The sequence below is a fragment of the Modestobacter sp. SYSU DS0657 genome (assembly GCF_054050925.1).
On record NZ_JBJHAG010000020.1, the window covers coordinates 1 to 57,671 of the forward strand.

At 74.2% G+C, this 57,671-nt stretch carries 48 protein-coding genes and 1 tRNA gene (1 of these 49 running past the window's edge); 9 read left to right on the plus strand and 40 right to left on the minus strand.

All coding sequences use genetic code 11. The annotated features are described in order from the left end of the window. Positions 1 to 126 precede the first annotated feature (126 nt). Both ACI79A_RS13470 and ACI79A_RS13475 read right to left on the minus strand, forming a co-directional pair. On the minus strand, positions 127 to 1,467 hold the full coding sequence (locus ACI79A_RS13470) for an ABC transporter substrate-binding protein (RefSeq protein ID WP_457083927.1): 1,341 nt from the start codon (positions 1,465 to 1,467) through the stop codon (positions 127 to 129). Positions 1,468 to 1,777: 310 nt separating this feature from the next. Continuing rightward, positions 1,778 to 2,392 (minus strand): ANTAR domain-containing response regulator, encoded by a 615-nt coding sequence (locus ACI79A_RS13475; RefSeq protein WP_457083929.1) that lies wholly within the window; start codon positions 2,390 to 2,392, stop codon positions 1,778 to 1,780. 69 nt (positions 2,393 to 2,461) lie between these two features. Between ACI79A_RS13475 and ACI79A_RS13480 the strand changes: the two genes are divergently transcribed. Together ACI79A_RS13480 and ACI79A_RS13485 are read left to right on the plus strand one after the other, a co-directional pair. Further along, positions 2,462 to 2,535, plus strand: a tRNA-Leu gene (locus tag ACI79A_RS13480). 63 nt (positions 2,536 to 2,598) lie between these two features. Continuing rightward, entirely contained in the window at positions 2,599 to 4,323 is a 1,725-nt protein-coding gene (locus ACI79A_RS13485) for a pyridoxal-dependent decarboxylase (protein ID WP_457083931.1), read from the plus strand. A gap of 18 nt (positions 4,324 to 4,341) precedes the next feature. On the opposite strand, the gene ACI79A_RS13490 is transcribed toward ACI79A_RS13485, so the two are convergent. The 16 genes from ACI79A_RS13490 to ACI79A_RS13565 all read right to left on the minus strand — a co-directional run bounded on the left by ACI79A_RS13490 (position 4,342) and on the right by ACI79A_RS13565 (position 26,597). After that, positions 4,342 to 5,241, minus strand: a complete 900-nt coding sequence (locus tag ACI79A_RS13490; protein ID WP_457083933.1) for an acyl-CoA thioesterase — start codon at positions 5,239 to 5,241, stop codon at positions 4,342 to 4,344. Then, positions 5,238 to 6,653 carry a pyruvate kinase gene (gene pyk, locus ACI79A_RS13495; protein WP_457083935.1) on the minus strand — a complete coding sequence of 472 codons (1,416 nt, stop codon included), beginning with the start codon at positions 6,651 to 6,653 and terminating at the stop codon, positions 5,238 to 5,240. Before pyk ends, ACI79A_RS13490 begins: the two co-directional genes overlap by 4 nt. Positions 6,654 to 6,747: 94 nt before the next feature. Then, complete coding sequence (locus ACI79A_RS13500) at positions 6,748 to 8,235, minus strand: glutamate synthase subunit beta (RefSeq protein ID WP_457083937.1); 1,488 nt, start codon at positions 8,233 to 8,235, stop codon at positions 6,748 to 6,750. After that, entirely contained in the window at positions 8,228 to 12,901 is a 4,674-nt protein-coding gene (gene gltB / locus ACI79A_RS13505; RefSeq protein WP_457083939.1) for a glutamate synthase large subunit, read from the minus strand. Before gltB ends, ACI79A_RS13500 begins: the two co-directional genes overlap by 8 nt. Positions 12,902 to 13,296: 395 nt before the next feature. Then, positions 13,297 to 14,334 carry a prolipoprotein diacylglyceryl transferase gene (lgt, locus tag ACI79A_RS13510; protein ID WP_457083941.1) on the minus strand — a complete coding sequence of 346 codons (1,038 nt, stop codon included), beginning with the start codon at positions 14,332 to 14,334 and terminating at the stop codon, positions 13,297 to 13,299. Further along, a complete protein-coding gene (gene trpA / locus ACI79A_RS13515; RefSeq protein ID WP_457083944.1) occupies positions 14,331 to 15,131 on the minus strand; it encodes a tryptophan synthase subunit alpha in 801 nt (266 codons plus the stop codon). Before trpA ends, lgt begins: the two co-directional genes overlap by 4 nt. After that, a complete protein-coding gene (gene trpB / locus ACI79A_RS13520; RefSeq protein ID WP_457083946.1) occupies positions 15,128 to 16,495 on the minus strand; it encodes a tryptophan synthase subunit beta in 1,368 nt (455 codons plus the stop codon). The genes trpA and trpB overlap by 4 nt, the downstream gene beginning before the upstream one ends. 54 nt (positions 16,496 to 16,549) lie before the next feature. Then, positions 16,550 to 17,359: an indole-3-glycerol phosphate synthase TrpC gene (gene trpC / locus ACI79A_RS13525; RefSeq protein WP_457083948.1), complete on the minus strand. Its 810-nt coding sequence runs from the start codon at positions 17,357 to 17,359 to the stop codon at positions 16,550 to 16,552. A 223-nt stretch (positions 17,360 to 17,582) separates the two neighbouring features. Beyond that, complete coding sequence (locus tag ACI79A_RS13530) at positions 17,583 to 18,182, minus strand: Trp biosynthesis-associated membrane protein (protein WP_457083950.1); 600 nt, start codon at positions 18,180 to 18,182, stop codon at positions 17,583 to 17,585. Further along, positions 18,179 to 19,678, minus strand: a complete 1,500-nt coding sequence (locus tag ACI79A_RS13535) for an anthranilate synthase component I (RefSeq protein ID WP_457083952.1) — start codon at positions 19,676 to 19,678, stop codon at positions 18,179 to 18,181. The genes ACI79A_RS13530 and ACI79A_RS13535 overlap by 4 nt, the downstream gene beginning before the upstream one ends. Next, on the minus strand, positions 19,665 to 20,033 hold the full coding sequence (gene hisI, locus ACI79A_RS13540; RefSeq protein WP_457083954.1) for a phosphoribosyl-AMP cyclohydrolase: 369 nt from the start codon (positions 20,031 to 20,033) through the stop codon (positions 19,665 to 19,667). The genes ACI79A_RS13535 and hisI overlap by 14 nt, the downstream gene beginning before the upstream one ends. 49 nt (positions 20,034 to 20,082) lie before the next feature. Then, positions 20,083 to 20,751 carry a hypothetical protein gene (locus tag ACI79A_RS13545; protein WP_457083956.1) on the minus strand — a complete coding sequence of 223 codons (669 nt, stop codon included), beginning with the start codon at positions 20,749 to 20,751 and terminating at the stop codon, positions 20,083 to 20,085. Further along, on the minus strand, positions 20,748 to 22,403 hold the full coding sequence (locus ACI79A_RS13550; RefSeq protein ID WP_457083958.1) for an FAD-binding dehydrogenase: 1,656 nt from the start codon (positions 22,401 to 22,403) through the stop codon (positions 20,748 to 20,750). The genes ACI79A_RS13545 and ACI79A_RS13550 overlap by 4 nt, the downstream gene beginning before the upstream one ends. Further along, positions 22,387 to 22,914: a hypothetical protein gene (locus ACI79A_RS13555; protein ID WP_457083960.1), complete on the minus strand. Its 528-nt coding sequence runs from the start codon at positions 22,912 to 22,914 to the stop codon at positions 22,387 to 22,389. The genes ACI79A_RS13550 and ACI79A_RS13555 overlap by 17 nt, the downstream gene beginning before the upstream one ends. Before the next feature lie 30 nt (positions 22,915 to 22,944). Then, a complete protein-coding gene (locus tag ACI79A_RS13560; RefSeq protein WP_457084048.1) occupies positions 22,945 to 24,786 on the minus strand; it encodes an ABC transporter ATP-binding protein in 1,842 nt (613 codons plus the stop codon). Positions 24,787 to 24,791: 5 nt separating this feature from the next. Further along, the gene (locus tag ACI79A_RS13565) at positions 24,792 to 26,597 is read right to left on the minus strand and encodes an ABC transporter ATP-binding protein (protein WP_457083962.1); all 1,806 of its coding nucleotides are present in this window, start codon (positions 26,595 to 26,597) and stop codon (positions 24,792 to 24,794) included. 150 nt (positions 26,598 to 26,747) lie between these two features. Between ACI79A_RS13565 and ACI79A_RS13570 the strand changes: the two genes are divergently transcribed. Then, a complete protein-coding gene (locus ACI79A_RS13570) occupies positions 26,748 to 27,377 on the plus strand; it encodes a TIGR03085 family metal-binding protein (RefSeq protein WP_457083964.1) in 630 nt (209 codons plus the stop codon). Positions 27,378 to 27,512: 135 nt separating this feature from the next. On the opposite strand, the gene hisF is transcribed toward ACI79A_RS13570, so the two are convergent. The 3 genes from hisF to priA are packed head-to-tail and all read right to left on the minus strand — an operon-like array spanning position 27,513 to position 29,418. Continuing rightward, positions 27,513 to 28,307: an imidazole glycerol phosphate synthase subunit HisF gene (gene hisF / locus ACI79A_RS13575; protein ID WP_457083966.1), complete on the minus strand. Its 795-nt coding sequence runs from the start codon at positions 28,305 to 28,307 to the stop codon at positions 27,513 to 27,515. Beyond that, entirely contained in the window at positions 28,304 to 28,696 is a 393-nt protein-coding gene (locus ACI79A_RS13580; RefSeq protein ID WP_457083968.1) for a RidA family protein, read from the minus strand. Before ACI79A_RS13580 ends, hisF begins: the two co-directional genes overlap by 4 nt. Beyond that, positions 28,693 to 29,418, minus strand: coding sequence for a bifunctional 1-(5-phosphoribosyl)-5-((5-phosphoribosylamino)methylideneamino)imidazole-4-carboxamide isomerase/phosphoribosylanthranilate isomerase PriA (gene priA, locus ACI79A_RS13585; RefSeq protein WP_457083970.1), 726 nt, complete (start codon positions 29,416 to 29,418; stop codon positions 28,693 to 28,695). Before priA ends, ACI79A_RS13580 begins: the two co-directional genes overlap by 4 nt. 60 nt (positions 29,419 to 29,478) lie before the next feature. Between priA and ACI79A_RS13590 the strand changes: the two genes are divergently transcribed. Together ACI79A_RS13590 and ACI79A_RS13595 are read left to right on the plus strand one after the other, a co-directional pair. Beyond that, positions 29,479 to 30,078 carry a nitroreductase family protein gene (locus ACI79A_RS13590; protein WP_457083972.1) on the plus strand — a complete coding sequence of 200 codons (600 nt, stop codon included), beginning with the start codon at positions 29,479 to 29,481 and terminating at the stop codon, positions 30,076 to 30,078. 16 nt (positions 30,079 to 30,094) lie between these two features. Further along, on the plus strand, positions 30,095 to 30,859 hold the full coding sequence (locus ACI79A_RS13595) for an SDR family NAD(P)-dependent oxidoreductase (protein WP_457083974.1): 765 nt from the start codon (positions 30,095 to 30,097) through the stop codon (positions 30,857 to 30,859). A 4-nt stretch (positions 30,860 to 30,863) separates the two neighbouring features. Here ACI79A_RS13595 and ACI79A_RS13600 read toward each other — a convergent pair whose 3' ends face one another. The 6 genes from ACI79A_RS13600 to hisD all read right to left on the minus strand — a co-directional run bounded on the left by ACI79A_RS13600 (position 30,864) and on the right by hisD (position 37,114). Beyond that, positions 30,864 to 33,164 (minus strand): M28 family peptidase, encoded by a 2,301-nt coding sequence (locus ACI79A_RS13600; RefSeq protein WP_457083976.1) that lies wholly within the window; start codon positions 33,162 to 33,164, stop codon positions 30,864 to 30,866. Positions 33,165 to 33,229: 65 nt separating this feature from the next. Continuing rightward, complete coding sequence (gene hisH / locus ACI79A_RS13605) at positions 33,230 to 33,868, minus strand: imidazole glycerol phosphate synthase subunit HisH (RefSeq protein ID WP_457083978.1); 639 nt, start codon at positions 33,866 to 33,868, stop codon at positions 33,230 to 33,232. 52 nt (positions 33,869 to 33,920) lie between these two features. After that, positions 33,921 to 34,097 (minus strand): hypothetical protein, encoded by a 177-nt coding sequence (locus ACI79A_RS13610; RefSeq protein ID WP_457083980.1) that lies wholly within the window; start codon positions 34,095 to 34,097, stop codon positions 33,921 to 33,923. Between the two features lie 4 nt (positions 34,098 to 34,101). Next, a complete protein-coding gene (gene hisB / locus ACI79A_RS13615; RefSeq protein WP_457083982.1) occupies positions 34,102 to 34,698 on the minus strand; it encodes an imidazoleglycerol-phosphate dehydratase HisB in 597 nt (198 codons plus the stop codon). Beyond that, positions 34,695 to 35,816, minus strand: a complete 1,122-nt coding sequence (locus ACI79A_RS13620) for a histidinol-phosphate transaminase (RefSeq protein WP_457083984.1) — start codon at positions 35,814 to 35,816, stop codon at positions 34,695 to 34,697. The genes hisB and ACI79A_RS13620 overlap by 4 nt, the downstream gene beginning before the upstream one ends. Continuing rightward, positions 35,813 to 37,114 (minus strand): histidinol dehydrogenase, encoded by a 1,302-nt coding sequence (gene hisD / locus ACI79A_RS13625; RefSeq protein WP_457083986.1) that lies wholly within the window; start codon positions 37,112 to 37,114, stop codon positions 35,813 to 35,815. Before hisD ends, ACI79A_RS13620 begins: the two co-directional genes overlap by 4 nt. Before the next feature lie 147 nt (positions 37,115 to 37,261). Between hisD and ACI79A_RS13630 the strand changes: the two genes are divergently transcribed. Continuing rightward, a complete protein-coding gene (locus tag ACI79A_RS13630; protein ID WP_457083988.1) occupies positions 37,262 to 38,191 on the plus strand; it encodes an LON peptidase substrate-binding domain-containing protein in 930 nt (309 codons plus the stop codon). Between the two features lie 65 nt (positions 38,192 to 38,256). On the opposite strand, the gene ACI79A_RS13635 is transcribed toward ACI79A_RS13630, so the two are convergent. From ACI79A_RS13635 to lspA, 6 genes are all read right to left on the minus strand, one after another. Continuing rightward, entirely contained in the window at positions 38,257 to 38,940 is a 684-nt protein-coding gene (locus ACI79A_RS13635; protein WP_457083990.1) for a DUF2567 domain-containing protein, read from the minus strand. A gap of 150 nt (positions 38,941 to 39,090) precedes the next feature. Further along, complete coding sequence (gene dnaE / locus ACI79A_RS13640) at positions 39,091 to 42,654, minus strand: DNA polymerase III subunit alpha (protein WP_457083992.1); 3,564 nt, start codon at positions 42,652 to 42,654, stop codon at positions 39,091 to 39,093. 226 nt (positions 42,655 to 42,880) lie between these two features. Continuing rightward, complete coding sequence (locus tag ACI79A_RS13645; RefSeq protein WP_457083994.1) at positions 42,881 to 43,336, minus strand: GNAT family N-acetyltransferase; 456 nt, start codon at positions 43,334 to 43,336, stop codon at positions 42,881 to 42,883. Further along, complete coding sequence (locus tag ACI79A_RS13650) at positions 43,333 to 44,154, minus strand: CPBP family intramembrane glutamic endopeptidase (protein WP_457083996.1); 822 nt, start codon at positions 44,152 to 44,154, stop codon at positions 43,333 to 43,335. The genes ACI79A_RS13645 and ACI79A_RS13650 overlap by 4 nt, the downstream gene beginning before the upstream one ends. 12 nt (positions 44,155 to 44,166) lie before the next feature. After that, complete coding sequence (locus ACI79A_RS13655) at positions 44,167 to 45,129, minus strand: RluA family pseudouridine synthase (protein ID WP_457083998.1); 963 nt, start codon at positions 45,127 to 45,129, stop codon at positions 44,167 to 44,169. A gap of 37 nt (positions 45,130 to 45,166) precedes the next feature. Beyond that, positions 45,167 to 45,787 carry a signal peptidase II gene (lspA, locus tag ACI79A_RS13660; RefSeq protein WP_457084000.1) on the minus strand — a complete coding sequence of 207 codons (621 nt, stop codon included), beginning with the start codon at positions 45,785 to 45,787 and terminating at the stop codon, positions 45,167 to 45,169. 254 nt (positions 45,788 to 46,041) lie between these two features. Between lspA and mqo the strand changes: the two genes are divergently transcribed. Beyond that, complete coding sequence (gene mqo / locus ACI79A_RS13665) at positions 46,042 to 47,526, plus strand: malate dehydrogenase (quinone) (protein WP_457084002.1); 1,485 nt, start codon at positions 46,042 to 46,044, stop codon at positions 47,524 to 47,526. Between the two features lie 37 nt (positions 47,527 to 47,563). On the opposite strand, the gene ACI79A_RS13670 is transcribed toward mqo, so the two are convergent. Beyond that, complete coding sequence (locus tag ACI79A_RS13670) at positions 47,564 to 49,075, minus strand: potassium/proton antiporter (RefSeq protein ID WP_457084004.1); 1,512 nt, start codon at positions 49,073 to 49,075, stop codon at positions 47,564 to 47,566. 96 nt (positions 49,076 to 49,171) lie between these two features. Between ACI79A_RS13670 and ileS the strand changes: the two genes are divergently transcribed. After that, complete coding sequence (ileS, locus tag ACI79A_RS13675) at positions 49,172 to 52,351, plus strand: isoleucine--tRNA ligase (RefSeq protein ID WP_457084006.1); 3,180 nt, start codon at positions 49,172 to 49,174, stop codon at positions 52,349 to 52,351. Between the two features lie 249 nt (positions 52,352 to 52,600). Here the strand turns inward: ileS and ACI79A_RS13680 are convergent, their stop codons facing one another. Beyond that, positions 52,601 to 53,644 carry a helix-turn-helix transcriptional regulator gene (locus tag ACI79A_RS13680; protein WP_457084008.1) on the minus strand — a complete coding sequence of 348 codons (1,044 nt, stop codon included), beginning with the start codon at positions 53,642 to 53,644 and terminating at the stop codon, positions 52,601 to 52,603. 42 nt (positions 53,645 to 53,686) lie between these two features. On the opposite strand from ACI79A_RS13680, the gene ACI79A_RS13685 reads away from it, so the two are divergent. After that, complete coding sequence (locus ACI79A_RS13685; protein ID WP_457084010.1) at positions 53,687 to 54,427, plus strand: alpha/beta fold hydrolase; 741 nt, start codon at positions 53,687 to 53,689, stop codon at positions 54,425 to 54,427. Between the two features lie 294 nt (positions 54,428 to 54,721). On the opposite strand, the gene ACI79A_RS13690 is transcribed toward ACI79A_RS13685, so the two are convergent. The 5 genes from ACI79A_RS13690 to ACI79A_RS13710 form a co-directional block, all read right to left on the minus strand. Further along, positions 54,722 to 55,390 (minus strand): hypothetical protein, encoded by a 669-nt coding sequence (locus tag ACI79A_RS13690; RefSeq protein ID WP_457084012.1) that lies wholly within the window; start codon positions 55,388 to 55,390, stop codon positions 54,722 to 54,724. A gap of 163 nt (positions 55,391 to 55,553) precedes the next feature. Continuing rightward, positions 55,554 to 56,282, minus strand: coding sequence for a DivIVA-like cell division protein Wag31 (gene wag31 / locus ACI79A_RS13695; protein WP_457084014.1), 729 nt, complete (start codon positions 56,280 to 56,282; stop codon positions 55,554 to 55,556). Between the two features lie 97 nt (positions 56,283 to 56,379). After that, positions 56,380 to 56,679, minus strand: a complete 300-nt coding sequence (locus tag ACI79A_RS13700; protein WP_457084016.1) for a YggT family protein — start codon at positions 56,677 to 56,679, stop codon at positions 56,380 to 56,382. A 25-nt stretch (positions 56,680 to 56,704) separates the two neighbouring features. Continuing rightward, positions 56,705 to 57,523, minus strand: a complete 819-nt coding sequence (locus ACI79A_RS13705) for a cell division protein SepF (protein ID WP_457084018.1) — start codon at positions 57,521 to 57,523, stop codon at positions 56,705 to 56,707. Between the two features lie 77 nt (positions 57,524 to 57,600). Next, a protein-coding gene (locus tag ACI79A_RS13710; protein ID WP_457084020.1) for a YggS family pyridoxal phosphate-dependent enzyme crosses the window boundary here: on the minus strand, positions 57,601 to 57,671 show its 3' end. It continues 718 nt past the right edge of the window; only the last 71 of its 789 coding nucleotides appear in the window; its start codon lies off the right edge, out of view; its stop codon occupies positions 57,601 to 57,603.

The following is a 57,671-nucleotide window of genomic DNA, read 5'->3' on the forward strand; positions in this document are numbered from 1 at the left end:
CCCCCCCCCCCCCCCCCCCCCCCCCCCCCCCCCCCCCCCCCCCCCCCCCCCCCCCCCCCCCCCCCCCCCCCCCCCCCCCCCCCCCCCCCCCCCCCCCCCCCCCCCCCCGCAGGTGGTGCGGAAGCGTCAGCCGCGGGCCGGGCCGATGCCCTGCGCGTTGAGGCCCTGGATGATCCGCGAGGACTCCTCGAACCCGATGACGACGATGGCGTCGGGGTTGAAGTCCACCATCTGCTGGACCTCGGAGTCGAAGTTCGCCGCCTGCGGGTCGTAGGTCAGGTAGCGGATGCTGTCCTCGGACAGGCCGCCGGCGATCAGGTTGTCCCGGGTGTTCTCGGCCAGGCCCGTGCCGTACGGGTCGTTGAGGGCGAGGATGCCGACGGTGTTGTTGCCGTCCTCGGCGATCAGGTCGGCGAGCGCGCGCGCCTGCAGCGTGTCCGGGGGCGCGGTGCGGAAGTACAGCCCGTTGTCGTCGTAGTCGGTGAACTGGTCGGAGGTGTTCGCCGGGGAGAACTGGACGACGCCGGCACCGGTGATGGTGTCGATGACCGTGAGGCTCACCCCGGAGGACGCCGCACCGATGATGGCGTTGACGTTGGACTGCAGCAGCCGGTCGACCGTCTGGGTGGCGGTGTCGGTCGAGGCGTCACCGGAGTCACCCTCGATGAGCTGGACGGGCTGGCCCAGCACACCGCCGGCCTCGTTGATCTCGTTGATCGCCAGCTGGGCGCCGGCGACCTCCGGCGGGCCGAGGAAGGCGAGGTTGCCGGTGAGCGGCAGCAGCGTGCCGATGACCAGCGGGTCACCCGTGGCGCCCGGCGGGGCGTAGGCCGGACCCTCGTCGCTGGCGGCGTTCGCCTCGTCACCGGCGATCACGAACTGGGTGGCGTCGTTGTCGATCGTGTTGTCGTCGCCGAACTGCTGCAGCCCGAAGCTGGCCTGGGCCGGCTCGCCGGGTTCGGCGAAGCTCAGCGGACCGCTGACACCGTCGTAGTCGACGTTGCCGCCGGCGTTGATGATCTCCAGGCAGGCCGCGTAGGACTCGCAGGTCTCGCCGCCGAAGGTCAGACCGTTGATGTAGGGGGCGAACTCCGTCGCCTGGTTCGTACCGGCAGCCTGGGCCGCGAGCGCGGTCAGGACGACCGCGTCGTAGGTCTCTCCGGCGTAGTTGAACGTCGTCCCCAGGTCGGGGTCGACGGCCAGCAGGCGGTCCTGGAAGTCGCCGGAGAGCTGCGTCAGCGGCAGCGTGCCCTTCATGCCGGCCAGGGCACCCTGCTCGGAGAAGTCCTCCCCGAGCGGGTCGCCCATGTTGCCGTCGGTGCCGTAGACGTTGACCTGCTTCTCGCCGCTCGCGTCGCCACCGCCGCTGCCGGAGCCGCCGCCGTCGTCGCCGCCGCCACAGGCGGTCAGCGCGAGCAGGGCGGCACCGGACAGGGCGACCGCGCGAGCGGTGGTGCGGGTGCGCATCAAGGAACTCCCAGTGGGGTGCGTGCGTGGGCGCCGGACCCGGAGGGCCGGTCAGCCCACCGACCGGCCGGTCAGTGCGGAGAACCTAACCGCCGCGCCGACGGCCACCAGCCCTGCTCAGTGCACCGTGATGACGTTGTGACCTGGACGACTCGGTCGTGCCACATGGTGAGACACGCCGACACACGGGCGACACGCAGGTGGCACGCGACACATCCAGGACGTGACCACGGTCACCGGCAGGGGAACCGCGACGGCCGCCGGTCCGCGGGTCGCGGAGCCGACGGCCGTGGGAGGCGCGCAACGGCACTCAGGTGGTGGTCTGCCCCCCGGCCGGGGCGGCGTCACCGACCTCGGTGGCCATGATCGCCTCCGCCAGGGCGCGCATCGAGGTGCGCTCGTTCATCGCCGTGCGCTGGATCCACCGGAAGGCCTCCGCCTCGGTCATCCCGCGCTCGGTCATGAGCCGGCCCTTCGCCTTCTCGATGACCTTGCGGGCCTCCAGCCGCTCCTTGAGGTCGGCGACCTCGGCGTCCAGCGCGTGCATCTCCTGGAACCGGCCGACGGCGACCTCGATGGCCGGGACCAGGTCGTTCTTGGAGAACGGCTTCACCAGGTAGGCCATGGCGCCGGCGTCACGCGCGCGCTCGACCAGCTCGCGCTGGCTGAAGGCGGTGAGCACGATGACCGGCGCGATGCGGGCGCTGGCGATCTGCTCGGCGGCGGCGATCCCGTCGAGCACCGGCATCTGCACGTCGAGGACGACGAGGTCGGGGCGCAGCTGCTCGGCCTGCTCGACCGCGGCCTGCCCGTCGCCGACCTCGGCGACGACGACGTACCCCTCCTCTTCGAGCATCTCCTTGAGGTCGAGGCGGATCAGCGCCTCGTCCTCGGCGATGAGGACCCGGGTCGGCTCGTTGCTCACGGAGATCATCCTATCGACCGCAGACGCGGATCCCGCGCCGGATAGGCTGCGGGCCACCCAGTCGAGTTGGCCCCCGTACCCCAATCGGCAGAGGGAGCGGATTCAAAACCCGCGCAGTGTGCGTTCGAGTCGCACCGGGGGCACGAGCACCATCCCGTGGGCGGGGCACCCACCGACGTCCGGCGACCGCGCCTTAGGTTGGCCTCGTGACCGGCCACATGACCCCCGAGCAGTTCCGCCAGCACGGCCACGAGGTGGTCGACTGGATCGCCGACTACTGGGCCCGGCTGCAGGACGACCCGACGTCGCTGCCCGTCCGGTCGCAGGTCTCCCCCGGCGACGTCCGCGCCTCTCTTCCCCCGCAGGCGCCCGAGCAGGGCGAGCCGTTCGCCGCGGTGCTGGCCGACCTGGACCGCGTGGTCGTCCCCGGGCTGACCCACTGGCAGCACCCCGGCTTCTTCGGCTACTTCCCCGCCAACACCTCCGGGCCCTCCGTGCTGGGCGACCTGGTGAGCGCCGGCCTGGGCGTGCAGGGCATGTCCTGGGTGACCAGCCCGGCCGCCACCGAGCTCGAGCAGCACGTCATGGACTGGCTGGCCGACCTCCTCGGGATGCCCGGGTCCTTCCGCTCCACCGGCACCGGCGGCGGCGTCGTCCAGGACTCCAGCTCCGGGGCGAACCTGGTGGCCCTGCTCGCCGCCCTGCACCGGGCCAGCAAGGGCGCCACGCTGCGCCACGGCGTGCTCCCCGAGGAGTACACCGTCTACGTCTCCGCGCAGACCCACAGCTCCATGGAGAAGGCCGTGCGCATCGCCGGCCTCGGCACCGAGGCGATCCGCATCGTGGAGGTGGACGAGGAGCTGGCCATGCGCCCCGGGGCGCTCGCCGCGCGACTGGAGCGGGACGTCGCCCGCGGGTTCACCCCCGTGCTGGTCTGCGCCACCGTGGGCACGACGTCGACGACGGCGATCGACCCGCTGGCCGAGATCGGGCCGGTCTGCCAGCGGTTCGGCGTGTGGCTGCACGTCGACGCCGCCTACGCCGGGGTCAGCGCGGTCGCCCCCGAGCTGCGCGCGCTGCAGGCCGGGGTGGAGTGGGCCGACAGCTACACCACCGACGCGCACAAGTGGCTGCTCACCGGCTTCGACGCCACCCTGTTCTGGGTGGCCGACCGGGCGGCGCTCACCGGCGCCCTGTCGATCCTGCCGGAGTACCTGCGCAACGCGGCCACCGACACCGGCGCCGTCGTCGACTACCGCGACTGGCAGATCGAGCTGGGCCGCCGGTTCCGCGCCCTGAAGCTGTGGTTCGTGCTGCGCTGGTACGGCGCGGAGGGGCTGCGCGAACACGTCCGCGGGCACGTCGCCATGGCCCAGGAGCTGGCGGGCTGGGCCGAGGCCGACGACCGGTTCGACGTCGTCGCCCCGCACCCGCTGGCACTGGTGTGCCTGCGCCCCCGCTGGGCCGACGGCGTGGACGCCGACGTCGCCACCATGACGCTGCTGGAGCGGCTCAACGACGGCGGCGAGGTCTTCCTCACCCACACGACCGTGGCCGGCGCTGCGGTGTTGCGGGTGGCGATCGGGGCACCGGCGACCAACCGGCAGCACGTCGAGCGGGTCTGGGCGCTGCTCACCGAGGGGCACGACTGGCTGGCGAACGACTTCGCCGAGCAGGCGCGGGAGCGGCAGGACGCCGAACGGCGGGAGCGCGAGGAGGCGGAGCGCCGGGCGGCCGCCGAGCGCGAGGAGGCCGCCCGCCGAGCGGCGGCCGAGCAGGCAGCGGCCGAGCAGGCAACGGCCGAGCAGGCAACGGCCGAGCAGGCAGCGGGCGAGCCGACGCCGGTGGTCGAGACGCCCGCCGCCGGGGACGAGACCACCGAGCAGGCGGCCGCACAGGCCGATCTGGACGGCGGGTCCACCCGGGACTGAGCGACGCCGAGGAGGGGTTCAGCCGAGCGAGCGGATGAGCCCCTCCTGGGCGACGGTCGCCACGTGCGTGCCGTCGGCGGACCAGATCTGCCCGAAGCACAACGCGCGACCACTGGCCGCGGCCGGGCTGTCGGTCTCGTAGAGGAACCACTCGTCGGCCCGCGCAGGCCGGTGGAACCACACCGCGTGGTCCAGGCTCGCGCCGACGATCGACCCGCCCCAGCCGCCACCGATGCGCGCCAGCCCGGCGGAGAGCAGCGTCAGGTCGCTGACGAAGGTCAGCGCGGCGGCGTGCACGTTGTCGTCGTCCGGCAGCCGCCCGGTGACCCGGAACCACGCCCGGAACGCGGTGTCGCCCGACGTCCGCGGCTCGGGGTCGTACGGGTCGCGGAGGTAGCGGGAGTCGACCGCCCGGTTCAGCGCCCGGGCGCCCTCGGCCCGGTCGGGGTGGGCGGCGAGCACCTCGGGCAGCCCGGGCAGGCCGTCGGGGCCGGGCACCTCGGGCATCGGGAGCGAGTGCTCGACCACCGCGCGCTCCCCCGCGGTGAAGTCGGCGGTCAGCGCGAAGATGGCCACGTCCTCGCCCCTGCGGGTCTGCCGGGCCACCACCCGCCGGGTGCTGAACGACCGGCCCTCCCGGATCCGGTCCACCTCGTAGCGGATCTCCTCCTGCGGGTCGCCCGGCCGGAGGAAGTACGAGTGCAGGGAGTGCACCGGCCGCTCGGCCGGCACCGTGGCGTTCGCCGCGGCGAGCGCCTGGGCGGCCACCTGGCCGCCGAAGATCCGCTGCAGCGGCGTCGTCGGGGTGGTGCCGACGAACAGGTCCGGGGCCCGCTCCTCCAGGTCGAGGACGACCATGAGCTCGGCCGCCGGCGTCGGGGCCGGTCCCTCCCCCGACGACGTCGCTGCTGCGGTCACGCCTGCGTTCCCACCTCGTGCACCCGGACGAGGTTGGTCGTGCCGGCGGTGTTCGGCGGGGAGCCGGCCACCACGACGACCTGGTCGCCCTCGCGGAGCCGGCCGATGGAGAGCAGCGAGAAGTCGACCTGGGCGACCATGTCGTCGGTGTGCTCGACCTGGGGCACGATGAAGGTCTCCACGCCCCACGACAGCGCCAGCCGGCTGCGCACCCGCGGGTCGTTGGTGAAGGCGAGGATCGGCAGCCGGGTCTTCAGCGCCGCCAGCCGCTGGGCGCTGCGGCCGGTGGAGGTGAAGGCCGCCAGCGCGGCCACGTCCAGCGCCTCGCCGACGTCCTTCGCCGCCCGCACCATCGCGCCTGGGCGCGAGTGCGAGGCCTTGAGCAGCTGAGGGGCGAGGATCTCGTCGACCTCGACCGCGGCGATGATGCGGTCCATCGTCCGGACGGCCGCGATCGGGTGCTTGCCCACGGAGGTCTCCCCGGACAGCATCACCGCGTCGGCGCCGTCGAGGACGGCGTTGGCGACGTCGGAGGCCTCGGCCCGGGTGGGCCGGGAGTTCTCGATCATCGACTCGAGCATCTGCGTGGCCACGATGACCGGCTTGTTGCGCTCGCGGGCGGCCTGCACGGCCCGCTTCTGCACCAGCGGCACCTGCTCCAGCGGCAGCTCCACACCGAGGTCACCGCGGGCGACCATGATGCCGTCGAACGCGTCGCAGATCGCCTCGAGGTTCTCGACCGCCTCGGGCTTCTCCAGCTTGGCGATGACCGGGGCGAACACGTCCTCCTGGGCCATCACCTCGCGGACCAGCTCGACGTCCCGGGGCGACCGGACGAAGGACAGGGCGATGAAGTCGACCCCCAGGGAGAGGGCGAAGCGCAGGTCCTCCTCGTCCTTGTCCGACATGGCCGGGACGCTGACGGCGACGCCGGGCAGGGACAGGCCCTTGTTGTTGGAGACCGGACCGCCCTCGAGGACCAGGCACCACACGTCCGGGCCGTCGACCTCGGCCACGGTCAGGGCGAGCTTGCCGTCGTCGACCAGCAGGCGGTCACCGACGCGGACGTCGTTGGCCAAATCCTTGTAGGTGGTCGAGACCCGCTCGGCGGTGCCCTCGACGTCCTCGACGGTGATGCAGACCCGGGCACCGGTGGGCCACTCGACCTTGCCCTCGGTGAAGGTGCCCAGCCGGATCTTCGGGCCCTGCAGGTCGGCGAGGACCGCGACGGCGCGGCCGACCTTGTTCGAGGCCTCCCGGACCAGGCGGTAGGCCTGCTCGTGGTCGGCGTGCTTGCCGTGGCTGAAGTTGAGCCGGGCGACGTCCATCCCGGACTCGACGAGGGCGGTGACCTGCTCCGGGGTGCCGGTCGCCGGCCCCAACGTGCAGACGATCTTGGCGCGGCGAGACATGCCCCTGAAACTAGTCGACCCCCCGGGGGGACACGCCGGACGGGTCGGCCGTGTCCCCCCGGGGGGTCGCAGTCGTCTGGGACGTCTGCGCAGGTCAGCGCAGCGGAACCGCCGTCGGCGTGACCGGGCGGGGCAGCATCGAGGCGCCGGTCAGCCAGGTGTCGACGGCGGCCGCGGCGGCCCGCCCCTCGGCGATCGCCCACACGATGAGCGACTGACCGCGGCCCATGTCACCGGCGACGAAGACGCCCGGTGCCGTGGACATGTAGTCGTCGTCGCGGGCGACCGCGCCCTTCTCGGTGACCGCGCAGCCCAGCTGCTCCACCAGCCCGGCGGTCTGCGGGCCGGTGTAACCGAGCGCCAGCAGCACCAGGTCGGCCGGGAGCACCCGCGTGGTGCCCTCGACGGTCTCCCGGCGGCCGTTGACCAACCGGACGTCGGAGACCTGGACGCCGGCGACCCGGCCGTCGTCACCGGCGACGAACCCCTCGGTGTTGACGGCGAACAGCCGCTCGCCGCCCTCCTCGTGGGCCGGTGAGACCCGCAGGATCATCTCGTAGGTCGGCCACGGGTTGTCCTGCGGCCGGGTGCCGGGCGGGGCCGGCTTGTAGTCCAGCTGCGCCACCGACGCCGCGCCCTGCCGGTGCGCGGTGCCCAGGCAGTCCGCGCCGGTGTCACCGCCACCGATGATCACCACGTGCTTGCCGTGGGCGTCGATCGCCGGGTGCTCGAGCTCGCCGAGCGCCTGCCGGTTGCCGTCGGGCAGGTACTCCATGGCGAAGTGCACGCCGGGCAGCTCCCGGCCGGGCAGCGGCAGGTCGCGGGCCACCGGGGTGCCGATCGCCAGCACGACCGCGTCGAAGTCCGACCGCAGCTGCTCCACCGTCACGTCATCGGGGCCCTCGCCGCCGACGTCGACCCCGACGACGAACCGGGTGCCCTCGGCGCGCATCTGGTCCAGCCGCCGGTCCAGGTGACGCTTCTCCATCTTGAACTCGGGGATGCCGTAGCGGATCAGCCCGCCCACCCGGTCGTCGCGCTCGAAGACGGTGACCTCGTGCCCGGCCCGGGTCAGCTGCTGGGCGGCGGCGAGCCCCGCCGGCCCCGACCCGACGACGGCGACCTTCTTGCCGGTCAGCTCCGCCGGCGGCTGCGGGGTGACCCAGCCGTTGACGAACGCCTGGTCGATGATCTCCCACTCGATCTGCTTGATCGTGACCGGTGAGTTCTCCAGGTTGAGCACGCAGGCGGCCTCGCACGGCGCCGGGCACAGCTTCCCGGTGAACTCCGGGAAGTTGTTCGTGGCGTGCAGCCGCTCGATCGCCTCCTGCCAGTCGTCCCGGCGGGCGAGGTCGTTCCACTCCGGGATGAGGTTGCCCAGCGGGCAGCCGTGGTGGCAGAAGGGGATGCCGCAGTCCATGCAGCGCGCCGCCTGCTCGCGCAGTGCGGCCACGGGGAAGACGGCGTCCTCACCGGTGTCCCGGTTGAGGTACACCTCCTTCCAGTCCAGCAGCCGCAGGTCGACCGGCCGTCGCGGCGGCAGCTGCCGGTCGTACTTCAGGAAACCCGTCTGATCAACCACGTGCGGCCTCCATCACAGCTCGGTCCACGTCGTACCCGGCGGCCTCGGCGGCCCGCCGGGCCTCCATCGCGCGCCGGTAGTCACGCGGCATGATCACGCTGAACCGCTCGGACCACCGGCCCCAGTCGGCGAGCAGGGCGGCGGCCACCGTGGAGTCGGTCGCCTCCCGGTAGCGGGTGAGGACGTCGCGCAGCCACAGCGAGCTCTCGCCGTCCAGCTGCTCGACCTCCACCATCTCCGGGTTCACCCGGTGCCGGGCGAGATCGAGCACGTAGCCGATCCCGCCGGACATGCCGGCGGCGATGTTGCGGCCGGTGGGGCCCAGGATGATCGCCGACCCACCGGTCATGTACTCCAGCGCGTGGTCGCCCACGCCCTCGACGACGGCCAGCGCACCGGAGTTGCGCACGCAGAACCGCTCGCCGACCCGGCCGCGGAGGAACAGCTCCCCCTGGGTCGCGCCGTAGCCGATGACGTTGCCGGCGATGACGTTGTCCTCGGCGGCGAACGCGGACTCCGGCGCGGGGCGCACCACGATCCGCCCCCCGGACAGGCCCTTGCCGACGTAGTCGTTGGCGTCGCCGAGCAGCGTCATCGTGATGCCCGGGGGCAGGAACGCGCCGAACGACTGGCCCGCCGACCCGGTGAAGGTCAGGTCGATCGTGCCGTCGGGCAGCCCCGCGCCACCGAACCGGCGGGTCACCATCGACCCGAGCATCGTGCCGACGGTGCGGTTGACGTTGCGGACCGGCAGCTCCAGGTGCACCGGGCGGGCATCGAGCAGCGCACCCTCGCACAGCTGGATCAGCGTCTGGTCCAGCGCGACGTCGAGGCCGTGGTCCTGGGTGGCCACCTGCCGGCGGGCCGCCCCTGCGGGCAGCTCCGGGACGGCGAGGATCGGGGACAGGTCGACCCCGGCGGCCTTCCAGTGGTCGACCGCCGGCGCGACCTCGAGCAGCTCGGCGTGACCGACCGCCTCGTCGAGGGAGCGGAAGCCCAGCTGCGCCAGGTGCTCGCGCACCTGCTCGGCGATGAACTCGAAGAAGGTGACCACGAACTCCGGCTTGCCGGTGAACCGCTTGCGCAGCTCGGGGTTCTGCGTGGCCACGCCCACCGGGCAGGTGTCCAGGTGGCAGACGCGCATCATCACGCAGCCCTCGACCACCAGCGGGGCGGTGGCGAAGCCGAACTCCTCCGCGCCCAGCAGCGCCGCCACGATCACGTCGCGACCGGTCTTCATCTGGCCGTCGACCTGCACCACGATCCGGTCGCGCAGTCCGTTGGCCAGCAGCGTCTGCTGGGTCTCGGCCAGGCCGATCTCCCACGGGGTGCCCGCGTGCTTGAGCGAGGTCAGCGGCGCGGCACCCGTGCCGCCGTCGTGCCCGGAGACCAGGACGACGTCGGCCTTGGCCTTCGCCACCCCGGCCGCCACGGTGCCGATGCCGGTCTCGGAGACCAGCTTGACGTGGATCCGCGCCTCGTTGTTGGCGTTCTTGAGGTCGTGGATGAGCTGCTTGAGGTCCTCGATCGAGTAGATGTCGTGGTGCGGCGGCGGGCTGATCAGCCCCACGCCCGGCGTGGAGTGCCGGGTGCGCGCCACCCACGGGTAGACCTTGCTGCCGGGCAGCTGGCCACCCTCGCCCGGCTTGGCGCCCTGGGCCATCTTGATCTGGATGTCGTCGGCGTTGACCAGGTACTCGCTGGTCACCCCGAACCGCCCGCTGGCCACCTGCTTGATGGAGCTGCGGCGCAGGTCGCCGTCGGGGTCGGGGGTGAAGCGGTCGGGGTCCTCCCCGCCCTCCCCGGTGTTGGAGCGCCCGCCGAGCCGGTTCATCGCGATCGCCAGCGTCTCGTGCGCCTCGGCCGAGATGGAGCCGTAGCTCATCGCCCCGGTCTGGAAGCGCTTGACGATCTCGCTGACCGGCTCGACCTCCTCCAGCGGCACCGCCGGGCGGTCCGCCGTCTTGAGCCGGAACAGCCCGCGCAGGGTCGCTGCCTCGGCCGACAGGCCGTCCACGGTGTCGGCGTACCGCTGGAAGACCTCGTACTGCCGGGAGCGGGTGGCGTGCTGGAGCAGGAACACCGTCTCGGGGTTGAACAGGTGCACCTCGCCCTCGCGGCGCCACTGGTACTCCCCGCCGGTCTCCAGGCGCCGGTGGGCGCGCTCGGTCGGGTTGCTCGGGTAGGCCTTCCGGTGGCGCATCGCCACCTCCTCGGCGAGCACGTCGAGCCCGACGCCGTCGAGGGTGGCCGAGGTGCCGGTGAAGTACTCGTCGACGAGGGCCTTGGACAGGCCGACGGTCTCGAAGATCTGCGCCATGGTGTACGAGCCGACGGTGCTGATGCCCATCTTGCTCATCACCTTGAGCACGCCCTTGCCCATGGCCTTGACCACGTTGCGCACGGCCTGCGCGGGCTCGATGCCGGTGAGCTGACCGGAGCGGATCAGGTCCTCGACGCTCTCGAAGGCCAGGTAGGGGTTGACCGCGGCCGCGCCGTAGCCCAGGAGCAGGGCGACGTGGTGCACCTCGCGGCAGTCACCGGACTCGACGACCAGTCCGACCTCCATCCGGGTGCGCTCGCGCACCAGGTGGTGGTGGACGGCGGCCGTCATCAGCAGCGACGGGATCGGCGCGCGGTTCTCGTCGCAGTCGCGGTCGGAGAGCACGATGACCCGGGCGCCGGCGGCGATCGCCTTGCTCACCTTGGTGCGCAGCTCGGTGATCGCCTGGGCCAGCGCCGTGCCGCCGCCGTTGACGTCGAAGTGACCGGTGATCCGCACCGCGGCGAACCCGGGCAGGTCGCCGTCGTCGTCGATGTGCAGGATCTTGGCGAGCTCGTCGTTGTCGATCACCGGGAACGGCAGGAACACCTGCCGGCAGGACGCCGGGGTCGCCGCGAGCAGGTTCTGCTCGGGGCCGAAGGTGCGCCCGAGGCTGGTGACCAGCTCCTCGCGGATCGCGTCCAGCGGCGGGTTGGTGACCTGCGCGAACAGCTGGGTGAAGTAGTCGAACAGCGAGCGCGAGCGGTCCGACAGCGAGGCGATCGGCGTGTCGGTGCCCATCGAGCCGATCGGCTCGGCGCCGCTGGCGGCCATCGGCTGCACCAGGATCCGCAGCTCCTCCTCGGTGTAGCCGAAGAGCAGCTGACGGCGGACGACCGACTCGTGGCTGGGCCGGGCACGACGGCGCTCGGGCAGCTGGGGCAGGTGGACCAGGCCGGCGTGCAGCCAGTCGTCGTAGGGCTGCTCGCTCGCCAGCGCGCCCTTCACCTCCTCGTCGGAGACGATCCGGCCCACGGCGGTGTCGACCAGGAACATCCGGCCCGGCTGCAGCCGGCCCTTGGCGACGACCTCCGAGGCCGGGATGTCCAGCACACCGGCCTCGCTGGCCAGCACGACCAGGTCGTCCTTGGTCCGCCACCAGCGGCCCGGGCGCAGGCCGTTGCGGTCGAGCACCGCCCCGATGAGCGTGCCGTCGGTGAAGGCCACGCAGGCCGGCCCGTCCCAGGGCTCCATGATCGAGGAGTGGAAGCGGTAGAACGCCCGGCGGGCCGCGTCCATCTCGGCGTGGTTCTCCCACGCCTCGGGGATCATCATCAGCACCGCGTGCGGCAGCGAGCGGCCGGACAGGTGCAGCAGCTCGAGCACCTCGTCGAAGGTCGCCGAGTCGCTGAAGTCGCTGGCCGTGACCGGGAAGATCCGCTCCAGGCCGAGCTCGCTGGCCGGGCCGGCCGGGCCGTCGAACAGCTCGGTCTCCAGCTTGGCCTCGCGGGCGCGCATCCGGTTGCGGTTGCCCTTGATCGTGTTGATCTCACCGTTGTGCGCGATGAAGCGGAACGGGTGGGCCAGCGGCCAGCTCGGGAAGGTGTTGGTGGAGAACCGGCTGTGCACCAGGGCGATCGCCGACTCGTAGCGGTCGTCGCGCAGATCGGGGAAGAAGGCCGGCAGTTGGTCGGTGGTCAGCATCCCCTTGTAGGTGATGGTGCGCGCCGACAGCGAGGCGATGTAGCAGTTGGTGCCGGCGTCCCGGGCGGCCCGCTCGATCCGCTTGCGCAGCACGAACGAGCGCCGCTCCAGCCGGGTGACCCCGTGCGGGGCGGCCGTGCCGCCGAAGGCCTGGGCGTCGGCCCGCGCGCCGATCGTCTCGGCGACGAACAGCTGCGCGAAGTACGGCATGACCCGCCGCGCGGTGGGGCCGAGGTCGGCGCCGTCGGGGTCGACCGGCAGCTCGCGCCAGCCCAGGACGGTCAGCCCCTCCTCCGCGGCGAGCGCGGCTACCCCGTCGACGACGGTGGCCCGCTCGGCCTCGTCGGCGGGGAGGAAGGCGATGCCGACCGCGTACTCCCCCAGCGGCGGGAGGTCGAAGTCGACGCTGGCGCGCAGCAGCGCGTCGGGCACCTGGGTGAGGATGCCGGCGCCGTCACCGGAGTTCGGCTCGGAGCCCGCGGCGCCGCGGTGGTCGAGGTTGTGCAGGGCGGTCAGCCCGGCGGCCACGATCGACCGGGACCGGCGACCGCGGGCGTCGGCCACGAAGGCCACGCCGCACGCGTCGTGCTCACGCGCCGGGTCGTAGAGACCGGTGGCGGCGGGGAGCGCCGAGAAGGCCACCGGGGCCGTCGGGGCATCGGTGCCGGCGGTGGTGCTGGGGGCGGCGAGGTCAGACATGTCACTCCCGTCGTCGGCTGGCCGCGGCGCCCGGCCGGCGGAGCCGGTCCCGGACGCGGTGCGGGGGGTCGCGAGGACCCCGCCGGGTGGTCAGAGCGGGTGGGTGGTGCGGGGAGGAGCGATGCAGGGGGGACCGGAGCGGTCCGACGTGTGGGGCCGACAGGCCGGGTGGACTCGGTTCGTCCGGACGGCCTGCGGACCCGCGGTCCCCGCGGGCGGGTGTCCGCGGAGAGGTCGTGTGCGGGGCAGCGCTGGCCCGGTTCCGACGTCGCCGGCCGGCCCAGGATCACTGGTCGGCCGACAAGGAGCGTACACAGCGACGTCACCTGCGGGACATGTCGATCTGATGTCGCACATCTCTCTTCCGGCGACGCCGACGAGCTCGGCCAGACCGGTCAGCCGGGTGCCCCGCCCCGGGTCTCGTCCCCGCCGGCCCGGGTGGCCGTGGAGCCGGTCCCGGCTGCCGGCGGGGGGCTCCCCCCCGCCGGGTCGCCGGTGGGCGCGGAGGCGCTGTCGGCGGCCGGGGCGCCGGCGCCCGCCCCGGTCGTACCGGCGGCCGGGGCGCCGTCGGCGGCAGCGCGGGCGTCCCGGCCGCGGGTGATCACCTCGCGGGGGCGACCGCGCTGCCAGACCAGGTAGGCCACCGCGAGCAGGCCGACGATGATCGAGGTGAAGACGTTGAGCCGCAGCCCGAAGAACTGCTCGGCGGTGTCGATCCGGAGCATCTCGATCCACAGCCGGCCGGCGCAGTAGGCGGCGACGTAGAGGGCGAAGGCCCGGCCGTGGGAGAGCCGGAACCGCCGGTCGGCCCAGACCACCAGCACTGCGACGCCGAGGTTCCACAGCAGCTCGTAGAGGAAGGTCGGGTGGAAGGTGCCCAGCACCTGCGCCTGGCCGTCGGGCCCGGTGATCGCGCGGCCGGCCGAGGCGTCCCAGCGGTGGATGGTCAGCGCCCACGGCAGGTCGGTGGCCCGTCCGTAGAGCTCGTTGTTGAACCAGTTGCCCAGCCGGCCCACGGCCTGGGCGACGACGATGCCGGGCGCGATCGCGTCGGCGTAGGCAGGCAGCGGGATGCCCCGCCGGCGGCAGGCGATCCAGGCGCCGACGCCGCCGAGGGCGATGGCTCCCCAGATGCCCAGGCCGCCCTCCCAGATGGCCAGCGCGCGCAGCGGGTCACCGTTCTCGCCGAAGTAGGGCTGCGGCGTGGTGAGCACGTGGTAGATGCGGCCGCCGATGATGCCGAACGGCACCGCCCAGACGGAGATGTCCAGGACGTCACCGGGAGCACCACCGCGGGCGACCCAGCGCTTCTCGGCGATCAGGACGGCCAGCACGATGCCGGCGATGATCGCCAGCGCGTAGGCGCGCAGCGGGAAGGGCCCGACCTCCCAGACGGCCTGGGTCGGGCTGGGGATCGCCGCGAGCACGTTCACGAGAGCACCACCGGACGGCGGCGCACACCCTCGGCCAGGTCCTGCGACAGCCGCCGGACGCCGTCGGGGCCGCGGCCCTCGATCAGCTCACGGACGTAGGCGGACCCGACGATGACGCCGTCGGCGAAGCCGGCGACCTCCGCGGCCTGGTCGGCGTCGGAGACGCCGAGGCCCAGGCAGACCGGCAGCTCGGCGACCTCGCGGGTGCGGGCGACCAGCCGTTCGGCGGCGTCGCCCACCGTCGCCCGGGTGCCGGTCACGCCCATCGTGGAGGCGGCGTAGACGAACCCGCGGGAGGCTGCGGCCGTGGCCGCCAGCCGGGCGTCGGTGGACGACGGCGCCACCAGGAACACCCGGTCCAGCCCGGTGCGGTCGGTGGCGGCGATCCACGCAGCGGCCTCGTCGGGGATCAGGTCGGGGGTGATCGCCCCGGCTCCCCCGGCGGCGGCCAGGTCGTCGGCGAACCGGTCGACGCCGTAGCGCTCGATCGGGTTCCAGTAGCTCATCACGACCGGCACCGCACCGGCGTCGACCACCGCCCGCACGGCGCGGAGCACGTCGGCCATCCCCACCCCGGCCCGGACGGCGACGTCCACGGCCTGCTGGATGACCGGCCCGTCCATGCCCGGGTCGGAGTAGGGGACGCCGATCTCGACGATGTCCGCCCCGCCCTCGACCGCGGCCACCATCGCCTCGATCGAGCCGTCGACGTCGGGGTAGCCGACCGGCAGGTAGGCGATCAGCGCCGCGCGCGACTCGGCGCGGGCGGCGGTGATCCGGGTCGCGAGCAGACTCATGCCTGCTCCCCCGCCCGCTCCGCGGGAACGGCCTCGCCGTTTGCCACGGCACCCTCGGTGGGCTGCTGGTCGGTGTCCATCCCGGGGCCGGGGTCGACCTCCTCGCCGTCGCCGAGCCCGAACCAGGTCGAGGCGGTCTCCACGTCCTTGTCCCCGCGGCCGGAGAGGTTGACCAGCAGCACGGCGTCCGATCCCAGCTCGCGGCCGACCTGCATCGCCCCGGCCAGCGCGTGCGCCGACTCGATCGCCGGGATGATCCCCTCGGTGCGGCACAGCAGCGCGAAGGCCTCCATCGCCTGCGCGTCGGTGACCGGCCGGTACTCGGCCCGCCCGATGTCGTGCAGGTAGGAGTGCTCCGGCCCGACGCCGGGGTAGTCCAGGCCGGCCGAGATGGAGTGCGACTCGATGGTCTGCCCGTTCTCGTCCTGCAGCAGGTAGCTGCGGGCGCCGTGCAGCACCCCGGGGTCGCCCCCGGTGATCGACGAGGCGTGCCGCCCGGTCTCCACGCCGTCGCCACCGGCCTCCAGGCCGATCAGCCGGACGCCCTCGTCGGGCACGAACGCGGTGAAGATGCCGATCGCGTTGGAGCCGCCGCCGACGCAGGCGAGCACCGCGTCGGGCAGCCGGCCCAGCCGGTCGAGCAGCTGCCCGCGCGCCTCGTCGCCGATGACCCGCTGGAAGTCGCGGACCATCGCCGGGAAGGGGTGCGGGCCGGCGACGGTGCCGAACACGTAGTTGGTGGTCTCCACGTTGGTGACCCAGTCGCGGAACGCCTCGTTGATGGCGTCCTTGAGGGTGCGCGAGCCGGTGGTGACCGGGACGACCTCGGCGCCGAGCAGCCGCATCCGGGCGACGTTCAGCGCCTGGCGCCGGGTGTCCTCCTCGCCCATGTAGATGGTGCAGGACAGCCCCATCAACGCCGCGGCGGTGGCGGTGGCGACGCCGTGCTGGCCGGCGCCGGTCTCGGCGATGACCCGGGTCTTGCCGATCCGCTTGGTCAGCAGCGCCTGACCCAGCACGTTGTTGATCTTGTGCGAGCCGGTGTGGTTGAGGTCCTCGCGCTTGAGCAGCACGGTGGCGCCGCCGCAGTGCTCGGCGAACCTCGGGACGGCGGTGATCGGGCTGGGCCGGCCGGTGTAGTCGCGCTGCAGCTCGGCGAACTCGGTGAGGAACGCGGGGTCGACCCGCATCGCCTCGTAGGCCTCGGTGAGCTCGTCGAGGGCGGCGATCAGCGCCTCGGGGACGAAGCGGCCGCCGTAGGGGCCGAAATGCCCGGTCGCGTCCGGCCACTCCGGACGCGCCGCATCATCGCGGGAACTGGCGTCGAGGACGTCAGGGGCCGGAGGGTGCGCGGAGAGGGTCACGTACCCAGCTTGACACGGCTGACACGGGAAGCGGGCGGGGGTCCCCGGATGGGTTCAGCGGGTCGTGCGCGGGGTGGCCGGGTGCGAACCGGCGGTGACCAGATCGGCGACGGCCTGCCGCGGGTCGCCCGCGGTGACCAGGCCCTCGCCGACGAGCACCGCGTCGGCGCCGGCCCCGGCGTAGCTGATCAGGTCGTGCGGCCCGCGGACGCCGGACTCGGCGATCTTGACCACCTCGCTGGGCAGCCCGGGGGCGATCCGCTCGAAGGTGGAGCGGTCGACCGACAGCGTGGTCAGGTCGCGGGCGTTCACCCCGATCACCGACGCGCCGGCGGCGAGCGCCCGGTCGGCCTCGGCCTCGCTGTGCACCTCGACCAGCGCCGTCATGCCGAGCGACTCGATCCGCTCCAGCAGCCCGGTGAGCACCGGCTGCTCGAGCGCGGCCACGATCAGCAGGACCAGGTCGGCACCGTGGGCGCGGGCCTCGTGCACCTGGTAGCTGCTCACCACGAAGTCCTTGTTCAGCACCGGGACGTCGACGGCGGCGCGGACGGCGGCCAGGTCGGCGTGCGAGCCGCCGAACCGGCGCCCCTCGGTGAGCACGCTGATCACCCGGGCACCACCGGCGGCGTACTGCGCGGCCAGCGCGGCCGGGTCGGTGATCGCAGCGAGGTCGCCCTTGCTCGGGCTGCGGCGCTTGACCTCGGCGATCACCCCGACCCCCGGCGCGCGCAGCGCGGCGAGGGCGTCCAGCGCCGGGCGGGCGTCGCGGGCAGCGGCCTGCACCTCCGGGAGCGGCACCGCGGCCTGCCGCGCGGCGACGTCCTCACGGACGCCCGCCACGATGTCGTCGAGGACGCTCATGACCCCTCCTCGCAACCCCACATCATGTGCCACCGGATCGGCTCCCACCACCGGGAGTCGGTGAGATCACTGTAGAGGCGCCCCCCGGGGCCCTCGGCCGGGGGCCGGGCGCCGTGCTGGAACGGCTCCGGTGTAAGGCCGCACGGCGACGAGGGGGACCCCGTCCTCGTCGTCCCACGCATGCTCCGGCGAGCCTCGGGACGGGCCCGGGGCACCGGGGTTCTCACTCCGTCGGGTCCTCGCCCCGGTCCAGCGCCTTCCAAGCGGCCTGGTGGCGGTCCTCGTCGGTGGCCGGGCGGGCCGGCGCGGCACCGGCGGTCGTGCGCTCGTACCGCCGGCCCATGCCCGGCCAGCTCCCGCCACGCAGCACCACGAACACCCCGACCAGGAGGGCCAGGACGCCCGCGGCGACGGTGACCGCCGGCCAGCCGGCCGCCACGTCGACGGTGACCGGGCCCGCTCCCCGGCCGACCGCGGGCAGCTCGGTCGAGATCTCCTCGAGCCCACCGCCCAGCGCCCGGACGCCGGACCAGGCCAGCGCACCCCCGGCGGCGGCGACGAGCAGGCCGACGACCGCACGGGCCGTACCGCGGACGGCGATCACCGCCACGGCGGCGGCGAGCAGCAGCAGCCCGCAGGCGGCGACCAGCGGCGCCGCGTCCGCGCCGGTGAGCACCGCCGTGGTGGGCGGCAGGGGTGGTTGGCGGACGATCGTGACGTCGGCCCACGGCTGCCCGGACGCCGAGAGCGCCAGCCCGCCGGCCAACGCGCTGCCGAGCACCGCGACCGTGAGCTCCCGCCGCGCCCCGGAGGTGCTGCTCACGGGAGCTCCCGCAGCCCCTCCGCCGTCGCGATCGCCGAGAGCACCGCGCGCGCCTTGTGCCGGGTCTCGGCCTCCTCGGTGGCCGGGTCGCTGTCGGCGACGATCCCGGCGCCGGCCTGCACGTAGGCCCGGCCGTCGTGCAGCACGGCGGTGCGGATGGCGATCGCCATGTCCATGTCGCCGCTGGCGTCGACGTAGCCGACAGTGCCCGCGTACAGCGCCCGCCGGGTCGGCTCCAGGGACTCGATGACCTCCATCGCCCGCGGCTTGGGCGCCCCCGAGACGGTGCCGGCCGGGAAGGTCGCGTCGAAGACGTCGAGGGCGTCGCGGCCCGGGGACACCTGCCCGGCGACGGTCGACACCAGGTGCATGACGTGGCTGTAGCGCTCCACCCGCATGAAGTCCGCCACCTCCACCGAGCCGGGCACGCACACCCGGCCGAGGTCGTTGCGGGCCAGGTCGACGAGCATCACGTGCTCGGCGCGCTCCTTGGGGTCGGCGAGGAGCTCCTCGGTGAGCCGCACGTCGTCCTCCGGCGTCGCGCCGCGGGGGCGGGTGCCGGCCGGCGGGTGCACCACGGCCCGCTCCCCCGTCACCGTCACCAGCGCCTCCGGTGAGGAGCCGACGACGTCGAACGGCGACTCCCGGCCGGCGAAGCGCAGCAGGTACATGTACGGCGAGGGGTTGCTGGCCCGCAGCACCCGGTACAGGTCCAGCGCATCGACGTCGGTGGCCAGCTCGAAGCGCTGGGCGAGCACGGTCTGGAACACGTCACCGGCCCGCACGTGCTCCCGCACCCGCTCCACGCCGGCCTCGTACTCCCCCGGCGCCATGTTGCTGCTGACCGGCGGGGCATCGGCGGTGGTGAGCGTCGCGACCGACGGGGGCACCGCCGAGGTCAGGTCCGCGGCCATCGCGTCGAGCCGGGCGACGGCGTCGTCGTGGGCGTCCGGCCCGGCGGCCAGCGCGTTCGCGATGAGCAGCACCGTGCCGTCGGTGTGGTCGAGCACGGCGAGGTCGGTGACCAGCATCAGCGCGAGCTCGGGCATCCCGAGGTCGTCGGTGCTGGTCTCCGGCAGCCGCTCCAGCCGGCGGACGACGTCGTAGCCGAGGTAGCCGACCAGCCCGCCGGTCAGCGGCGGCAACCCGGGCGTGCGCGGCGAGCGGAGCCGCCGGGCCAGGGTGCGGACGGCGGCCAGCGGGTCGGCGGGCAGGTCGTCGGTGAGCCCGGGCAGCGGGTCGCCCACCCACGTCGTGGCACCGTCGCGCTCGGTCAGCGTGCCGGCGCTGCGCACCCCGACGAAGCTGTACCGGGACCACTGCTTGCCCTGCTCGGCCGACTCCAGCAGCACCGTGCCGGGCCGGTTGCGGGCCAGCTTCCGGTACAGGCCGACGGCGGTCTCGCCGTCGGCCAGCAGCCGGCGGGTGACCGGCACGACCGGGGCGGTCGCGGTGAGGAACTCCGCCCGCGAGGGCGTGGTGTCACCGAGCCGCACCGGGCACCTCCAGCGGACGGTGGAAGCAGCTGCGCTCGCCGGTGTGGCAGGCGGGACCCTCCTGGTCGACCAGGAGCAGGAGCGCGTCGCCGTCGCAGTCCAGCCGGACGTCGCGCACCCACTGCCGGTGGCCCGACGTCTCCCCCTTGACCCAGTACTCCTGCCGGCTGCGCGACCAGTAGGTGGCCCGGCCGGTGGTCAGCGTGCGGCGCAGCGCCTCGTCGTCCATCCAGGCGACCATGAGCACCTCGGCGGTGTCGTGCTGCTGGACGACCGCGGCGACCAGGCCGGCGGGGTCGCGGCGGAGCAGGCCGGCGACCGCCGGGTCGAGCCGGGGACCGGAGGGGGCGGACATGCCGTTGATCGTCCCACCCGGCCGCGAGCGCGCCGTCAGCCCCTGCGCATCAGCCCTCGCGACTCGCGGCCGCCCGCTGCCAGGCGACCGCGTCGGGGAGGACGGTGAGCCCGGCGGCGGCGATGCCGAGCGCGCCGTAGACCACCGGCAGCACCACCACGGCCTCACCGATCGGCGCGGTGGTGCTGGTCAGCACCACCACCCAGTAGACCGAGAGGCACAGCTGGCCGGCAGCCGCTGCCCACAGCCACTCCCGGCGTCCGCCGGACAGCGCGGTCAGCCCGCCGACCACGAAGAGCGCGACGACGAGGAGCTGCACCAGGGCGATCCACGGCCCGATGCCGGCCGAGGGCCCGCGGGTGACCGCCAGCAGCGCGCTGAACGCCATCGCGTAGACGGTGCCGACGAGGGTGAGCAACGCCGAGCCGAAGGCGAGCACCGCCGCGCCGACGACGACGCCGGGACGGCGGGGTCCGCGGGCGAACGGCGGCGCGTAGCCGCCCCAGCCCGGGTACGGCGGCTGGCCCGGGTACGGCGGCTGCCCGGGGTACGGCGGCGCCCACTGCGGCGCCGGGCCCCACTGCTGGTGCGCCGCCGGCGGCGGCCCCCACGGCTGCGGCGACCCCGGCTGCTGGTCCCACGGCTGCCCGGTGGGCGGCGGCCCACCGTAGGGCGGCTGGCCGGGCGGGGGGACGGCGTCCCAGTCCGGAGAGCTCACAGGCTCGCCGCCAGCGCCCGGCCGGCGACCCGGCCGGAGAACAGGCAGCCGCCCAGGAAGGTGCCCTCCAGCGACCGGTAGCCGTGCATCCCACCCCCGCCGAAGCCGGCGACCTCCCCGGCCGCGTACAGGCCGGGGAACGGCTCGCCGTCGGCACGCAGCACCCGCCCGGCGAGGTCGGTCTCCAGCCCGCCCAGGGTCTTGCGGGTGAGCAGGTTGAGCCGGACGGCGATCAGCGGGCCGGCGTCGGGGTCGAGCAGCCGGTGCGGGGCCGCGACCCGGATCAGCTTGTCGCCGAGGAAGGAACGGGCCTGGCGGACGGCGGTGACCTGGGCGTCCTTGGTGAACCGGTTCGCGACCTCCCGGTCGCGGGCGACGACCTCCCGCTCGACGGTCGCCAGGTCGACGTGCGGGGTGTCGCCGGTGAGCCGGTTCATCCCGGCGACCAGCTGCGGCAGCGTGGGGGCGACGACGAAGTCCTCGCCGCGGTCCAGGAAGGCCTGCACCGGCGCGGCGGCGCCGCTGCGCACCCGGGTGAGCAGCAGCTTCAGGTCCTTGCCGGTGAGGTCGGGGTTCTGCTCGGAGCCGGAGAGGGTGAACTCCTTCTCCACGATCTTCCGGGTGAGCAGGAACCAGGTGTGCTCGTGCCCGGTCGTGCCGATGTGCGCGAGCGTGCCGAGGGTGTCGAAGCCGGGGAACAGCGGCACCGGCAGCCGGGTGCCGGTGGCGTCCAGCCAGAGAGAGGAGGGGCCGGGCAGGATCCGGATGCCGTGCCGCTCCCAGACGGGCGAGTGGTTGGCGATCCCCTCGGTGTAGTGCCACATCCGGTCGGGGTTGATCACGGAGCCGCCGGCGGCCTCGGTGATCTGCAGCATCCGGCCGTCGACGTGCGCGGGGACGCCGGAGAGCAGCCGCTGGGGCGCCGGGCCGAGCCGGGCCGGCCAGTTGCGCCGGACCAGGTCGTGGTTGGCGCCGATGCCGCCGGCGGCGACGACGACGGCCTGCGCGGAGAGGTCGAACTCCCCGACCTCGACCCGCGAGCTGGCCACCCCGCGGGCGACGTCGCTGGGCTCGAGCACCGCGCCCCGGACGCCGGTGACCGCGCCGTCGGTGACGACCAGCCCGTCGACCCGGTGCCGGTGGCGGACGTCGACGAGCCCGCGGCCGGCGGCGGCGACGACCCGTTGCGCGAAGGGGGCGACCACCCCGGGGCCGGTGCCCCAGGTGACGTGGAAGCGGGGCACCGAGTTGCCGTGGCCGGTGGCGGTGTAGCCGCCGCGCTCGGCCCAGCCGACCACCGGGAAGAAGCGCACGCCCAGGCCGTGCAGCCAGGCGCGCTTCTCCCCTGCGGCGAACCGCAGGTAGGCCTCGGCCCACTGCCGCGGCCAGTGGTCCTCGGCGCGGTCGAACCCGGCGGTGCCGAACCAGTCCTGCCGGGCGAGCTCCAGGGAGTCGCGCACCCGCAGGCGACGCTGCTCGGGGGTGTCGACGAGGAACAGCCCGCCGAAGGACCAGTGCGCCTGCCCGCCCAGCGACGTCGCGGGCTCCTGGTCCAGCAGCAGCACCCGCTTGCCGGCCTCGGCCAGCTCGGCCGTGGCGACCAGCCCGGCCAGCCCCGCTCCCACCACGATCACGTCAGCGTCGGTGCTCACCACCGCGACGGTAGCGGGCGCGCGGCGCGGAGGGCGCCCGACAACCCGCGCGGGCCCATTCCCGCACCGGGCGCTGCGCGGCGAGCACCAGCCCACCCAGCGGCCCGACGGCCAGCAGCAGCGGCGAGGCCGCCGCCGAGCCGCCACCGAGCAGCCCGAAGAGGCCGGCGAGCAGCAGCAGCCCGATCAGGGGCAGCAGGCAGGCCAGCAGGAGCAGCAGCCAGCCGGGCAGCGGCCCCAGGCCGGTGCCGCGCCAGACCAGCACCGCCCCGAGGACGGCGAGGGCGGCCAGCGCCACCGGCCCCGGCAGGTGCCAGCCCCAGCCGGGGTCGGCTTCCCACAGCAGCCAGCCCAGCCACAGGTCCTCGACGGCGACGAGCAGGCCGAGCACCGCCGCGAACGGGGCGGCCTGCGGCCGGGTGGGTGCGGCGGGCGCGACGGTGAAGCCACGGCCGACCGGCCGGCGAGGCTGGGGCTGACAGGAGCGGGCCTGCGGCCGGGACGACGGCATGCCCGGAGGGTAGGACGACCCCCCTGACGCTCAGCTGGGCAGCGGCTGGACGGCGGCTGCCGGTTCCGGCTGCCGACCGGAGCTGCGCCGCCAGGAGGCGTGCAGCCGGGCGTAGGGACCCTCGCTGTCGACCAGCTCGGCGTGCGTGCCGCGCTGCACGACCCGGCCGGCGTCGACGACGAGCACCTCGTCGGCCCGCTCCGCCGTGGACAGCCGGTGGGCGATGGTCAGCGTCGTCCGCCCGTCGGTGAGCGCGTCCAGGGCCCGGGTCAGCCGCATCTCGGTGGCCGGGTCGACGGCGCTGGTCGCCTCGTCGAGCACCAGCAGGTCGGGGTCGGCGACGTAGGCGCGGGCGACGGCGACCAGCTGCCGCTCGCCCGCGCTGAGCGACTCCCCGCGCTGGCCGACCGGGGTGGCCACGCCGTCGGGCAGGCCGGCCACCCAGTCACCCAGGCCGAGCTCGTCGAAGGCGGCGCCCACCTGGGCGTCGGTCGTGCCGGGCCGGCCGTAGCGGACGTTGTCGGCTACCGTGGCGTCGAAGAGGAAGCCGTCCTGGGGCACCATCACCACCCGCTGGCGGAGCGAGGCGAAGGCGACCTCGTCCAGCGGGACCCCGCCGACCAGCACGCGTCCCTCCGTGGGGTCCATCAGCCGGGTGACCAGCTTGGCGAAGGTGGTCTTGCCCGAGCCGGTCTCCCCGACGATCGCCACCCGGGTGCGCGCGGCGATCGTCAGGTCGACGTCGTCGAGCGCCTTGGCGCCGCCGGCGGCGTAGGCGAACGAGACGTGCTCGAACCGCACGTCCAGGGAGCCGGGGGGCAGTGACCGCCCGCCCTCGGGGTCGCGGACGTCGGGCTCGGTGTCGAGCACGTCGAGCACCCGGCGGAACCCGGCGACGGCGTTCTGCGCCTCGTTGAGCACCTCGCTGGCGGTCTGCACCGGCGCCACGAAGAGGGTGACCAGGAAGAGGAAGGCGACCAGGGTGCCGGCGCTGATGTCCCCGGCGACGCCCAGCAGCACGCCGACGACCACGACCGCGGCGTTGGCGACCGCGGCCACCAGCTCGCCGCTGACGTAGACGCCGGCGGTGACCTTCTGCGCGTCGACGGAGGCGCGGTAGTGCCGGTCGATGGCGCGGTCGATGCGGGCCGCCGTCCGGGCCCGGATGCCGTAGGCGCGCACCGTGGGCGCGCCGACGACGGACTCCCCGACGGCGGCCAGCACGTCCCCGACCCGCTCGCGCACGACGCCGTAGGCCGCGGCCAGCCGCTTGGCGAACCACTTGACCGCGATCGCCAGCGGCACGAAGCAGGCCAGCACCAGCAGGGTGAGCTGCCAGGAGTAGACCGCCATCACCACGGTGGCGACGACGAGCTGGCCGACGCTGACCAGGCCGAGGACACCGCCCCACTGCATGAACACCGACAGCTGGTCGATGTCGCTGGTGACCCGGGAGACCAGCGAGCCGCGCCGCTGACCCTGCTGGTGGAGCACCGAGAGGTCGTGCACGTGCCGGAAGGCGCGCACCCGGAGCCCGGCGAGCGCGGTCTCGGTGGTGCGGAACAGCCGCACGTTCATCCGGTAGACCGCGACACCGGTGACGACCACGACGACCGCGGAGACGAGCACCAGCTCGCGGACCAGCGGGATGTCCGGGCCACCGGGCGCGCCGAGCCCGCGGTCGAGCACCTGCTGGACGGCGATCGGCACGACCACCCGGCCGGCGGTGGCGATCAGCGCGAGCAGGAAGGTGACCGGCAGGCCCTGGCGGAACTCCGGCATCATCCGCAGGCCGCGGCGGAGGGTGGCGGTGGCGCTCTCCGGCCGGCGGTCGGCGGCCAGCACGACGTCGCCGTCCCCGGGAGTCTCCATCGTGCTCACGCCTGCGCCTCCGCGGGTGCGCGATCGGCCGCTGGGTCGCCGGGCTCCTGGTAGGCGCGGACGAGCCGCGCGTAGCCGGGCACCTGCGCGAGCAGCTCGGGGTGGCTGCCGCGGGCGACCAGGCGCCCGCGCTCCAGCCAGACGACCTCGTCGGCAAGGGCGATGGTGGCCTGGCGGTAGGCGACGACGACGACCGTGGCCGGGCGGTCGGCGGCGCGCAGCGCGTCGAGGATGCGGGCCTCCACGGCGGGGTCGACGGCGCTGGTGGCGTCGTCGAGCACGAGCAGCCGGGGCCGGCGGACGACGGCGCGGGCCAGGGCGAGGCGCTGGCGCTGGCCGCCGGAGAGGCTGGCGCCGCGCTCCCCGACCCGGGTGTCCAGGCCGTGCGGGAGCCGGGCGACGAAGTCGTCGGCCGCGGCGATCCGGAGCGCTTCGTGCACCTGCGCGTCGGTGAAGTCGCCGCCCAGGGTGATGTTGTCGCGCACGGTGTCGTCGAAGAGGAAGGTCGACTGGGCCACGAACGCCACCTGGTCGCTGACCTCGCCCTCGCGCAGGGTGCGCAGGTCGACGTCGTCGAGCAGCACGTCCCCGCGCTGCGGGTCGACCAGGCGCACGAGCAGGCCGGCGAGGGTCGACTTGCCCGCGCCGGTGGGCCCGACGACGGCGAGGGTGCGGCCGGCGGGCACGTCGAAGGTGACGTCGTCCAGCGTCGGCCGGGGGGCGCCCGCGTAGCCGAAGCCCACCTCACGCAGGCCGACGGTGGCGCCGCGGTCACCGTCGGGCGCGGCGTCCGGGCCGTGCGGGATCTCACCGGTGGCCTCCAGCACCGGCGTGACCCGGTCCCAGCCGGCCAGCGCGCGCGGCAGGTCGGCCAGCACCCAGCCGATGGCGCGGATCGGCAGCGCCAGCAGCGTGAACAGGTAGGCGATGGAGACCAGGTCACCGGCGCCGGTGGCACCGGCGGCGACGCGCTCGGCGCCGACCAGCAGCACGGCGAGGGTGCCGAGGTTGGGCAGGGCCTCCATGAGCGGGTCGAACAGGCCGCGCACCCGGCCGACGGCGACCAGGCTGTCGCGGAGCTCGTCGGCCCGGGAGCCGAAGCGCGCGGTCTCGTCGGCCTCCCGACCGAGGGTCTTCACCACCAGGGCGGCGTCGAAGCTCTCGTGGGCGATCTCGCTGACCTCGGCGCGCAGCTGCTGAGCGCGGGCCATCCGCGGGCTCATCACCTGGCTGTAGACGGCGTTGATCACGAAGACCAGCGGGAAGACGACGAAGCCGACCACCGCCAGCAGCGGGTCGGTGAGGACCAGCGCCGCGATGGTGATCGCGATCATGACCAGCGCGCCGCAGGCGAAGGGCAGCGGGGCCACGAAGAACCAGGCGGCCTCGACGTCGGAGTTGGCGTTGGACAGCAGCTGCCCCGTCGGGTGGCGCTGGTGCCAGGACAACGGCAGCCGCAGGTACTGGCCGGTGACCCGCCGGCGGTACTCGGCCTGCAGCCGGTAGCTCATGATCCCGGCGAAGAGCCGGCGGCCGAGGATGCCGACGATCTTCAGCAGGGCGACGACGACGATCACCAGCGCGGCCAGGGCGAGGGCGCCGGCGGTGGTGTCGCCCTCGTCGAGGGCCGGGAGCAGCACCCGCTCGGTGATCCCGCCGATCACGTAGGCGCTGGCGACGGTCATCGCGCCGTAGAGGCTGCTGCCCAGCACGGCGAGGGTGAAGATGCCCGGCTGCCCGGCGATGGCCCGCCCGACGTGACGGACGCCGCGGCGGACCACGGCGTCTCTGCGGCGCGGCACGGGGCCTCCTGTCGGTGGTGCGGGCGGTGTCCGCAGCGTACCCGGGTTGTTTACCCGGCCTAATCGGTTTCCGGGCCCGGCCGTCTCGCTCCGGACCCCACCGTCTCGTTCCGGGCCCCGTCCGGAGCGGAGCTGGCATAGCCTCGGGGCGTGCCTCTTCCCTCCGTGCCCGTGTCCCGGTCGGAGCGAGCGGCGCTGGCGGACCTGCTCGAGGAACTGGGTCCCGACCAGCCGACCCGGTGCGCCGGGTGGACCACCCGCGACCTCGCCGCGCACCTGGTGGTGCGCGACCGCCGCCCGGACTCGATGCCCGGGTTGGCCGTCGGTGGGCCGTTCGCGACGTGGACCCAGCGCGTGCAGCAGCGGACCGGCGCCGCCCGCGACTGGCCCGAACTGGTGGCCGCGCTCCGCTCCGGACCACCGAGGTGGCTGCCGGGGTCCTGGCCGGTGGTCGACCGGCTGCTGAACACCACGGAGCTGGTGATCCACCACGAGGACGTGCGGCGCGCCCAGCCGGACTGGTCGCCGCGGGAGCTGCCCCGCGACGTGCAGGACCAGCTGTGGAAGGCCGTGCCGTTCCTGGCCCGGGGCCGGGAGGCGGCTCGCACCGAGGGTGGGGTGATGGTGCGCCGCAGCGACGTCCCCGACGGCGCCCCGGGCAGCGAGCGGCGGCTGCGCAAGGGCACCCCGACCACGACCGTGGTGGGTGCCCCGCTCGAGGTGCTGCTCTGGGTGAGCGGCCGCCAGGACGTCGCCTGCGTGGACCTGACCGTCGAGTGACCGCCGCGGCGGTCGATCAGCGGGTCCCCGCCAGGTGACGGCGAGGGCTGGGGCGCTCCGCTGAGCACTGTGCGCCGAGGGTTTACTCCGGCTGCGGGATCGGCCCGGAGTGCACAGTGCTCCGGGGTACGGCGCTCAGCGCAGCGGGTGGTCGGTCTCCTGGCGGATCGGTGCCCCGGCGGCGGTCAGGCCGGCCTTGACGTCGCCGACCCGCAGCTGCCCGAAGTGGAAGACGCTCGCGGCGAGCACCGCGTCCGCGCCGGCCTCGACCGCGGGCGGGAAGTGGTCGACCGCCCCTGCTCCCCCGCTGGCGATCAGCGGCACGGTGACCTCGCGGCGCACCGCACGGATCAGCTCGGTGTCGAAGCCGGCCCGGGTGCCGTCGGCGTCCATCGAGTTCAGCAGCACCTCGCCGACCCCGAGCTCGGCGGCCTGCACGACCCACTCGACGGCGTCCCGGCCGGTGCCCCGGCGGCCGCCGTGCGTGGTGATCTCGAAGCCCGAGTCGGTGACCGCGCCGTCGCGCACCCGGCGGGCGTCCAGCGACAGCACCAGCACCTGGTTGCCGAACCGGTCGGCGATCTCGGCGATCAGCTCCGGCCGCGCGACGGCGGCGGTGTTCACCGCGACCTTGTCGGCGCCGGCGCGCAGCAGCTTGTCGACGTCGCCGACGCTGCGCACTCCCCCGCCGACGGTGAGCGGGATGAAGACGCTCTCCGCGGTGCGCCGGACCACGTCGTAGGTGGTCTCGCGGTCACCGGAGCTGGCGGTGATGTCCAGGAAGGTCAGCTCGTCGGCGCCCTCGGCGTCGTAGACCCGGGCCATCTCCACCGGGTCGCCGGCGTCGACGAGGTCGACGAAGTTCACGCCCTTGACCACCCGGCCGGCGTCGACGTCCAGGCACGGGATCACGCGGACCGCGAGGCTCATGCCCCTGCTCCCCGGACGGCGTCGGCCTCGATCTCCACCAGCATCGCCGGGTCGATCAGGGCAGCCACCTGCACCATCGCGGTGGCCGGCCGGACCAGGCCGAAGAACTCCCCGTGCACCCGCCCGACCTCCTCCCAGCGGCTGATGTCGGTGACGTACATCCGGGTGCGCACGACGTCGCCGAGGGTGAAGCCGGCCTCGTCCAGCGCCCGCTGGATCCCGCCGAGGGCCACCCGGGTCTGGCCGGCGGCGTCCCCGGGGTACGCCACGACGCCGTCGGCGCTCGCCGTCGTCCCGCTCACCCAGGCGCTGTCGCCCGCGACGACGACCCGGCTGTAACCGACGACGTCCTCCGACGGCGCGCCGGAGCCGATCCGCAGGGCGCTCACTCGGCGGTCACCGCGAGCGCCTCGGGCAGGGTGAACGCCCCGGCGTACAGCGCCTTGCCGACGATCGCGCCCTCCACACCCACCTCGGTCAGCCCGGCGAGGGCGCGGATGTCGTCGAGGGAGCTGACGCCGCCGGAGGCGACCACCGGGCGGGGGGTGGCCGCGCAGACCTCGCGCAGCAGGTCCAGGTTCGGGCCGCGCAGGGTGCCGTCCTTGGTGATGTCGGTGACGACGTAGCGGGCGCAGCCCTCCTCGTCGAGCCGGGCGAGGGTCTCGTAGAGCTCGCCGCCCTCCTTGGTCCAGCCCCGGGCGGCCAGCCGGGTGCCGCGCACGTCCAGGCCCACGGCGATCCGGTCGCCGTGCTCGGCGATCGCCCGGGCGCACCACTCCGGCGACTCCAGCGCCGCGGTGCCCAGGTTCACCCGCCGGCAGCCGGTGGCCAGCGCGGCGGCGAGCGACTCGTCGTCCCGGATGCCCCCGGACAGCTCCACGTCGACGTCGAGCTCCCCGACCACGCGGGCCAGCAGCTCACGGTTGGAACCCCGCCCGAACGCGGCGTCGAGGTCGACCAGGTGCACCCACTCCGCCCCGTCGCGCTGCCAGGCCAGCGCGGCCTCCAGGGGGTCGCCGTAGGAGGTCTCGCTCCCGGCCTCCCCCTGCACCAGACGGACGGCGAGGCCGTCGGCGACGTCGACGGCGGGGAGCAGCTGCAGCTTCGGCACGGGTCCAGCCTAGGGAACACCGCCGACGGGCCCGTCGGACCGCTGCGGCAGGGTGTCCGCATGGAGTTCAGGGACGTCGTCCGGCGCCGCCGCATGGTGCGCGACTACGACCCCGACCGGCCGGTGCCGCCGGAGGTGCGCGACCGGTTGCTCGACCACGCGATCCGGGCGCCGTCGGCCGGGTTCAGCCAGGGCTGGGCGTTCCTGGTGCTGGAGACCGCCGAGGAGCGCGACCGGTTCTGGGCCGCCACCACCGACGGCGGCACCCCCGACGGCTGGCTGACCCGGATGCGGCGGGCGCCGCTGCTGATCGTGCCGTTCTCGTCCAGGGACGCCTACCTGGACCGGTACGCCGAGCCCGACAAGGGCTGGACCGACCGGGACGGGGCCCGCTGGCCGGTGCCGTACTGGCACGTCGACGCCGGCATGGCCTCGCTGCTGATGCTGCTCACCGCGGTCGACGAGGGCCTGGGCGCCTGCTTCTTCGGCGTACCGCCGGAACGGGTCGCCGCCCTGCGCGCCGCGTTCGGCGTGCCCGACTCCCACAGCCCGGTGGGGTGCCTGTCGATCGGCTACCCGGGCGGGGAGGACCGGCGGTCACCGTCACTCAGGCGGGGTCGCCGCGGCCTGGACGAGGTCGTGCACCGCGGCAGCTGGTGACTGGTTGACTGCTCCCGTGGCTGACGAGCAGACCTCCCGCGCCGTGCTGGTGACCGGCGCCTCCCGCGGCATCGGCCGCGCCATCGCGCTGGCCTTCGCCGCCCAGGGCGACCGGGTGGCGGTGCACTGGGGCGGCTCCCGGGAGCGCGCCGAGCAGGTGCTGGCCGAGCTGCCCGGCGCGGGGCACGTGCTGGTCCAGGCCGACCTCACCGACCCGGACGCCGTCGGGCGGATGGTCGACGAGGCCGCCGCGGCGCTGGGCGGCCTCCACGTGCTGGTGAACAACGCCGGCGTCTTCACCGCGCACCCGCCGCTGGAGACCGGCTACGACGAGTGGCAGGCGGCCTGGCAGCACACCCTGGCGGTGAACCTGGTGGGCCCGGCCAACGCCACCTTCCGCGCGCTGCCGCACCTCATCGCCGCCGGTGGCGGTGCTGTCGTCAACGTCTCGAGCCGGGGCGCCTTCCGCGGCGAGCCGAACAACCCGGCCTACGGAGCGAGCAAGGCCGGGCTCAACGCCTTCGGCCAGTCGATGGCGCTCGCGCTGGCGCCGCACGGCATCTCGGTGGGCACCGTGGCGCCCGGGTTCGTGCAGACCGAGATGGCCCGTGAGGTGCTCGACGGCCCGGGTGGGGACGCGGTGCGGGCGCAGTCCCCCTACGGCCGGGTCGCCCGGCCCGAGGAGGTCGCCTCGGCGGTGCTCTGGCTCGCCTCACCGGGGGCGCGGTTCTCCACCGGCACGATCATCGACGTCAACGGCGCCAGCTACCTGCGCAGCTAGGGCCTCACGGCAGCGTCTCCGCCGTCGACACCACCAGCAGGTCCGAGGTGTGCGTGCCGGCGATCCCGACGTCGTCCGGCCGTCCCGCGAAGCCGGGCACGTCGGCCAGCCCGTCGGTGCCGTCCAGCGCGCGCACCGTCACTGGCCCGTCGCCGGCCAGCCGGAAGGTGGCGGTGACCCCGTCGGCCGGCGGCGCGTGCACCGTCACGGTCAGCCGCTGCTCCCCCAGCACGCTGCCCGGCACGTCGCGCCCGAGCACCCCGCCGCCGGTCACCTCCGCACCGGAGACGTCGAGCACCAGCAGCCGCGCGTCGCGCTCGGAGGTCACCCGCACGGTCACCTCGCGGCCGCCGTGCACCGGCGTGCTCGTGGCCGCCACCCCGGGCGCCGGCAGGTCGGCGGCCTCGGCCGGGCCGGTGGCGACGTCCCCGGAGAAGACCGGGAAGGCCTCGGTCAGCCCTCCCGGGTCGGCGTCCGGCCCGGCCACGTACTCCGCCGTCCAGGGCACCGGGTCGTCCTCGGTGCTGATCCACCAGGCCTCCCCCGAGTCGGCGTCCAGGGCGTACATCAGCTGGGTCGGCGCCGGGTGCTCGGCGTCGAACCGGTCGACCACCAGCCCGGTGACGAGCAGCGCGGCGGCCACCCCGACGGCCACCCCGGGCACCAGCACCACGGCACGCCCGCGGGTCGGCGCGGCGGGGAAGAGCAGCTCGAACACCGGCAGCAGCACCAGCGCGAGCAGCACGGTGAACAGCGCCGGCGCCGCACCGGTGGCCAGGCCCAGGGCGGGGAAGAACAGCGCGATCGTGGGCGCGAGGACCAGCACGGCGGCCGCTCCGGCCCCCAGCGCCGCCACTGGCCGCACCCGACCCGGCCGGGCCAGCACCGCGACCACACCGGCCAACGCCGCGACGAGCGCGGGAACGGCCGCCAGGTAGGAGCCGCCGGGGGCCACCACCGCCAGCACGACGCCCAGCACGGCGAGCCAGCCGAGCCCGCCGGCGGCCAGCGCGCCGGCGCCCACCCGCCGGCGCAGCAGCGCGTACCAGGCCAGGACGACGGCGAGCACGAGCACCACCACCGCGCCCCGGTACCAGCCCGGCCGCCAGGGGTCGGTCATCCCGCCGTACCCCGGGCGCACCGCCACCAGCAGGGCCCACACCCCCTGGGCGGCCAGCGGCGCGGTGACCACCGGGACCACGGCCAGGGCGAACCCGGCCAGGGTGCGGCGCAGTGGCGTGCCGGCCCGCTGCTTCAGCACGACGGCGAGCGCGCCGACCGCTCCGACGGCGAGCAGCGCGACCGGCCACACCGTCCAGCCGGGCACGCGCAGCAGCCGGCCCAGCACCGGGAAGTAGGTCGCGTCCCCGGCCGCGGGCTCGGCGAGCTCGTCCAGGTCGGCCTGCGCCAGCTCACGGGTGAGCGCCAGGGTGTTGTCACCCACCGCCTGCAGGCTGCCGCGGTTCATCCGCGACGGCGTGTCCAGCGGCGTGTGGTAGGCCGCCGACCCGTCGATGTAGGCGGTGTTCAGCCCGGTGAAGCGGCCGCTGTCGAGGAACGGGCTGAAGTCGGTGTCGTTGGGCAGCAGCCGGTAGACCTCGACGGCGAAGCTGGTCGCCACCGGGTGCGGCGCCGCGCCGGCGAACACCCCGGCGAGCGCTGCGTTGCCGGTGGCCGTCTCGAACATCACCGGCGGGCCGCCGGTCCCGCGGGCCTCCAGGTTCAGCACCACCCCGCCGTCGTCGGCCAGCGGGTGGTCGCGGACGAACGCCTCGGCGCCGCAGAGGCAGGCCTCCTCGGCGTCGGTGAGCACGACGACGATGTCGTTGCGCAGCCGGGGCCCGGTGGTCAGCGCCCGGACCGTCTCCAGCACGGTGGAGACCCCGGCGGCGTCGTCGTTGCCGCCGGGCCCGTTCTCGACCGAGTCGTAGTGGGCGACCAGGAAGAGCCGGCCGCTGGGGTCGGTGCCGGGCAGCAGGCCCACGACGTTGCGGACCCGGGCGACCTCGAGCTCGCCGGGGCCGCCGGGGTTCGCGCCGACCGCGTCCTGCACCTGCGGGTCCAGCCCCAGCTCGGTGAGGCTGTCGACGAGGTGCTCGCGCACCCGGTCGTTGGCCGGGCTGCCGGTCACGTGCGTCTCGGCGGCGACCGTCTCGACGTGCTCGAACGCCCGCGCCGCGCTGAATGCACCGGCCGGGGCGTCGGCCGGGGCGGGGTCCGGCGGTTGCAGGACGGCGATGCTCAGCGCGGCCAGGGCAGCAAGGAGCAGCAGGACGACCAGGCCGAGCAGGCGGGCGGACCGCACGGGACACCTCCGACAGACGTGGGCCGGATCACCCTAGGGGTGACCTGGCCCACGCCGGGGGGACCTCAGTCGAGGGTGTCGAGCCAGTTCGTCAGCAGCTGGGCCCCGGCGTCGCCGCTCTTCTCCGGGTGGAACTGGGTGGCCGACAGCGGCCCGTTCTCCACCCCGGCGACGAACCGGTCGCCGTGCTCGGCCCAGGTGACCGCCGGCGGCGTGAGCCGCCCGGTGACCCCGGCCTCGGCGAGCGGGAACTCGCGGACCCCGTAGGAGTGCACGAAGTAGAAGCGCTGGTCCGCCAGCCCCGCGAAGAGGGTCGAGCCCTCCGGCGGCTGGACGGTGTTCCAGCCCATGTGCGGCAGCACCGGGGCGTGCAGCTGCTCGACCACGCCGGGCCACTCGCCGCAGCCGTCGGCGTCCTGGCCGTGCTCGACGCCCCGCTCGAAGAGGATCTGCATGCCGACGCAGATGCCGAGCACCGGCCGGCCGCCGGCCAGCCGCCGGCCGATCACCTTCGGACCATCGACGGCGCGCAGCCCGTCCATGCAGGCGGCGAACGCACCGACACCGGGGACGACGAGCCCGTCGGCGTCCAGCGCCGCCTGCGGGTCGGCGGTGACCGTGACGTCGGCACCTACGCGGGACAGCGCCCGCTCGGCCGAGCGGAGGTTGCCCGACCCGTAGTCGAGCACGACGACCTTCTTCACAGCACTCACGCTACCCAGCAGCCCCGCGCGGTCCGTCGGCATTCCCGGCGGGTCAGACCAGCCGGAGCACGCCGGCGGCCGTCGCCAGCAGGGCGGCGACCAGCAGCAGCACGGCGAACGCCACCTGCACGCCGGTCCGCCCGTCGGTGTCGGAGTCGGCCTTGAAGATGCTGTAGGCGCCGCCGAGCAGGAAACCGCCGACGATCATCAGCACGATCCCGAAGTTCATCCGGTTACAGCGCGCCCTTGGTGGAGGGGACGTCGCTGACCCGCGGGTCGATCGCCACCGCGGTGCGCAGCGCGCGGGCGAGCGCCTTGAACTGCCCCTCGACGATGTGGTGGGCGTCGCGGCCGGCGTAGAGCACCCGCACGTGCAGGGTGATCCGGGCGTTGAACGCGAAGGACTCGAGCACGTGCTTGGTCAGCGACGTCGGGTAGTCCGGCCCGATCATCGGCGTCATGGTCTCGGGTTCGGCGTGCACGAAGTACGGCCGGCCGGACAGGTCGACGGCGGCCTGCACCAGCACCTCGTCCATCGGGATGGTCGCGTCGCCGTAGCGGGTGATCCCGCGCTTGTCGCCCAGCGCCTCGGCGAAGGCCTGGCCCAGCGCGATCGCGACGTCCTCGACGGTGTGGTGGGCGTCGATGTGCAGGTCGCCGTCGGCGTGCACGGTCAGGTCGATGCCGCTGTGCTTGGACAGCGCGGTGAGCATGTGGTCGTAGAACCCGACCCCGGTGGCGACGTCGGACGTGCCGGTGCCGTCCAGGTCGAGCTCGACGACGAGCTTGGTCTCGCTGGTGGCCCGCTCGACGCGTGCAGTGCGGCTCATGAGCTCGAGTCTCCCTCAGTGGTGCGGTGGTCGGCGGCGATCTCACCCAGCGCGGTGAGGAACGCGTCGGTCTCCTCGGGGGTGCCGGCGGTGACCCGCAGCCAGCCGGGCAGCCCGACGTCGCGGACCAGCACGTCCCGGTCCAGCAGCGCCCGCCAGGCCGCGGACGCGTCGGCGAACCGGCCGAAGAGCACGAAGTTCGCGTCGCTGGGCACGCTGGTCAGCCCCAGGCCGGGCAGCGCCGCGACGATCCGGTCGCGCTCGGCCTTGACCGCGTCGACGGTGGCCAGCAGCGCGTCGGTGTGCGCCAGCGCCGTCCGGGCGGCGGCCTGGGTGAGCGAGCTCAGGTGGTAGGGCAGCCGGACCAGCTGGACGGCGTCGACCACCGCCGGGTCGGCCGCCAGGTAGCCCAGCCGCAGCCCGGCCATCCCGAAGGCCTTGCTCATGGTGCGGCTGACCACCAGCCTCGGCCGGCCGGCCAGCAGGGTGAGCGCCGAGGGCGTGCCGGCGCGGGCGAACTCGGTGTACGCCTCGTCGACGACCAGCACCCCGGGGGTGGCGTCGTACAGCTCGGCGATGGTGTCCAGCTCGACGGCGGTGCCGGTGGGGTTGTTCGGGCTGGTCACGAAGACGACGTCGGCGGCGACCTCGCGCACCTGGGCGGCGGCCCGCGCGGGGTCGATGGTGAAGTCCGCCCGGCGGTGCCCGTCGACCCAGCGGGTCGCGGTGCCGGCGCTGATGATCGGGTGCATCGAGTACGACGGGGTGAACCCCAGGGCCGTCCGCCCGCTGCCGCCGAAGGTCTGCAGCAGCTGCTGGAGCACCTCGTTGGAGCCGTTGGCCGCCCACACCTGCGCCGGGTCGACCGGCACGCCGCTGGTGCGGGTCAGGTAGGTGGCGAGGTCGGCCCGCAGCGCGGTGGCGTCGCGGTCGGGGTAGCGGTTGAGCCCGGGAGCCGCCTCGGCGAGCGCGGTGGCCAGGTCGGCCAGCAGCGGCGCGGGCAGCGGGTACGGGTTCTCGTTGGTGTTCAGCGCGTGCCGCACGGCCAGCTGCGGCGCGCCGTAGGGCGTGCGGCCGCGGAGCTCCGGGCGCAGCGGCAGGTCGTCCAGGGACGTCATCGGCCGCGGGCCCGGACGGCGGCCGCGTGCGCCGGCAGGTCCTCCGCTCCGGCCAGGGCGTCGATGTGCCCGGCCACCTCGGCCAGCGCCTGCTCGTCGTACTCGACCAGGTGGATGCCGCGCAGGAAGGTCTGCACGCTCAGCCCGCTGGAGTGCCGGGCGCAGCCGCCGGTGGGCAGCACGTGGTTGGAGCCCGCGGCGTAGTCGCCCAGGGACACCGGCGCCCACGGCCCGACGAACACCGCGCCGGCGTTGCGGACCCGCAGGGCGACCGCGCGGGCGTCCCGGGTCTGGATCTCCAGGTGCTCGGCGGCGTAGGCGTCGACCACGGCGAGGCCGGCGTCCAGGTCGTCGACGAGGACGACCCCGGACTGGCTGCCGCCCAGCGCCGTGGTGATCCGGTCGCTGTGCTTGGTGGCCGCCACCTGCGCGGGGAGCAGGTCGACGACCGCGTCGGCGAGCTGCTCGCTGGTGGTGACCAGCACCGCACCGGCCAGCGGGTCGTGCTCGGCCTGGCTGATCAGGTCGGCGGCGACGTGCACCGGGTCGGCGGTGTCGTCGGCCAGCACGGCGACCTCGGTCGGGCCGGCCTCGGAGTCGATGCCGATCAGCCCGCGCAGCAGCCGCTTGGCCGCCGTCGTGTAGACGTTCCCCGGGCCGGTGACCATGTCGACCGGCGCGCAGTCGCCGGCGCCGTAGCCGAACACGGCGATCGCCTGGGCCCCGCCGACGGCGTACACCTCGGTGACGCCCAGCAGCGCGCAGGCGGCGAGCACGCCCGGGTCGGGCAGCCCGCCGTTGTCCCGCTGCGGTGGGGTGGCCACCGCGATCGACTCGACCCCGGCGATCTGGGCCGGGACGACGTTCATCACCACCGAGCTCAGCAGCGGCGCGAGCCCACCGGGGACGTACAGCCCCACGCGGCGGACCGGCACCCAGCGCTCGGTGACCGTGCCGCCCCGGACGACGTCGGTGGTGACGTCGCTGCGCCGCTGGTCGGCGTGCACCCTGCGGACCCGGGCGATCGACTCCTCGAGCGCGGCGCGCAGGGTGGGGTCGATGCCGGCCAGCGCCTCGTCGAGGGCGGCCTGCGGAACGGTGAAGTCCTCGGCGTCGACGCCGTCGAACCGGGCGGTGATCTCGCGGACGGCCTGGGCACCGCGCAGGCGGACGTCCTCGCAGATCGGCCGCACGACCGCGAGGACCGAGTCGATGTCGGTGGCGGCGCGGGGCAGCAGGTGCGCGAGCTCACGCGGCCCGGGCAGCGCGGACCCACGCAGGTCGATGCGGGCGAGCACGAGGCACCTCCGGGGAGCGGTGAACGGCCTGTCAAGCGTAGTCGGCGGGTCCGACGCCCCCCGGTGGAGCCGGTCGGAGGCCTCCACCGGGGTGGAGCCGCCCGGTGTGGTCAGGTCCCCGGGCCGCCGTGCCCCTAGGCTCCCGGTGTGGGCGAGAGCCGTGCGGTGATCCCGCTGTTCCCGCTGGGGACCCCGCTGTTCCCGGGCGTCGTGCTGCCGTTGCAGATCTTCGAGCCGCGGTACCGCCGGCTGGTCGCCGAGCTGGGTGCGCTGCCCGAGGGGCCCGAGCGCCGGTTCGGCGTGGTCGCGATCCGCCAGGGCTGGGAGGTCGAGCAGGTCGCGCCGACCGAGGCGCTGTTCGACGTGGGCTGCACCGCGGTCCTCCGGCTCATCTCCCCCCGGCCCGACGGTGGCTACCGGGTGGTGGCCGTGGGCGGTGAGCGCTTCCGGTTGCTCGACGTGCTGCTCCCCGACCCGGACAGCGGCGAGCCGCCCTACCTGCGCGCCGAGGTCGAGTGGCTGGTCGAGGAGGAGGCCGCCGAGGAGGCGGCCGGGGACTCCGAGGCCGCCGGCGAGGGGCATCCGGCGGCCCTGACCGCCGCCGGCCCGGTCGACGGGCCCGCGGACGACCGCGCTGACGAGCTGGTCACCGACGTCGCCCGTGCTTCGCTGGAGCTGCTGGCGGGCAACGTCCGGGAGCTGTTCGCCCGCTACGTCGCCGACGTGGCGGTACGCCAGGGTGGCGGCGTCGGCGCGCTCCCGGAGGACGTGCTCGACGCGCTCACCGGGAACGCCGGCGACGGCGACGGCGACGCCGACGCCGACGGTGAGGACCTCGACCCGACCGGGGCGGCTGTGCGTGAGGTCAGCGACGACGCCCAGGGGCTGTCCTGGCTGGTCGCCTCGGCGGCGCTGCTCACCACCGACGACCGCCAGGCGCTGCTCGCGGAGTCGGCGACCCGTCGCCGGCTGACCATGGAGTCCCGGCTGCTCCGCCGCGAGCTCACCCTGCTGCGCACGCTGGGCGCGGTGCCCGTACCGCTGGCCCAGTTCGCCAGCCCGATGACCCCCAACTGAGGAAGGACCCGTCCACGTCACCCCTCGCCAGCTCGGGGGGGCTTCGGGACGGGGCGAGCGAGGCGTCAGGCCCGCGGGCGAGGGGGCGGGACCGGTGGCAGTGGTGGCCGGCCGGCCGGCGGCAGCTGGGCCACCGGCTGGTCGACCGGTTCGGCACGGCCCAGGTCGTCGCGCGCGGTGAGGGCAGTGGCCACCAGGTAGACCAGCACGGTGACGAACGGGCCCACGGCCAGGGCAGCGGTCGCCCCCAGCTCGACGCCGGTGGTCACCGTCGCGCCGACCCGGCCCAGCTCCTCCTCGGTCGGCCCGGGGGCCAGCCACTCCCCCAGCTGCCAGGCCACCAGGCCGGCGGCGAGCGTGCCGGTGGCCAGGCCGGCGAGCAGCATCACGCCGCGCCGGCGCCGCCACAGCCAGCCGGCGATCCCGGCAACCAGGCCCAGCCCGGCGAGCAGCAGGACGAAGACGCCGTCATCGGCCATGAACAGCTCGTTGGACGGCGCCGGGCCGACCGGCACCACGTCGGTGTCGGTGACCCGGAACTCCGCCCGCGGGGCGAGCCAGAGCCACAGCCCGCCCACGGGCAGACCGGCGACGGCGAGCGCCCCGACCGCCAGCAGCGCGGCAGGCAGGTCGGCGCGGCTGTCACGCAGCCCGGGCACGCCCGCCCGGTGGGCCGCGAGGGGGACGCCACCCCCGGCCGGCGGTGCCCACGACGACGGCGGCACGGGGCCGGGGGTGGAGGTGGTCACCGCTCCATCCTCACCCGCGCCGCCCGGCCGGTCCCGACGGCCCCGTCCAGAGGCTCGCGCCGAGCATGCGAGGCATGAGGCGCGGCCCCCGTGCGGGGTCCCGCCGCGAGCTCGCGAGTGGCGGCGGGCACGGGGGTCCTTCCACCTTCCTCACAGCAGGGCGACGCTGGTCGGCCCCAGCAGGGCCTTGATGTCGCCCATGAGCGCGGTGCTCGGCTGGACGCGCAGGCCCTGGTCCAGCCGCAGGACGGTCTCCCGGCCCCCGTTGAGCAGCTTGAGCTGCACCTCCGTGGTGCCGGGGTGGCTCCCCAGCACCTCGCGCAGTCGCTCCACCACCGGCGGGGTGCACCGGGTGGCGGGCATGGAGACCAGCACCGGGCCGCGCGGCCCCTCGGTGAGCTCGGGGATCATGACCTCGGAGCCGAACAGCGAGGGGGTGTCGTCGCGGCGGCTGATCCGCCCCTTCACCACCACGATCTGGTCGCGGACCACCTTGTCCGACACCTGCTGCCAGGTCTTGGGGAAGAACAGCACCTCGATGCCGGACTCCAGGTCCTCCAGCGTGGCGATGGCCCACGGGGCGCCCTGCTTGTTGGTGCGGGGCCCGACGGCGGTGAGGATGCCGGCGATGGTGACGTTCGCGCCGTCCTCGACCCCGCCGGAGACGATCTCGGCGATCGCCGTGTCGGCGTGCGAGGTGAGCACGTGCTCGACCCCGTGCAGCGGGTGGTCGGAGACGTAGAGGCCCAGCATGTCGCGCTCGAACACCAGCCGCTCGGCCTTGGACCAGTCGGCGGTGGGGATCGGGATGTCCAGCGCGGCGCTCAACGGGTCGGCGACGTCGCCGTCCCCGTCACCGAAGCTGCCGAACAGGTCGAACTGCCCCTCGGCCTCCTTGCGCTTGAGGCTCATCGCGGAGTCGACGGCCTGCGCGTGGATCGCCGCGATGCCCTGGCGGGAGTGGCCGAGCGAGTCGAACCCACCGGCCTTGGCCAGGGACTCGATCACCTTCTTGTTGCAGGCCACCGTGTCGATCTTGCGCATGAAGTCGGCGAAGTCCTTGAACGCACCCTTCTCCTCCCGCGCCCGCACGATCGACTCGACGACGTTGGTGCCCACGTTGCGCACCGAGGCCAGGCCGAAGCGGATGTCGTTGCCGACCGCGGTGAAGTCCCAGGAGGACTCGTTGACGTCCGGCGGGAGCACCTTGATGCCCATCCGGCGGCACTCGGCGAGGTAGACCGGGCGGCGGTCCTTGTCGTCGCCGACGCTGGTGAGCAGCCCGGCCATGTACTCGGCCGGGTAGTTCGCCTTGAGGTAGGCGGTCCAGTAGGAGACCAGGCCGTAGGCGGCCGAGTGCGCCTTGTTGAAGGCGTAGTCGGCGAAGGGCACCAGGATGTCCCAGAGCGTCTTGACCGCGGCGGAGGAGAAGCCGTTGGCCTTCATCCCGGCCTCGAAGCCGACGAACTCGGCGTCCAGCACGGACTTCTTCTTCTTGCCCATCGCCCGGCGCAGCAGGTCGGCCTTGCCGAGGGAGTACCCGGCGACCTTCTGCGCGATCGCCATGACCTGCTCCTGGTACACGATCAGGCCGTAGGTCTGGCCGAGGATCTCCTCGAGCGGCTCGGCCAGCTCGGGGTGGATCGGGGTGATCTCCTGCTGGCCGTTCTTGCGCAGCGCGTAGTTGGTGTGCGAGTTCGCGCCCATGGGGCCGGGCCGGTAGAGAGCGCCGACGGCGGAGATGTCCTCGAAGTTGTCCGGGCGCATCAGCCGCAGCAGCGACCGCATCGGGCCACCGTCGAACTGGAAGACGCCGAGGGTGTCACCGCGACCGAGCAGCTCGTAGGTCTTCTTGTCGGTGAGGTCCTTGCTGATCTCTTCGAGGTCGACCGGCGCCTTGCCGTTGCGCTCGATGTTGCGCAGCGCGTCGTCGATGACCGTGAGGTTCCGCAGGCCCAGGAAGTCCATCTTCAGCAGGCCGAGGGTCTCGCAGGTCGGGTAGTCGAACTGCGTGATGATCGCGCCGTCGGCCTCCCGGCGCATGATCGGGATGCTGTCGATCAGCGGGTAGCGGCCGATGATCACGCCGGCCGCGTGCACACCCCACTGCCGCTTCAGGCCCTCGAGCTTGCGCGCCTGGTCGACCACCTCGGCGGCGCCCGGGTCGGACTCGTACCGGGCGCGGAACTCTGCCGCCTCCTTGTACCGGTCGTGCTTGGGGTCGAAGATCCCCGACAGCGGGATGTCCTTGCCCATGACGCCGGGCGGCATCAGCTTGGTCAGCTCGTCGCCCACCGAGTAGGGCCGGTCGAGCACCCGGGCGGCGTCCTTGATCGCGGCCTTGGCCTTGATGGTGCCGTAGGTGACGATCTGGCTGACCCGCTCCTCGCCGTACTTCTGCGAGACGTACTGGATGACCTCGCCGCGGCGGCGGTCGTCGAAGTCGATGTCGACGTCGGGCATCGAGACGCGCTCGGGGTTGAGGAACCGCTCGAAGATCAGCCCGTGCTGCAGCGGGTCGAGGTCGGTGATCCCCATCGCGTACGCGGCCAGCGAGCCCGCGGCCGAACCACGGCCCGGCCCGACCCGGATGCCGTTGTCCTTCGCCCAGTTGATGAAGTCGGCGACCACGAGGAAGTACCCCGGGAAGCCCATCTGGGTGATGATCCCGACCTCGTAGTCGGCCTGCTTGCGCACGTGGTCGGGGATGCCGTTCGGGTACCGCTTGTGCAGCCCACGCTCGACCTCCTTCACGAACCAGGAGGTCTCGTCCTCGCCCTCCGGCAGGGGGAACCGGGGCATGAGGTCGGCGCCCTCGGTGAAGCTGACCTCGCACTGCTCGGCGACCAGCAGCGTGTTGTCGCAGGCCTCGGGCATGTCGCGGAACAGCGCGCGCATCTCGGCGGCGGACTTGAGGTAGTAGCCGTCGCCGTTGAACTTGAAGCGGTTGGGCTCGTTGAGCCGCGAGCCGGTCTGGATGCACAGCAGCGCGTCGTGCGCGTCGGCGTCCTCCCGGCGGGTGTAGTGCAGGTCGTTGGTGCCCAGCAGCGGGATGCCGAGGTCCTTGGCGATCTCCAGCAGCGCGGGCTTGGTCTTCTTCTCGATGGCCAACCCGTGGTCCATCACCTCGGCGTAGAAGTTCTCCCGCCCGAAGATGTCCTGGAAGTCCGCCGCGGCCTGGCGGGCGCGGTCGACCTTGCCGGCGCGCAGCCACATGTTGACCTCACCGGAGGGGCAGCCGGTGGTGGCGATCAGGCCCTTGCCGTACTTCTCCAGCAGGTCGCGGTCGAAGCGCGGCTTGCGGTACTGGCCCTCCAGGCTGGCCAGCGAGGAGATCCGGAACAGGTTGTGCATGCCCTCGGTGGTGCGGGCCAGGAGGGTCATGTGGGTGTAGGCGGCCTTGCCGCGGTTGGACCCGCCGTCACCCTCCTCGTCGATCAGCTTGTCGCCGAAGTCGAACGGGGCGCGGTCGAACCGGGACCCGGGGGTGTAGTAGCCCTCCATGCCGATGATCGGCTTCACCCCGGCGGACTTCGCCTGCTTGTAGAAGTCGTAGGCGCCGAACACGTTCCCGTGGTCGGTCATCGCCAGCGCCGGCATGCCCTCCTCGGCGGCGGCCGTGGTCACCTCGCCCAGCTTCGCGGCCCCGTCGAGCATCGAGTACTCGGTGTGCACGTGCAGGTGCACGAAGTTCTCTGACGGGGCGCTGCTCACGGTGCGGGGTGCTCCTCACGGGTCGTGCGACCGCCTGACCACCAGCGGGTGGGCAGGGGCGGCGGGTCGAGCTGGGTGACCGGCGGGGAAGGCCGTTCCGGGCGGTGCTGTGCTGCTGGCGTGTTGAGGTGCTCGGGAACGGCGTCCGGCGACTCCGATCCTCGCATCGCGGAGGTCTACCAGCGAGCACCGACAGGAACTTGTTTCGGTGACGAGGACCGCTCCGTCACACCTGGCCGGGGATGAGCGACCGCCGCATGGTGACGTGCCTGATCCCGGCCTCCTCGTACTCCTCGCCGACGGCGAGGTAGCCGGCCCGCTCGTAGAACCCGCGGGCGCTGACCTGGGCGTGCAGCTCGACCGCCCGCTGGCCGAGCTCGGCCGCCGCCCGGTGCAGCGCGGCGAGCACCGCCGCCCCGTGCCCGCGGCCCCGCACCCCGGCGTCGGTGGCCATCCGGCCGATCACCGCCCGCCCGGGGCCCGCGGCATCGGGCAGCAGCCTGCCGGTGGCGACGACCCGGCCGGTCTCATCCCGGCTGAGCCCGTACACCGCGGTGGCGTCGGCGGCGTCGCGCTCGAGCTCGGCCGGCACCCCCTGCTCGCGGACGAAGACCCGGTGCCGGAGCGCTCCGACCTCGGCGAGGTCGGCCGCGGTGGCCAGCGACGCCGTGGGCGCGCTCACCGGGCCGCCACCGCCGGGCCCGGCGGCAGCGCGGACGCCGGCACGAGCAGGAACCGCAGGTCGATCAGGGCGTGCAGCAGCACCGGGAGCAGCAGGGACCCGGTCTCCAGGTAGACCGCCGCCAGCACCCCGCCGAGCACGCCGGTGGTGACCACGCCCGAGACCCCCTGGTAGGCGTGCGCCAGGCCGAAGGCGACGGCCGCGACCAGCACGAGCAGGGCGAACGGCAGCCCGGGCAGCGCGGCGGCGACCACGGCCAGGAAGAAGCCCCGGTACAGCCACTCCTCGCAGACCCCGGCGGTGACGCCGACCAGGGCGAACAGCCGCCGCTCGGACCGGCTGCGCGGCAGCAGGGCGACCGTCGCCTGCCCCGTCGGCTGCCCGGTCGGCTCGGCGTGCCGGGGGCTGCCGGGGACGTGCGGCCGGACCACCTCCGGCGGCGGCCCGACCAGCGCACCGGCGCGCAGCGCCCGGACCGACACCACGACCAGCGCCGCGAGGGCCAGGACCGCGATCCAGGAGACCGGGCCCGGCCAGCGTTGCGGCCACACCAGGCCCACCGCGGCGGCGCCGACGCCGGGGGCGGCCAGCCACACGACCGCGGCGACGAGCGCGAGCCCCCACTCCAGCACCAGCAGCCGCCGGTAGAAGGAACGGCGGGCGGCCGGGTCGGTGCGCAACCGGCTCTCGAACCGCCGGTGCAGCACCCAGCCGACGAACGGCTCCCCCACCACCAGGTAGACGGCGATCATCGCCGACGCCAGCTGCGCCGGCCCCAGGTCGGCGAAGGCGTCGGGGAGGTCGGGCACCGTCGTCACGAGCGCGGCAGCTCAGTTCTCGGCACGCAGCACCGCCAGGGCGCCGGCGAGGTCGGCCGGGTAGTCGCTGGTGAACTCGACCCAGCGGCCGTCGGCGGGGTGGGCGAAGCCGAGGCGCCGCGCGTGCAGCCACTGCCGGGAGACCCCCAGCCGGGCGGCGAGCGTCGGGTCGGCGCCGTAGGTCATGTCCCCGACGCAGGGGTGGCGCAGCGCGGAGAAGTGCACCCGGATCTGGTGGGTGCGCCCGGTCTCCAGGTGGATGTCGACGAGGCTGGCGGCGGGGAACGCCTCCACCACCTCGTAGTGGGTGACCGACGGGCGCCCCCCGGTGACGACGGCGAAACGCCAGTCGTGCTTGGGGTGCCGGTCGATCGGGGCGTCGATGGTGCCCTTGGACGGATCGGGGTGGCCCTGCACCAGGGCGGTGTAGCCCTTGTCGACGGTCCGCTCCTTGAACGCGGCCTTGAGCAGCGTGTAGGCCCGCTCGCTCTTGGCCACCACCATCAGCCCGGTGGTCGCGGCGTCCAGCCGGTGGACGATCCCCTGCCGCTCGGCCGCGCCGCTGGTGCTGATCCGGTAGCCCGCCGCGGCCAGCCCGCCGGTCACGGTCGGGCCGTCCCAGCCGGGGCTGCCGTGCGCGGCCACCCCGACCGGCTTGTCGACCACCACGACGTCCTCGTCGTCGTGCACGACGGTCAGCCCGGCGACCGGCCGCGGCGCCACCGGCTCACCCGGCGGCGGGGGCAGCTCGACCTCCAGCCAGCTGCCCGCGACGAGCCGGTCACCCTTGCCGCGGGCCCGCCCGTCGACCAGGACGGCTCCGCCGTCGGCGAGGTCGGCGGCGACGGCACGGGAGACCCCGAACAGCCGCGACAGGGCCTGGTCGACGCGCTGCCCCTCCAGCCCGTCGGGCACCGGCAGGGCGCGGGTCTCGCCCCGGGGCGCCGGGGAGGGGCTGCTCGTCACGGCGTCCATTGTGACCGCTGCCGCCCACGGTCCGGCGGCAGCGCGCTCAGCGGGGGGTGCCGTCGCTGTCCTCCGCGGGTCGGTCGCCGCTGCGGCGGCCGTCGAACTCCACGCCGCGGAAGGCCAGCACCGCACCGAGCACGCCGCCGCAGACGATCGCGGAGTCGGCGACGTTGAAGATCGGCCACACGTCGCCGTAGGGGTCGAACAGCGAGATGAAGTCGACGACGCCGCCGCGGAGGAAGCCCGGGTCGCGGAACACCCGGTCGACGAGGTTGCCCAGCGCACCGCCGAGCACCAGCGCGAGCGCGACCGCCCACGCGGTCGAGTGGAGCCGCCGCGCGACGCGCACGATGACGACCACGACCGCCACGGCGATCAGCGTGAACACGATCGTGGCGCTCTCGGCGAAGGAGAACGCCGCTCCCGTGTTGCGGGCCTCGGTGAGGTAGAGGGCCCCGCCGAGCAGCCGCAGCGGCTCCCGATCGGACAGGGTCGCGACCACCAGCAGCTTCGTCGCCAGGTCGAGGACGAACACGCCCGCCGCCACGAGCGCCAGCAGGCGGGCGCGGGACCGACGGGGCCCGGCGTCCTCAGGAGCCGGCGCGGACGGGTCCGCGGCCGGGTCGGCCGTCGGCCGCTCGGGCTGCTCGGGCTGCTCGGACACCGTCGCCGTCCTCCCGGTCGCGGCCCGGGCGGCCACGTCCCGGACGACGATAGCGGCGTCCCGCCGCCCGACGGCGAGGCGGCGCTGTCTGTCAGGCTCGGGGGCGACCGGCGCGGGAGAAGGCGTGCCGACCCGTCCTGTGACCCATCTCTCACCCTCAGTTCGGGGTGGACACCCCCCGCGGGACGTCGACCCGGGGACGGCGGACGACGATGGGCACAGACGCACCCATCTGCACTGCACGGGAGAACACCTTGAGCACGGACGGTTCCGCGAACCCCGACGTCGTCCTCGTCGGCGGCGGCATCATGAGCGCCACGCTCGCCGCACTGCTGGGCATCGTCGCCCCCGACTGGACCGTCGAGGTCTTCGAGGCCGGCAGCGAGGTGGCCGGGGAGAGCTCGGGTCCGTGGAACAACGCCGGCACCGGGCACTCGGCGCTGTGCGAGCTCAACTACACCCCGGCCCGCCCCGATGGCACGGTCGACCCGGCCAAGGCCGTCGGCATCAACGAGCAGTTCCAGGTGTCCCGGCAGTTCTGGTCGCACCTGGTGCGCACCGGGCTGACCGACTCGCCGAAGACCTTCATCACCTCGGTGCCGCACATCAGCTTCGTCACGGGCACCGACGGCCACCGGTACATGCGCAACCGCTACGAGGCCCTGGCGCCGCAGCCGCTGTTCGCCGGCCTGGAGTTCTCCGACGACCCGGCCGAGCTGGACTCCTGGGTGCCGCTGATGATGAAGCAGCGCTCCCCCGGCGAGGTCGTCGCCGCGACCCGCTCGCTGGCCGGCACCGACGTCAACTTCGGGGCGCTGACCCGGCTGCTGATCGAGTCCGGCGTGTCCCGCGGCGTGCAGCTGCACCTGCAGCACCGGGTGCAGCGCGTGCGGCGCGACTCGGCCGGCCGGTGGGCCACCACGGTCAAGGACCTGTCCACCGGCCGCAAGCGCACCGTGCGCAGCCGTTTCCTGTTCGTCGGCGCGGGTGGTGGCGCCCTGCCGCTGCTGCAGAGCGCCGGCATCCCGGAGATCCGCGGCTTCGGCGGTTTCCCGGTGAGCGGTCAGTTCCTGCGCACCCGCAACCCCGAGCTGGTCGCCCAGCACCAGGCGAAGGTCTACGGGCAGGCGAAGGTCGGCGCCCCGCCGATGTCGGTGCCGCACCTGGACCTGCGGCTCATCGACGGGGAGCAGGCGCTGCTCTTCGGCCCCTACGCCGGCTTCTCGCCCAAGTTCCTCAAGGCCGGGTCGATGTGGGACCTGCCGCGCTCGGTGCGGGCCGGCAACCTCGGCTCGATGCTGGGCGCCGGCTGGGCCAACATCCCGCTGACCCGCTACCTCATCGGCCAGGTGCTGCAGTCGGAGAAGGCGCGCTTCCGCGCGCTGGAGGAGTTCGTGCCGACCGCCGAGCAGGGCGACTGGGAGCTCATCACCGCCGGCCAGCGGGTGCAGGTCATCAAGCAGGACGAGGCCGGCCGCGGCGTGCTGCAGTTCGGCACCGAGCTCATCGTCGGCGCGGACGGCTCGATCGCCGGCCTGCTGGGCGCCTCCCCCGGCGCCTCGACCGCGACCTCGGCGATGCTCACCCTGCTGGAGCGCTGCTTCCCCGACCGGATCGACGGCTGGCGGCCGCTGCTGCAGGAGGCGATCCCCTCCTACGGGCGGAAGCTGTCCGACGAGCCGGAGCTGCTGGCCGAGGTCCGCGCGGACACGACGAAGACCCTGGAGCTGCAGGGCTGACGAAGGGGCCCCGCTGCCCCACCCGGCAGCGGGGCCGTCAGTCCTGCTCGGTCGGCTGGCCGGACTCCCCCCGCCAGGTGGCGAGCCGCCCGGCGCGGCTGACCGCGCGCAGGCGGCGCTCGGCCTCCTGGCGGGAGCCGCGGGCGGAGACCAGCAGCGCCTGGTCCCCGTGCATCAGCCGGGTCGACCGGTCGGGCACGAACGGCCGGCCCTCGCGGACGACGAGCACCACCGCGGCGTCCTCGGGCAGCCTGAGCTCGGGCAGGTACACGCCGTGCAGCCGGGAGGTGTCCGAGACCCGCAGCTGCATCAGCTCGGCGTCGAACTCCTCCAGCGGCGCCGACTCGACGTCGACGTCCCGCGGGGTCACGGGTGCGGAGATGCGCAGCAGCCGGGCCACGGTGGGCAGCCCCCAGCCCTGGATCACGGTGAAGACGACGACGAGCACGAAGACGGTGTCGAACAGGCCCGCCGCCCGGGGCACGCCGGCGGCGACCGGGAAGGTGGCCAGGACGATCGGGACGGCGCCGCGCAGCCCGGCCCAGGAGATGAACGCCTGCTGCCGCAGCGGCATCCGAAACCAGCTCAGGCTCAGCAGCACCGACACCGGCCGGGCCACCAGCAGCAGCACGCCGCCCACCAGCAGCGCGGGGAGCAGCGCCTCGGGCAGCCGGGCCGGGGAGACCAGCAGGCCCAGCAGCACGAACAGCCCGATCTGGGCCAGGGAAGCCATGCCCTCGGCGAAGCCCAGGCTCGCCGCCCGGTGCGGCAGCGCGGAGTTGCCCAGCACCAGCCCGCAGAGGTAGACCGCGACGATGCCGGAGGTCAGGGCCAGCGTCGCCGCGGAGTAGGCCAGCACGCACAGCGCGAGGGTGGCCAGCGGGTAGAAGCCGGCCAGTGGCAGCGCCACCCGCTTGAGCAGCCAGGCCCCGCCGAAGCCGATGGCCAGGCCGATCGCGGCGCCGCCGATGAGCTGCCCGACCACCTCGGCCAGCACGAGGTACCAGGCGCGCGCCGGCCCGCCGGTGAGCCCCTCGGACAGCGCGAGCACCAGCAGGATGACCGGGGCGTCGTTGAGGCCGCTCTCGGCCTCCAGCGAGGCGGCCAGCCGGCGGGGCAGCGGCAGCCGGCGCAGCGTGGCGAACACCGCCGCGGCGTCGGTGGAGCTGATGACCGCGGCCAGCAGCAGCGCGAAGCCCCATCCGTAACCGAGCAGCCAGACCGCGATCGCCGCGGTCAGCGACACGCTGACCGCCACGCCCACGGTGGCGAGGGTGAGCCCGGGGCCGATCGCCCGCCGGACGTCGCTCCACCGGGTGGTCAGCCCACCCTCGGCGAGGATCACCACGAGGGCGGCGACGCCGAGGGTCTGGGTCAGCTCGACGTCGTCGAACTGGATCCCCACCCCGCTCTCGCCCAGCGCCACGCCCAGCGCGAGGTAGAGCAGCAGCGAGGGCAGGCCGACGCGGTCGGCCAGGCGCAGGGCGACGGCCGCGACCAGCACCACCAGGGCGCCGACGGCCAGGGCGACCGTGACCGTCGTGTTCATCGGTGCGCCCCCACGGGGTGAGTGTTCCGTACCGCGGGCACCGGCCCGTGCAGCCGCTGTCGCAGGAGCGGGTCCCGGAGCTGAGACACTGGTGCCGTGAGTGCGCCTTCCGGGCCCTACCGGGCCCTTCCCCCGCAGGTCGACCTGCCGGCCCTCGAGCACGAGGTCCTCGAGCAGTGGGAGGCCGACAAGGTCTTCGCCCGGTCGATGGAGAACAGGGCGGGCTCGCCGTCCTGGGTCTTCTACGAGGGGCCGCCGACGGCGAACGGCCGGCCGGGCACGCACCACATCGAGGCGCGGGCGTTCAAGGACGTCTTCCCCCGGTTCAAGACGATGCAGGGGTACTCGGTGCCCCGCCGCGCCGGCTGGGACTGCCACGGCCTGCCGGTGGAGATCGCCGTCGAGCAGGAGCTGGGCTTCGCCGGCAAGCCCGACATCGAGCGGTTCGGCATCGCCGAGTTCAACGCGAAGTGCCGGGAGTCCGTCGAGCGGCACGTCGACGCATTCGCCGAGCTGACCAACCGGATGGGCTACTGGGTCGACATGTCGACCGCCTACCGGACGATGGACGCCAGCTACATCGAGAGCGTCTGGTGGTCGCTCAAGCAGGTCTTCGGCAAGGGCCTGCTGGTGGAGGACCACCGCGTGGCCCCGTACTGCCCGCGCTGCGGCACCGGGTTGAGCGACCACGAGGTGGCCCAGGGCTACGAGACGCTGGTCGACCCGTCGGTCTACGTGCGGCTGCCGGTCACCGACGGCGAGTGGGCCGGCCGGGCCGACCTGCTGGTCTGGACGACGACCCCGTGGACGCTGCCGTCCAACACCGCGGTCGCCGTGCACCCCGACGTCACCTACGTCGTCGCCCGCACGGCCGCCGGCACCTTCGTCGTCGCCGAGCCGCTGCTGACCGCGGTGCTGGGCGAGGCCGGCCCCGACAACCCCGTGGAGGTGCTGGCGCGCACCACCGGCCGGGACTGGGAGCGGGTGCACTACCAGCGCCCCTTCGAGCTGGTCGACTTCCCGGACGACGTCGACACCCACTACGTCGTGCTGGCCGACTACGTCACGACCGACGACGGCACCGGGCTGGTGCACCAGTCCCCCGCCTTCGGCGCCGAGGACTTCGCGGTGTGCCGCGGATACGGCCTGCCGGTCGTCAACCCGATCGACCCGACCGGCCACTTCACGCCCGAGGTGCCGCTGGTCGGCGGGCGCTTCTTCAAGGCCGCCGACCCGACGCTCGTGCAGGACCTCAGCGACCGCGGGGTGCTGTTCCGGGAACTGCGCTACGAGCACAGCTACCCGCACTGCTGGCGCTGCCACACGCCGCTGATGTACTACGCGCAGCCGTCCTGGTACATCCGCACCAGCCAGGTCAAGGACCAGCTGCTGGCGCAGAACGAGCGGACCAACTGGCACCCGGAGAACATCCAGTGGGGCCGGTACGGCGACTGGCTGCGCAACAACGTCGACTGGGCGCTGTCCCGCGACCGGTACTGGGGCACCCCCCTGCCGATCTGGCGCAACGACGCCGACCCCACCCGGATGATCGCCGTCGGCTCGCTGGCCGAGCTCTCCGAGCTCACCGGCACCGACCTCTCGGACCTGGACCCGCACCGGCCGTTCATCGACGAGGTGACCTTCACCGTGCCCGGCGAGGAGGGCACCTACCGGCGGGTCCGCCAGGTGATCGACGCCTGGTACGACTCCGGTTCCATGCCGTTCGCCCAGTGGGGCGCCCCGCACCGCAACCAGGCGGAGTTCGAGGCGGCCTACCCGGCGCAGTTCATCGCCGAGGCGATCGACCAGACCCGCGGCTGGTTCTACACGCTGATGGCCGTGGGCACGCTGGTGTTCGAGCAGAGCTCGTACGAGAACGTGCTGTGCCTGGGGCACATCCTGGCCGAGGACGGCCGGAAGATGAGCAAGCACCTGGGCAACATCCTGGAGCCGATGCCGCTGATGGACCGGCACGGCGCGGACGCCGTCCGCTGGTTCATGCTCGCCGGCGGCTCCCCGTGGTCGGCCCGCCGGGTCGGCCACGAGACGCTGTCCGAGGTGGTCCGCAAGGTCCTGCTCACCTACTGGAACACCGCGAGCTTCTTCACGCTCTACGCCGAGACCAACGGCTGGGACGCGGCCGCGACGCCGGCGCCACCCCGCGCGGAGCGACCGTTGCTGGACCGCTGGGCGCTGGCCGAGCTGGCGTCGGTCACCGCCGGGGTCACCGACGCCCTGGAGCAGTTCGACACCCAGACCGCCGGGCGGCTGCTGGCGACCTTCGTCGACGACCTGTCCAACTGGTACGTGCGACGCAGCCGCCGGCGGTTCTGGGACGGCGACCCGGCCGCGCTGGGCACGCTGCACGAGGTGCTCGACGGGCTGACCCGGCTGATGGCGCCCTTCACGCCGTTCATCACCGAGCGGGTGTGGCGCAGCGCCGTCCTGCCCGGCCGGGTCGACGGCCCCGGGCCCGACGCCGCGCCGGACTCGGTGCACCTGGCCTCCTGGCCGGCGGTCGACGCCGATGCGCGTGACGACGCCCTGGTCGAGCAGGTGGCCCTGGTGCGTCGACTGGTCGAGCTCGGCCGGTCGGCGCGGACGTCGTCGAAGGTCCGCACCCGCCAGCCGCTGGCGCGGGCGCTCGTCTCCGCGCCCGGCTGGTCACAGCTGCCGCCGGACCTCGTGGCCGAGGTGGCCGAGGAGCTCAACGTCGTCGACGTCGTGGAGCTCTCCGGCGCCGTCGGCAGCGAGCTGGTCGACGTCTCGGTGAAGGTCGACTTCCGGGCCGTCGGACGCCGGCTGGGAAAGCAGGTGCAGGCGGTGGCGCAGGCGGTCGCCGCGGCCGACGCCGCCCAGCTGGTCGCCGCCTACCGCGCCGGCACCGCCACCGTCCCGGTCGACGGTGCCGAGGTGGCGCTCGCCGAGGGCGATCTGGTGATCACCGAGACCCCGCGGGAGGGGTGGACGGTCGCGGCGGCCGGCGGGCTCACCGTCGCCCTGGACCTCACGCTGACCCCCGAGCTGGAGCGGGCCGGGCTGGTCCGCGAGGTGGTCCGGCTGGTGCAGGAGGCCCGCAAGTCCAGCGGCCTGGCCGTCAGCGACCGGATCGAGGTCTGGTGGACCGGCGAGGACGGCCTGGCCGAGGCGCTGGCCGAGTCCGGTGGCACCTGGGCCGGCGAGGTGCTGGCCACCGCGGTGCACGCGCAGGTCCCCGGCGCCGGCCCGGGCCTCGAGGGCCCGGCCGGCTCGCGGTTCTGGATCGCCAAGGCCTGAAGAAGCCCCCCCCGCTCGCAGGCTCGCGACGGGGCCTTGCAGGGGGGCCATCAGGGCCAAGGCGTGTCTCTCAACTGCGGGTCCAGGCAAGGACGGCGGCCAGAACGACGGCGCCGCGCGGCCAGCACCGATCGGGGCAGCGATGAGGACCGTCGCGGTCCGGGTGTTCCTCCCGCCCCCGGTGGCGTCAGGTCGGGGGCTTGGGCCTCGGCGCTGTGCGGGGGCCCGCTGTGCGGGCGGGTGGTGTCCTCAAGGACTCTGCGGCGTAGCTGCGGTGGCGGCGACGGCGCCGCGCACCGCGCTGACTCGGAGGCGGTCGGACAGGGCGAGGACCTCGTCGCGCAGGGCGTCCGGGGTGACCACCTCGAAGTCCCAGCCGAGCCCGGCCAGCATGCGGGCCATGCCGTCGAGGTGCTCGGCGCGCGTCTCCAGGAGCACACCGTCGACGTGCTCGCTCAGCCGTCCCACGCTCCGGGGCAGTCGTTCGCCTGCATCCGCAAGGGTGGTCCGCAGCACGACCGAGACCTCGTGCGACCACCCGACCGCGGCGATGCCCGACACGACCTGCGTCGTCGCGTCGAAGTCAGCGGGCACGACGTAGGAGCCGTCGCCCTGCTCGACTGAGGCGATGCGGTCCAGCCGGAAGGTCCGCACGTCATCGCGGCTGTGGTCGCGTCCGGTCACGTACCACCGGCCGGAGTGGAAGACCAAGCCGTAGACATCGAGCTCACGCTGCGACTCCCGCCCGTCCCAGGCGGTGTACGCGATCACGACGGTGCGCCGCGCTTGCGCAGCCGAGGCGAGACCAAGCAGCGTGTCGGCGCCGGCGGGAGCGGTGGCGCGCACCGGGGTCGTGAACTGTGCGGTCGAAAGCAGGCTGTCGAGCCGCTGGCCCAGGGCCCGCGGCAGCACACGCGACACCTTGGCCAGCGCGCTCGCCGTCGCTGCGTGGTCGGTGGTGGCAAGCCCCGCGCGTTCCGCGGCCCTGAGCCCCAGGACGACGGCGACGGCCTCGTCGTCGGTGAGCATGAGCGGCGGCAGCTTGTAGCCCGGTGAGAGCCGGTAGCCGCCGTACCTGCCCCGCTGCGCCTGGATGGGGATGCCGAGGTCGGCGAGGTGCTCGGCATAACGCCGCACCGTGCGCTCGTCGACCCCGAGCCGAGCAGCGAGATCGCCGACGGTGCGCTGCCCGCCCGTCTGGAGGAGCTCCAGCATGGCTAGCACGCGAGCAGTCGGGCGGGTCACGGCCCTCCTCGGCGCTGCTAGGGAAGAACTGTGCGGCAGACCCAGCATACCGGGCGGGAGCTGTCCACAATCCCGCCTAGCGTCGTCGCCATGAACACCGCCACTTACGTCCTCGTCCCCGGCTTCTGGCTCGGCGCCTGGGTCTGGCGCCCCGTCGCAGACTCGCTGCGCGAGCGCGGCCACGTCGTGCACGCCGTCGACCTCTCAGGAATGGGCGAGCGCGCCCACCTCGCCTCGCCCGAGACCGACCTGACGACCCACATCGACGACGTCGTGCACCTGCTCGAGCAGCGGAACCTGCACGACGTCGTGCTCGTCGGCCACAGCTACGGAGCCCTCGTGACGACCGGTGCGGCGGACCGCGTGCCTGAGCGCGTGGCGCGACTGGTCTACGTCGACTCGGGGCCCCTGCCGGACGGCATGGCACAGGCCGACTTCGAGGGACCCGCCGCGCGCGCGGCCAACGATGATCTGGTCATGACACACGGCGAGGGCTGGAAGCTCCCGCCGCCGCCCTGGGCCGTACTCGCCGCCGAGGTGGCCGAGGTCGACGACGCTGCCGTCGCCGCGCTGGTCGAAGGCTCGCAGCCGCAGCCCTGGCTCACCGCCACCCAACCGGTCGCGCTCACCGGCGCCTGGGAGCGGCTGCCACGGACGGGCGTGCTGTGCAGCTTCAGCCTTGAGCAACTGCAGCAGATGGCGCCGCACGCACCGGTGTTCGCGCACATGGTCGACGGCGACTGGACTCACGTCGAGCTTCCGACGTGGCACTGGCCGATGGTCAGCCGACCGGCGGAACTCGCCACGGTGCTGGAGTCGGTCAGCCGCTAGGTGGCCGCGGCCAGCACCTTGTCCCACGTGCCGTCCCGGGAGAACCGGGCGTGCGCTTCCACACCGTCTGCCACGGCCCGAACCGCTCGGGAAGATCCGCCAGGCGACCCCGCACCGACAGCGGTGCACGACGATGCCCTCGACCACCTGCCGGCGATCCCGGTGAGGCCTGGACCGCCCTGTCACCTGGGCACCAGCGGCTCGATCACCGCCCACTGCCCATCACTCAGCTCAGCACGAGTGCCCACCCGTTCAAGGTCCCGCACCGGACCCCGCCCACGTGGGAGCCACGCCTCAGCCCCGGCGGGCCCGCTCCCGTTGGGCCATCGCCCGGTCCGGCGTGCAGACGCCGCACGGGGTGAACCCGTCGGTCCGTGCCTGCAGCAACGGGATCGGGATCGTCGCCACGCCGGCCACCCGGGGGCAGCCCGCTACGTGGTAGCGCGGGCGCTCGTCGACGACGAGCACCTCGTCGGTCAGGTCCATGATCAGCAGCAGGTCGGAGAACTCGACGTCCTCCGGGGGCGGTTCGCCCTCCGCGGCGACCTGCTCGGCGGGGGCGGCCGGCGGCGGCCCGTCCCCCCAGCGGGTCGACCCGCCCACCCGGGGCAGCACCGGGGAGCTGGGCGGCACCGGTGGCGGGGCCACCCGCCGCACCACCTCCTCCTCCCCCGGCCGGGCCAGGTCGCCCAGGGAGCTACCGGGCCGGGAGCCGCTGCCCGGGGACGGCTCGACCGGTGGCGCCGGCTCCGCCGGCGGCGGGTCCTGCGGGTGGTACGGCGTCCGGACCTCGGGCGGGCGGGCCCTGCCCGCACGGTTGCGCAGCGCCCCGATCCCGATCAGCACGGTGGCCAGGGCGCTCACCGCGAAGGAACTCCACTGCAGCACCGGCTCGCCCTGCACGACCCCGGCGACGAGCAGACCGACGGCGATCAGGACCAGCAGCGCCGCGATGAGGACCACGTCCGGATGCTATCCGGCACCGGCCCCCGCGGGCCCACGACGGGACGACACGGCCCCGACGACGACAGAGCCCCTCCAGACCGGGGTCCGGAGGGGCTCTGTCGGCCACCCTTCAGGGGCCCGCGCCGAGCGTGCGAGGCGTGGGGGGAAGGGTGGTCCTTCGTCAGGCGCTGACGTGCTGGTTCTGCCGGCTGTTGGACGACGGCTCGGCCGAGCCGCGGCTGTCCAGGTCGCGCAGGTGCGACTCCAGGTAGGAGCGCAGCCGGGTGCGGTACTCGCGCTCGAAGGTGCGCAGCTCGTCGACCTTGCGCTCCAGGCTCGCGCGCTTCTCCTCCAGCGAGCCCATCGCCTCGACGTGCTTGCGCTCCGCGTCCTGCTGCAGGGCCGTGGCCTTGGCGCGGGCCTCGCGCTCCATCGTGTCGGCCCGGGTGCGGGCGTCGCCGAGCATGGCGTCGGCGCGCTGCTTGGCCTCGCCGACCATCTGCTCGCTCTTGGTGCGGGCCTCGGTCAGCATGCGGTCGCTGGTGCTCTTGGCGCTGCCGACCATCTGGTCGGCCTGGGCCTTGGCCTCGTTGACGTGCCGTTCGGCCGTCTCGGTGGCCAGCGCGAGCATCCGGGACGCCCGCATCGCCTCGTCCTCCCGCGACTGCGGGGTCGCCTGCGGCGGGGGCGGCGGCGCGGTGACGGTCATCGGTGCGGACTCGACGCGTTCCTCCGACCGGGCCGACGCCCCACCCGACGCGCGGAGGTCGTTGTTCTCCTCGATCAGGCGGGCCAGCTCGGCCTCGACGACGTCGAGGAAGGCGTCGACCTCGTCCTCGTCGTAGCCACGCTTGCCGATCGGCGGCTTCTTGAAGACGACGTTGTGCACGTCGGCGGGAGTCAGTGGCATACGGCTCACCTCAGGTCGGACGGGCGGAACGAGGACGGGTGCGAACCGGCGGCGGACCGCCTGCGGCCCGCGCCCCTCCCCGGCTCGGTGGATCGGGTCATGCGGCGGAGTAGGCCAGGCTCTGGATCACGCTGCGCAGCACGATCACCGCGATCAGCAGCACCATAAACCCGAGGTCCAGCCGGATGGACCCCAGGTTCAGCGGCGGGATCACCTTGCGCACCGCCTTCAGCGGCGGGTCGGTGGCGGCGTAGACGATCTCGAGCCCGGCGGCGACGGCGCCCTGCGGGCGCCAGCTGCGGGCCAGCACCATCACCCAGTCCACGACGAACCGGGCGAAGAGCAGGATCAGGAAGACGAGCAGGATCGACGAGACGATCTGCAGGAGAAGTGGCACGGTCCTCGCTCGTTCGGTGGACTGGTCAGGACTGGTTGAAGAACCCGCCCTCACGGATCCGGGCCTTGTCCTCCGCGGTCACGTCGACGTCCTGCGGACTGAGCAGGAACACCTTGGCCGTGACCCGCTCGATACTACCGTGCAGCCCGAACGTCAGGCCGATGGCGAAGTCCACCAGTCGCTTCGCGTCGGCGTGCTCCATGTCGGTGAGGTTCATGATCACCGGCATGCCGTCGCGGAACCGCTCACCGATCGTCCGCGCCTCGTTGTAGGAGGCCGGGTGCACGGTGGTGATCCGGTACGAGTCCGGCTTCGGGGCGGGCTCGGGCGCGGGTGCCAGCACCGGGGCAGCCGCCGGCTCGCGCATGGCCAGCCCGGCAGAGCCCGTGGCCCCGCCGCCGGCCGCGATGCCGCCGCCGCGCCCGGACCCGGCCGAGGCCAGCGAGGCACCGGCCGGGGTGAGGCCGGCGCCACCACCCAGTCGCGAGGAGGCGCTCGTGGAACCGGAGGACCCGGCGAGGTTCAGCGGCCGGGCGGCCGGGCGACGCCCCAGCGAGACCGCCGGCTCGGGAGCGGCCTCGGCCGCCGGCTCGAACGGCTCCTCGGCGACGTAGTCGTCGGCGTACTCCGACTCGTAGCCGTAGTCCCCGGCGGGGTAGGCGTCGTCGGCGAACCGGGCCTCGGTGTCGTAGCCGGCCTCATCGCGGGCGCCGTAGCGGTCGTAGCGCCGCTCGTCGCGGTCGTAGTCCGACTGCCGGGCGGCATAGCGGTCGTAACCGCCACGGGTGTCGTCGTCCTCGACGAGGCCGAGGTAGACCCCCATCCTCCTCATGGCTCCGGCCATCCGGCGTCTCCCTCTGGTCTCGTGCGCTGGGCGACTCGCGCGCTGGTGCGGTGATGTCTTCAGGTGGTGCGGTGTCTTCAGGTGGCGCGGTGGTGCGGCTGGGGCTGGTGTGACTCGGGAGATCGCACGGGTCCCTCGGCACCACTCC

Coding starts and splice junctions, on each gene's coding strand:
- ACI79A_RS13470 (WP_457083927.1), bottom strand. CDS start 1,467: ATGCGCACCCGCACCACCGCTCGCGCGGTCGCCCTGTCCGGTGCCGCC.
- pyk (WP_457083935.1), bottom strand. CDS start 6,653: ATGTCTCGCCGCGCCAAGATCGTCTGCACGTTGGGGCCGGCGACCGGC.
- gltB (WP_457083939.1), bottom strand. CDS start 12,901: ATGTCTGACCTCGCCGCCCCCAGCACCACCGCCGGCACCGATGCCCCG.
- trpA (WP_457083944.1), bottom strand. CDS start 15,131: ATGAGTCTGCTCGCGACCCGGATCACCGCCGCCCGCGCCGAGTCGCGC.
- trpC (WP_457083948.1), bottom strand. CDS start 17,359: ATGAGCGTCCTCGACGACATCGTGGCGGGCGTCCGTGAGGACGTCGCC.
- hisI (WP_457083954.1), bottom strand. CDS start 20,033: ATGTCCGCCCCCTCCGGTCCCCGGCTCGACCCGGCGGTCGCCGGCCTG.
- ACI79A_RS13555 (WP_457083960.1), bottom strand. CDS start 22,914: ATGCCGTCGTCCCGGCCGCAGGCCCGCTCCTGTCAGCCCCAGCCTCGC.
- ACI79A_RS13560 (WP_457084048.1), bottom strand. CDS start 24,786: ATGGAGACTCCCGGGGACGGCGACGTCGTGCTGGCCGCCGACCGCCGG.
- hisF (WP_457083966.1), bottom strand. CDS start 28,307: ATGAGCCTCGCGGTCCGCGTGATCCCGTGCCTGGACGTCGACGCCGGC.
- ACI79A_RS13590 (WP_457083972.1), top strand. CDS start 29,479: ATGGAGTTCAGGGACGTCGTCCGGCGCCGCCGCATGGTGCGCGACTAC.
- ACI79A_RS13610 (WP_457083980.1), bottom strand. CDS start 34,097: ATGAACTTCGGGATCGTGCTGATGATCGTCGGCGGTTTCCTGCTCGGC.
- hisB (WP_457083982.1), bottom strand. CDS start 34,698: ATGAGCCGCACTGCACGCGTCGAGCGGGCCACCAGCGAGACCAAGCTC.
- ACI79A_RS13620 (WP_457083984.1), bottom strand. CDS start 35,816: ATGACGTCCCTGGACGACCTGCCGCTGCGCCCGGAGCTCCGCGGCCGC.
- ACI79A_RS13655 (WP_457083998.1), bottom strand. CDS start 45,129: ATGGACGCCGTGACGAGCAGCCCCTCCCCGGCGCCCCGGGGCGAGACC.
- ACI79A_RS13670 (WP_457084004.1), bottom strand. CDS start 49,075: ATGAACACGACGGTCACGGTCGCCCTGGCCGTCGGCGCCCTGGTGGTG.
- ACI79A_RS13680 (WP_457084008.1), bottom strand. CDS start 53,644: ATGCTGGGTCTGCCGCACAGTTCTTCCCTAGCAGCGCCGAGGAGGGCC.
- ACI79A_RS13685 (WP_457084010.1), top strand. CDS start 53,687: ATGAACACCGCCACTTACGTCCTCGTCCCCGGCTTCTGGCTCGGCGCC.
- wag31 (WP_457084014.1), bottom strand. CDS start 56,282: ATGCCACTGACTCCCGCCGACGTGCACAACGTCGTCTTCAAGAAGCCG.
- ACI79A_RS13705 (WP_457084018.1), bottom strand. CDS start 57,523: ATGGCCGGAGCCATGAGGAGGATGGGGGTCTACCTCGGCCTCGTCGAG.